This window comes from Sphingopyxis granuli NBRC 100800 (assembly GCF_001591045.1).
GTDB classification, from domain to species: Bacteria; Pseudomonadota; Alphaproteobacteria; order Sphingomonadales; family Sphingomonadaceae; genus Sphingopyxis; species Sphingopyxis granuli.
This window is the reverse complement of record NZ_BCUA01000010.1, coordinates 1-57,671: the sequence shown is the minus strand read 5'-3', so window position 1 is coordinate 57,671 and position 57,671 is coordinate 1. Positions and strand designations below refer to the sequence as shown.

Annotated in this window: 43 protein-coding genes and 2 tRNA genes (1 of these 45 running past the window's edge); 22 read left to right on the top strand and 23 right to left on the bottom strand. The window is 67.1% G+C overall.

Annotated features, from left to right (window positions below; genetic code table 11):
• The 4 genes from SGR02S_RS04300 to SGR02S_RS04285 all read right to left on the bottom strand — a co-directional run.
• Nucleotides 1-2,743, bottom strand: partial view of a TonB-dependent receptor gene (locus SGR02S_RS04300; protein ID WP_067106014.1) — the 5' portion only. The gene continues 587 nt to the left of window position 1, outside the view; only the first 2,743 of its 3,330 coding nucleotides appear in the window; the start codon lies at nucleotides 2,741-2,743; its stop codon lies beyond the left edge, outside the window.
• A gap of 78 nt (nucleotides 2,744-2,821) precedes the next feature.
• Nucleotides 2,822-3,826, bottom strand: coding sequence for a FecR family protein (locus SGR02S_RS04295; RefSeq protein WP_067106012.1), 1,005 nt, complete (start codon nucleotides 3,824-3,826; stop codon nucleotides 2,822-2,824).
• Nucleotides 3,827-3,831: 5 nt separating this feature from the next.
• A complete protein-coding gene (locus tag SGR02S_RS04290) occupies nucleotides 3,832-4,338 on the bottom strand; it encodes an RNA polymerase sigma factor (protein ID WP_067106010.1) in 507 nt (168 codons plus the stop codon).
• A 623-nt stretch (nucleotides 4,339-4,961) separates the two neighbouring features.
• Nucleotides 4,962-7,229, bottom strand: a complete 2,268-nt coding sequence (locus tag SGR02S_RS04285) for an FdhF/YdeP family oxidoreductase (RefSeq protein WP_067106007.1) — start codon at nucleotides 7,227-7,229, stop codon at nucleotides 4,962-4,964.
• Between SGR02S_RS04285 and fdhD the strand changes: the two genes are divergently transcribed.
• Entirely contained in the window at nucleotides 7,228-8,196 is a 969-nt protein-coding gene (gene fdhD / locus SGR02S_RS04280; protein ID WP_255211381.1) for a formate dehydrogenase accessory sulfurtransferase FdhD, read from the top strand. The genes SGR02S_RS04285 and fdhD overlap by 2 nt on opposite strands.
• A 21-nt stretch (nucleotides 8,197-8,217) precedes the next feature.
• Here the strand turns inward: fdhD and SGR02S_RS04275 are convergent, their stop codons facing one another.
• Nucleotides 8,218-9,552, bottom strand: a complete 1,335-nt coding sequence (locus tag SGR02S_RS04275; RefSeq protein ID WP_067106005.1) for an ATP-binding protein — start codon at nucleotides 9,550-9,552, stop codon at nucleotides 8,218-8,220.
• A 2-nt stretch (nucleotides 9,553-9,554) separates the two neighbouring features.
• Nucleotides 9,555-10,313 carry a response regulator transcription factor gene (locus SGR02S_RS04270; RefSeq protein WP_255211380.1) on the bottom strand — a complete coding sequence of 253 codons (759 nt, stop codon included), beginning with the start codon at nucleotides 10,311-10,313 and terminating at the stop codon, nucleotides 9,555-9,557.
• A gap of 110 nt (nucleotides 10,314-10,423) precedes the next feature.
• Here SGR02S_RS04270 and SGR02S_RS04265 point away from each other — a divergent pair, with 110 nt between their 5' ends.
• The 8 genes from SGR02S_RS04265 to SGR02S_RS04230 all read left to right on the top strand — a co-directional run bounded on the left by SGR02S_RS04265 (nucleotide 10,424) and on the right by SGR02S_RS04230 (nucleotide 23,615).
• Entirely contained in the window at nucleotides 10,424-12,793 is a 2,370-nt protein-coding gene (locus SGR02S_RS04265; protein ID WP_067106001.1) for a TonB-dependent receptor domain-containing protein, read from the top strand.
• Between the two features lie 468 nt (nucleotides 12,794-13,261).
• A complete protein-coding gene (locus SGR02S_RS04260; RefSeq protein ID WP_067105999.1) occupies nucleotides 13,262-15,565 on the top strand; it encodes a TonB-dependent receptor in 2,304 nt (767 codons plus the stop codon).
• Nucleotides 15,566-15,591: 26 nt separating this feature from the next.
• Nucleotides 15,592-17,226 carry a carboxylesterase/lipase family protein gene (locus SGR02S_RS04255; RefSeq protein WP_067105997.1) on the top strand — a complete coding sequence of 545 codons (1,635 nt, stop codon included), beginning with the start codon at nucleotides 15,592-15,594 and terminating at the stop codon, nucleotides 17,224-17,226.
• Nucleotides 17,223-18,788, top strand: a complete 1,566-nt coding sequence (locus SGR02S_RS04250) for an AMP-binding protein (RefSeq protein WP_067105995.1) — start codon at nucleotides 17,223-17,225, stop codon at nucleotides 18,786-18,788. Before SGR02S_RS04255 ends, SGR02S_RS04250 begins: the two co-directional genes overlap by 4 nt.
• Before the next feature lie 51 nt (nucleotides 18,789-18,839).
• A complete protein-coding gene (locus SGR02S_RS04245) occupies nucleotides 18,840-19,535 on the top strand; it encodes a TetR/AcrR family transcriptional regulator (RefSeq protein ID WP_067105993.1) in 696 nt (231 codons plus the stop codon).
• 99 nt (nucleotides 19,536-19,634) lie between these two features.
• A complete protein-coding gene (locus SGR02S_RS04240) occupies nucleotides 19,635-20,534 on the top strand; it encodes an SDR family NAD(P)-dependent oxidoreductase (protein WP_067105991.1) in 900 nt (299 codons plus the stop codon).
• Nucleotides 20,535-20,606: 72 nt separating this feature from the next.
• Nucleotides 20,607-22,271 carry an MFS transporter gene (locus tag SGR02S_RS04235; protein WP_067105989.1) on the top strand — a complete coding sequence of 555 codons (1,665 nt, stop codon included), beginning with the start codon at nucleotides 20,607-20,609 and terminating at the stop codon, nucleotides 22,269-22,271.
• 15 nt (nucleotides 22,272-22,286) lie between these two features.
• Nucleotides 22,287-23,615, top strand: coding sequence for a glycoside hydrolase family 1 protein (locus tag SGR02S_RS04230; RefSeq protein WP_255211379.1), 1,329 nt, complete (start codon nucleotides 22,287-22,289; stop codon nucleotides 23,613-23,615).
• A 201-nt stretch (nucleotides 23,616-23,816) separates the two neighbouring features.
• On the opposite strand, the gene SGR02S_RS04225 is transcribed toward SGR02S_RS04230, so the two are convergent.
• Nucleotides 23,817-25,124, bottom strand: a complete 1,308-nt coding sequence (locus tag SGR02S_RS04225) for a hypothetical protein (protein WP_067105987.1) — start codon at nucleotides 25,122-25,124, stop codon at nucleotides 23,817-23,819.
• A 112-nt stretch (nucleotides 25,125-25,236) separates the two neighbouring features.
• Here SGR02S_RS04225 and SGR02S_RS04220 point away from each other — a divergent pair, with 112 nt between their 5' ends.
• Nucleotides 25,237-26,874 (top strand): carboxylesterase/lipase family protein, encoded by a 1,638-nt coding sequence (locus SGR02S_RS04220; protein ID WP_067105986.1) that lies wholly within the window; start codon nucleotides 25,237-25,239, stop codon nucleotides 26,872-26,874.
• A 60-nt stretch (nucleotides 26,875-26,934) separates the two neighbouring features.
• Here SGR02S_RS04220 and SGR02S_RS04215 read toward each other — a convergent pair whose 3' ends face one another.
• Entirely contained in the window at nucleotides 26,935-28,113 is a 1,179-nt protein-coding gene (locus tag SGR02S_RS04215) for a lipase family protein (RefSeq protein ID WP_067105984.1), read from the bottom strand.
• Nucleotides 28,114-28,135: 22 nt separating this feature from the next.
• Nucleotides 28,136-31,039 carry a TonB-dependent receptor domain-containing protein gene (locus SGR02S_RS04210; protein ID WP_067105982.1) on the bottom strand — a complete coding sequence of 968 codons (2,904 nt, stop codon included), beginning with the start codon at nucleotides 31,037-31,039 and terminating at the stop codon, nucleotides 28,136-28,138.
• A gap of 263 nt (nucleotides 31,040-31,302) precedes the next feature.
• Between SGR02S_RS04210 and SGR02S_RS04205 the strand changes: the two genes are divergently transcribed.
• Nucleotides 31,303-31,914 (top strand): TetR/AcrR family transcriptional regulator, encoded by a 612-nt coding sequence (locus SGR02S_RS04205; RefSeq protein WP_218000104.1) that lies wholly within the window; start codon nucleotides 31,303-31,305, stop codon nucleotides 31,912-31,914.
• Nucleotides 31,915-31,955: 41 nt separating this feature from the next.
• Complete coding sequence (locus tag SGR02S_RS04200; RefSeq protein ID WP_067105978.1) at nucleotides 31,956-33,308, top strand: amidohydrolase; 1,353 nt, start codon at nucleotides 31,956-31,958, stop codon at nucleotides 33,306-33,308.
• 108 nt (nucleotides 33,309-33,416) lie between these two features.
• On the opposite strand, the gene SGR02S_RS04195 is transcribed toward SGR02S_RS04200, so the two are convergent.
• The 5 genes from SGR02S_RS04195 to SGR02S_RS04175 all read right to left on the bottom strand — a co-directional run bounded on the left by SGR02S_RS04195 (nucleotide 33,417) and on the right by SGR02S_RS04175 (nucleotide 39,366).
• A tRNA-Glu gene (locus SGR02S_RS04195) sits at nucleotides 33,417-33,492 on the bottom strand.
• An 89-nt stretch (nucleotides 33,493-33,581) separates the two neighbouring features.
• The gene (gene recJ / locus SGR02S_RS04190; RefSeq protein ID WP_067105976.1) at nucleotides 33,582-35,351 is read right to left on the bottom strand and encodes a single-stranded-DNA-specific exonuclease RecJ; all 1,770 of its coding nucleotides are present in this window, start codon (nucleotides 35,349-35,351) and stop codon (nucleotides 33,582-33,584) included.
• Entirely contained in the window at nucleotides 35,348-36,853 is a 1,506-nt protein-coding gene (locus tag SGR02S_RS04185; RefSeq protein ID WP_067105974.1) for a PH domain-containing protein, read from the bottom strand. Before SGR02S_RS04185 ends, recJ begins: the two co-directional genes overlap by 4 nt.
• Nucleotides 36,850-37,380, bottom strand: a complete 531-nt coding sequence (locus tag SGR02S_RS04180) for a PH domain-containing protein (protein WP_067105972.1) — start codon at nucleotides 37,378-37,380, stop codon at nucleotides 36,850-36,852. The genes SGR02S_RS04185 and SGR02S_RS04180 overlap by 4 nt, the downstream gene beginning before the upstream one ends.
• Before the next feature lie 24 nt (nucleotides 37,381-37,404).
• A complete protein-coding gene (locus SGR02S_RS04175) occupies nucleotides 37,405-39,366 on the bottom strand; it encodes an alkyl/aryl-sulfatase (protein WP_067105970.1) in 1,962 nt (653 codons plus the stop codon).
• Between the two features lie 97 nt (nucleotides 39,367-39,463).
• Here SGR02S_RS04175 and SGR02S_RS04170 point away from each other — a divergent pair, with 97 nt between their 5' ends.
• Nucleotides 39,464-39,949: an NAD(P)H-dependent oxidoreductase gene (locus SGR02S_RS04170; RefSeq protein ID WP_067105968.1), complete on the top strand. Its 486-nt coding sequence runs from the start codon at nucleotides 39,464-39,466 to the stop codon at nucleotides 39,947-39,949.
• A gap of 45 nt (nucleotides 39,950-39,994) precedes the next feature.
• On the opposite strand, the gene glpX is transcribed toward SGR02S_RS04170, so the two are convergent.
• The 3 genes from glpX to SGR02S_RS04155 all read right to left on the bottom strand — a co-directional run bounded on the left by glpX (nucleotide 39,995) and on the right by SGR02S_RS04155 (nucleotide 43,562).
• On the bottom strand, nucleotides 39,995-40,966 hold the full coding sequence (gene glpX / locus SGR02S_RS04165; protein WP_067105966.1) for a class II fructose-bisphosphatase: 972 nt from the start codon (nucleotides 40,964-40,966) through the stop codon (nucleotides 39,995-39,997).
• A gap of 337 nt (nucleotides 40,967-41,303) precedes the next feature.
• Nucleotides 41,304-42,623 carry a homoserine dehydrogenase gene (locus SGR02S_RS04160; RefSeq protein WP_067105964.1) on the bottom strand — a complete coding sequence of 440 codons (1,320 nt, stop codon included), beginning with the start codon at nucleotides 42,621-42,623 and terminating at the stop codon, nucleotides 41,304-41,306.
• Between the two features lie 129 nt (nucleotides 42,624-42,752).
• The gene (locus tag SGR02S_RS04155) at nucleotides 42,753-43,562 is read right to left on the bottom strand and encodes a hypothetical protein (protein ID WP_067105962.1); all 810 of its coding nucleotides are present in this window, start codon (nucleotides 43,560-43,562) and stop codon (nucleotides 42,753-42,755) included.
• Between the two features lie 344 nt (nucleotides 43,563-43,906).
• On the opposite strand from SGR02S_RS04155, the gene SGR02S_RS04150 reads away from it, so the two are divergent.
• The 6 genes from SGR02S_RS04150 to SGR02S_RS04125 all read left to right on the top strand — a co-directional run bounded on the left by SGR02S_RS04150 (nucleotide 43,907) and on the right by SGR02S_RS04125 (nucleotide 48,619).
• Nucleotides 43,907-44,563, top strand: coding sequence for an energy transducer TonB (locus SGR02S_RS04150; protein WP_067105960.1), 657 nt, complete (start codon nucleotides 43,907-43,909; stop codon nucleotides 44,561-44,563).
• Between the two features lie 123 nt (nucleotides 44,564-44,686).
• Entirely contained in the window at nucleotides 44,687-45,445 is a 759-nt protein-coding gene (locus tag SGR02S_RS04145) for a MotA/TolQ/ExbB proton channel family protein (protein WP_067106044.1), read from the top strand.
• A gap of 98 nt (nucleotides 45,446-45,543) precedes the next feature.
• Nucleotides 45,544-46,062, top strand: coding sequence for an ExbD/TolR family protein (locus SGR02S_RS04140; RefSeq protein WP_067105958.1), 519 nt, complete (start codon nucleotides 45,544-45,546; stop codon nucleotides 46,060-46,062).
• 35 nt (nucleotides 46,063-46,097) lie between these two features.
• Nucleotides 46,098-46,523, top strand: coding sequence for an ExbD/TolR family protein (locus SGR02S_RS04135; protein WP_067105956.1), 426 nt, complete (start codon nucleotides 46,098-46,100; stop codon nucleotides 46,521-46,523).
• A gap of 148 nt (nucleotides 46,524-46,671) precedes the next feature.
• Complete coding sequence (locus SGR02S_RS04130) at nucleotides 46,672-47,982, top strand: UDP-glucose dehydrogenase family protein (protein ID WP_067105954.1); 1,311 nt, start codon at nucleotides 46,672-46,674, stop codon at nucleotides 47,980-47,982.
• A gap of 67 nt (nucleotides 47,983-48,049) precedes the next feature.
• Complete coding sequence (locus SGR02S_RS04125) at nucleotides 48,050-48,619, top strand: superoxide dismutase family protein (RefSeq protein WP_076077326.1); 570 nt, start codon at nucleotides 48,050-48,052, stop codon at nucleotides 48,617-48,619.
• Nucleotides 48,620-48,816: 197 nt separating this feature from the next.
• Here the strand turns inward: SGR02S_RS04125 and SGR02S_RS04120 are convergent, their stop codons facing one another.
• Entirely contained in the window at nucleotides 48,817-50,415 is a 1,599-nt protein-coding gene (locus SGR02S_RS04120) for a spinster family MFS transporter (protein ID WP_067105953.1), read from the bottom strand.
• Nucleotides 50,416-50,533: 118 nt separating this feature from the next.
• On the opposite strand from SGR02S_RS04120, the gene SGR02S_RS04115 reads away from it, so the two are divergent.
• The gene (locus tag SGR02S_RS04115) at nucleotides 50,534-51,007 is read left to right on the top strand and encodes a low molecular weight protein-tyrosine-phosphatase (protein ID WP_067105951.1); all 474 of its coding nucleotides are present in this window, start codon (nucleotides 50,534-50,536) and stop codon (nucleotides 51,005-51,007) included.
• On the opposite strand, the gene thpR is transcribed toward SGR02S_RS04115, so the two are convergent.
• Entirely contained in the window at nucleotides 50,989-51,531 is a 543-nt protein-coding gene (gene thpR, locus SGR02S_RS04110; protein WP_067106041.1) for an RNA 2',3'-cyclic phosphodiesterase, read from the bottom strand. The genes SGR02S_RS04115 and thpR overlap by 19 nt on opposite strands.
• 171 nt (nucleotides 51,532-51,702) lie before the next feature.
• On the opposite strand from thpR, the gene SGR02S_RS04105 reads away from it, so the two are divergent.
• The gene (locus tag SGR02S_RS04105) at nucleotides 51,703-52,431 is read left to right on the top strand and encodes a Bax inhibitor-1/YccA family protein (RefSeq protein WP_067105949.1); all 729 of its coding nucleotides are present in this window, start codon (nucleotides 51,703-51,705) and stop codon (nucleotides 52,429-52,431) included.
• A 76-nt stretch (nucleotides 52,432-52,507) separates the two neighbouring features.
• Here SGR02S_RS04105 and SGR02S_RS04100 read toward each other — a convergent pair whose 3' ends face one another.
• On the bottom strand, nucleotides 52,508-53,143 hold the full coding sequence (locus SGR02S_RS04100; RefSeq protein ID WP_067105946.1) for a glutathione S-transferase family protein: 636 nt from the start codon (nucleotides 53,141-53,143) through the stop codon (nucleotides 52,508-52,510).
• A gap of 68 nt (nucleotides 53,144-53,211) precedes the next feature.
• Between SGR02S_RS04100 and SGR02S_RS04095 the strand changes: the two genes are divergently transcribed.
• Nucleotides 53,212-53,970: a competence/damage-inducible protein A gene (locus SGR02S_RS04095; RefSeq protein ID WP_067105944.1), complete on the top strand. Its 759-nt coding sequence runs from the start codon at nucleotides 53,212-53,214 to the stop codon at nucleotides 53,968-53,970.
• Nucleotides 53,971-54,188: 218 nt separating this feature from the next.
• Here the strand turns inward: SGR02S_RS04095 and SGR02S_RS04090 are convergent.
• The 3 genes from SGR02S_RS04090 to SGR02S_RS20205 all read right to left on the bottom strand — a co-directional run.
• Nucleotides 54,189-54,262, bottom strand: a tRNA-Gly gene (locus tag SGR02S_RS04090).
• A 134-nt stretch (nucleotides 54,263-54,396) separates the two neighbouring features.
• Nucleotides 54,397-57,243 carry a CHAT domain-containing tetratricopeptide repeat protein gene (locus SGR02S_RS04085; protein WP_169799634.1) on the bottom strand — a complete coding sequence of 949 codons (2,847 nt, stop codon included), beginning with the start codon at nucleotides 57,241-57,243 and terminating at the stop codon, nucleotides 54,397-54,399.
• Nucleotides 57,244-57,274: 31 nt separating this feature from the next.
• A partial coding sequence (locus SGR02S_RS20205) for a hypothetical protein (protein WP_067105940.1) occupies nucleotides 57,275-57,671 on the bottom strand: 397 nt, incomplete at its 5' end.

The following is a 57,671-nucleotide window of genomic DNA, read 5'->3' as shown; positions in this document are numbered from 1 at the left end:
TGGTGACGGTGTAGTCTGGGTTTCCAAGCGTCCGGTTCATCGGATCGATCGATCTTTGCCCCTCGCCGATTTTTGTTTGGAGCCAGCCCACGTTTGCATTGAAACGCAGATTATCGACTGGTTCAAACTGGGCTGACAGCTCCGCGCCCCAAATTTTCGCATCGAAATTCTCGTTGACCGCTGTCCGATCGCGAATTTGGGACACTTGATAGTTCGAATAGTCGTAGAAGAATGCGCTGCCATTCAACGTCAGGCGGCCGCCCATCAAGGTATTCTTCATGCCGATCTCGAAGGCGTTCACGAATTCGGGATCAAATGTGGCACTGTAATTTACACCGGTCAGGTTCAAGAGTGGGAAGAATCCGGAACCAAACGTCGTGTAAAAATCGACCTGAGGTTGGGTCAGAAATCCACCTTCGATCAACTGCTCGGGTGTTGCGAACCCTGGCGTCGGTGGATTGATGCCACCGGCCTTATAGCCGCGGCTATAAGTGGCATACATAAGCGTGTGATCGGTAAATCCAAGGTCCGGCTGCCAGTCGAGGCCGAAGCGACCGGTAAACTCGCCCCAGGACTGTTTGATCGTGCCCGTGGACGGATAACCCTTTCCGACGAAGCCTCCGCCAGCATAGGTTGGCGTAAGCAAAAGCTGGCTCGGGACGACGGTGAACGTTTTCTTATCTCGGGTGTAGCGCAGCCCAGCGGTGAGCTTGAGATCGGGAGTGATATTGTAATAAGCCTCGCCGAACGCCGCCCAGCTCTTCAGCTCGTAAGGGTTGGAACTGCGAAAATAATTATGCCCTTCCCCGTCGATGTCCTCGACCGGATTTGGGTCAATGTAAGGGCAGTAGGAAACCCCCGTTGGCCCAGCCGGAAATGCGGGCGCCCACGCGACTGCATCACATGAATCCTGCGTGCCAGTGTAATTGAACGGAGGCATCATGGCGATGGCGGTGAGCACGTTGCTCATGACGTAATAGTCATTCTGCGTCGTGAATTTGGCGTAATTTCCACCAATGCTGAAGTTGAAAGGACCGGAAGATTCCGACTGCAGCCTGACTTCCTGCGTAAATTGTTTCGATTCAGAAGAAGAAACGTCAAATGCAGCGAGAGAGCTGGTGCAACCGATCTGGGGATCGCAAAAAATGCCGCCAGGTGCCAAATTTGTCCAAACATTAGGGTTGCCCAGGAAATCAACGAAATCTGACGTATCATTGAAGATAGGCACAGTGTTAAATCTATTGAAATCTTGGAAGCTATATACTTTATCTTTGTTGAAGGCGGTCTGGGAAGACAGCGTCAGGCTATCCGAAAGATCGACGTCCAAGTTAAATTCGAGAATGTCGGACTTCGCACGATAGCGCGGATCCCGAATGGACGCGATTTCGCGGAGGTCCCGCGACTGCATTAACCCGCCATAAGGATCGACGAGTGGGTTGATCAGATACCCTTTTTGGCCATTGGCAGTGTTGCCAATCCCGAACATTTCCGTCGCTGTCATCAAGCCGGAAATATATGACAAACCCAAGCCGTTTGGCGTCCCATATGCCTCGTCGTCGTACAGGCTGCCTGCTTTACATCCGGTGCTGAACATCGCGGCGCGGAGCTCTTGGACGGGGGCAAAAAATGAGCCGGGATTGGCTTCGCGCGTGGGGGTCGAGCCAATCATCGTAGGACTATCATCCCGGTGGCAAAGCTGCTTGCCAGTTCGCGACCGGTTGTCGTTTTCGCTAAAACGCTCCCAGATCAAATTTGCGCGGAGCCATGGCGCCGGCTCGAACCCCACCGTGGTGCGCAAAGACCAAAGGTCGCGGCCATTGATCTGGTTCTTCGTAATAGAGTTGTAATCATAGCCATCGCGCTGCGTCATCGCGCCAGCGACGCGCACCCCTAACACATCGGGAACTAGGGGGACGTTCAACATCGCCGTAATGCGGCGACTGTCGAAATTGCCGACCTCGCCCTTGATGCTTCCTTCAAATGCACCGAGTTTCGGTTTAGCCGAAATGAGGTTGAGAACGCCGCCGGTGGCATTACGTCCGTATAGCGTCCCTTGTGGCCCGCGGAGGATCTCGATCCGCTCGACGTCAAAGAACTCCTGCTCGAAAAAGCGATTGTTGATCAGGCCGATATTGTTGAAGCTAACAGCGACGCCCGGGTCAGTGGAAGCCGATATCGCCTTGGTGCCGATGCCGCGGATCGACAAATTGTAACTGGTGAAGTTGGACTTGCTGAACGTCAGGTTCGGCACGGCCCGCATGATATCGGAACCGCTCTCGATTTTCTGCTCCTCAAGGTTCTTCTGCGACAGCGCGGTGATCGCGATCGGCACATCCTGCGCCGATTCCACCCGCTTCTGCGCGGTGACGACGATTTCATCGGCGACGTAGGCGGCCCCCGACGCCTCATTTGCGCGTGGCGGGTGGATCAGGAACAAGCCCGACTGCCCGCGTTCCACGATCAGCCCGGACCCCCGGAGCAGGGCGTCGAGCGCCGCCTGCGCGGAATAGCTGCCCTTCAGGGCCGGCGCCGTCTTGCCGCGCGCATCGCGCGAATTGAACACCACTTGCTGGCCCGACACGCGGGCAAATGTTTTTAGCGCGGAGTCGAGATCCTGTGCCGGAATGTCAAAGCTGTAGACCTGCTCCTGCGCACAGGCCGGCTGAATTGCCGCGACCGTCGCCAGCGAAACCGCAAGCGCGCGCAGCGCCAGCGAATGCGTATAGAAACCCCGTCGTGCCATTACTGTCCTCCCCCATGTTCGGCTTTGCGCCGTCTCAGGGTAAAACGTGTCACCTCGCCGCAGGGATAGCGCGCGCCCTCACTTTTTTTCAGGCAAGCTTTTCAGGGTGATTTGGCCGGGCGAATATTCGGCGCGCACCGGGTTCATCCCCGTCACGCCTTCGACAAACGCCGCGGTGTCGCCCGCCGTGAACACACCGTTGACCCGGACATTCGCCACCTTTGCATCGCCGAGCACCAGTTTGCGGTTGGAATAGCGGTTCATCCGCGCTGCGGCGAGCGCCAGCGGCTCGTCGCCGAAACTCAACTGCCCCGATTCCCATGATGTCGATCGTTGCGGATCGAAGGAAACCAGCGTCGGCGGCGTGCCCGCGCCGATCGGGGCGATCATCTCCTGTCCCGGCTCCAGTTGCAGTTCCTTTCCGGCCGGCGCCGGCGCGGTGCGGTCGAGCACCGATACCCGCCCATGATAGAGCAGGACGCGCACTTCCTTGCCGACCATCTCAACGCTGAACGAAGTTCCGGTCGCCACCACCATCTTGTCGCCCGCGACGACGGTGAAGGGACGCAAGGGGTCCTTCGCCACATCGAACTTTGCGCGGCCGCGAACCAGGGTCAGCTCGCGTTGCTTGTCGCCCATGCCGACTTCGACCAGACTGTCGGCGTCGAGCGATAGTCTGGATTGATCGCTCAGCAGCGCAACGCGGCGTTCGCCGACCTCGGTCTGATAGGGCCGGGTGGAATCGCCCAGCATGAACATCGTCGTCACCGCCAACACCAGCGCCGCCGCGATCCCGCCGGCCCAATAGGAACGGGAACCAAGGCGCCGTGTCCAACGGCGGCGATTGACGTTGCGGTAGCTTTCCAGCGCGACGCTCCGCATCCCGATCGCTTCGGGAAGGCGGCCCGCGCTGTCGGCCGTTTTCCATGTGCGAACGACGGCCTGAAACGCGGCAGCATTCCGGTCATCACCCAGCCAGCGGTCGAAGGCTTCGCGCTCGCCGGGCGGCAATTGCCCTTCGGCGAGGCTCATGCACCAGAGCGCCGCTTCTTCGTGACGGTCGGGCTGGATATCGTCTTGCACGGCCCTCATTGCGCACCCTGCATCTGTTTGGTCAACAGCGCGGTCGCCTTGGCGATCTGTTGCTTTACCGCGCTTGTTGAGATGCCGAAGGTTGCGGCGATGTCGTCCTGACTCAGATGTTCGAGCCGATAGAGGATGAACATGGTGCGGGTACGCTCCGGCAAAGTCGCGAGGGCGGATAGGAAAACCGCCATCTCCTCGCGGCTGGCGGTGATGGTGTGCGGATCGAGGACGTCGAATTCCCGCTCCGGTTCGGTAAGCGCGGTTTCGCGATAGCGCTGACGCACAACGAGTTTGCGGACGCGATCTACCAACAAATTCTGCGCGGTGCGAAAAACGTAGACATCGGGTTGATCCGTCGTTCCTTTTCCGACCAGCAGTCTGGCGAAGACCTCCTGCGTCAAATCCTCCGCTTCAGCGTAGCTTTGAACACGGCGCAGGAAAAAGGCCATCAGCGCCGGCCTCCAGCGCTGATCCAGTTGATTGCCGGATTGTCCCTCGTCGGGCGGCAAATTCTCGTCCCTTCGTTGTTCCGATTAGAAAAACGTATGACGCGGCTGTGGGTCTAGGGAGAATTTTTGTCGGGGGCCAGAAAATCGACGCGAGCTGACGGGCGGCAGGCGGAAAGGTCATTCAAGAGGCTGCGATGCTACGCATCGAGCCAACAATCTGGATATACACACACACACACATACACACACACCCCTCACGCACGGGTGCATGGCGATTTTCCGCCGCGTTTCGAGGGTGCGATTAGACCGCTCTTGGAAATTTCGATCATAAAACCCACACAGTTCCACTGTTCTTCGAGAGTGCTATCCGCATCCTCGCCCTTTTCGCGTGGGGCTGGCGGCGCCAAGGGAAGGCACGGATTTCATTGAAAGGGATAATAAGATCATGCGAGACAGTAATTTATGGCGAACCGCCGCGCTGACTGTCTTTATCCACTTTCGTTCGTGTCCATCCAATAGGTGGTGAGGGTATGAGTGGGGGTATTGATAAATTATTTGACGATAATTTCATGTAATTATGATTTATATCAATACTTTAATGAAAATAGGTTAGAATCCTCGCGGGGCCCGCTGCAGAATCGGGCGTCGCGGTCGCCATGGGAATCTCCTGCCGGTGCGGAGGTTCAGGCGGGCACCACGCGGACCGGAATCGATTTGGCCGCTGGCGTGCCGCTCATCCGGTCGTAATGGTCGAGCGGCAGCAGCGGATTGAGTTCGGGGTAATAGCCTGCGACCGCGCCGCGCGGCATCGGATAGTCGATGATCGTGAGCGCATCGACCCGCCGCCGGACCGCGTCGGTGCTGATCGTTTCAAGCGCGACGGTCGCGCCCTTTTCCAGCCCGCGCGCGATGCGGTCGTCCGCGTTCATGAACAGGATCATGCGATCGTTGTAGACGCCGCGATAGCGGTCGCTGTAGCTGTAGATCGTCGTGTTGAACTGATCGTGCGAACGCACCGTCGCCAGCCTCAGCATCGCGGGGTCGTCGACCCGCGCGTCGACTTCCAGACCCGGCAGCAGCAGGAAATTCGCCTTGCCGTTCGGGGTCGGCCAGACCAGCCGCCGCGGCGGGATGTCGAGATGGAATCCCTTCGGGTCCCGGATCCGCGCCGGGAAGTCGGCGTAGATTTCGGGATAGACGTCGGCGATCCGGTCACGGATGAGGCCATAGTCGTGGATATAGGATTCCCAGGGAATCCGGCTGTCGGGAAGCGTCGCCATCGCGATGCGGCAGACGATCTCCACCTCGGACTTCAGATGTTCGCTCGCGGGCTCCAGCACGCCGCGCGACGCCGTGACGTTCGACATCGAATCCTCGATCGTGACGAACTGCTCGCCCGCCGCCGTCTCGATCCGTTCGGAGCGTGCGATCACCGGCAGGATGAGCGCGTCGCGGCCATGGACGAGGTGGCCGCGGTTGAGCTTGGTGGCGATGCCGACGGTCAGCGCCAGCCCGCGCATCGCCGAATAGGCCAGATCGGTATCGGGCACGGCGCGGACAAAATTGCCGCCCATGCCGATGAAGACCTTCGCGGTGCCCTTCAGCATCGCCTCCACCGATTCGACGGTGTGGTGCCCATGCTCGCGCGGGGGTTCGAACCCGAAGACATCGCGCACGCGGTCGAGATAGGCCTGCGAGGGCCTTTCGTCGATGCCGACGGTCCGGTCGCCCTGGACGTTGGAATGGCCGCGGATGGGGGAGATTCCGGCGCCCGGCCGCCCGAAATTGCCCTTGAGGAGAAGGATGTTCGCGACCTGCTGGACGAGCTGCGAACCCAGTTGATGCTGAGTCAGTCCCATGCCGTAGCAGATGATGGTCGCCTTCGAGCGGATGTAGATTTCGGCGCATCGCCGGATCTGGGCTTCCTCGACGCCGGAATGGGCGACGATGTCGGCCCAGTCGAGCGCCATCACCTCGTCGCGCACCGCCTCCAGGCCCGACGTATGCTCGGCGATGAAGGCGTGGTCGAGGACCGGCTCGCCCTGCGCCTCGCGCTCGAACATGACCTTCATCATGCCCTTGAGTATCGCCAGATCGCCGCCGATCCGGACGTGGACGAATTCGCTGGCGATCGGCGTCGAACCGAATGTGGCCATCTGGACGACGTCCTGCGGCTCGGTGAACTTGATGAGCGCGCGTTCGGGCATCGGATTGATCGCCACGATCGGGATGCCGCGTTTGCGCGCCTCGACCAGATTGGTCATCATGCGCGGCGAATTGGTGCCGGTATTCTGTCCGATGATGAAGATCGCCTCGGCATGCTCGAAATCCTCGAGCACGACCGTGCCCTTGCCGACCCCGATGGACGGCGGCAGGCCCCGGCTCGTCGGCTCGTGGCACATGTTCGAGCAGTCGGGAAAATTGTTGGTGCCGAACTGGCGCACGAAGATGGAATAAAGGAAGGCGGCCTCGTTGGGCGTTCGGCCGGACGTATAGAATTCCGCTTCATGCGGGCTGTCGAGCGCGCGCAGATGCTCGCCGATCAGCGCGAAGGCCTCGTCCCATGGGCAGGGCACATATCTGTCGCTCGCCGGATCGTACCGCATCGGCTCGGTGAGGCGTCCCTGCATTTCGAGCCAATAGTCGGATTTCTCCATGAGCGCGGTGACGCTGTGTTCGGCGAAGAACTCGCGCGTCACCCGGAACTTCGTGGCCTCATGCGCCAGCGCCTTCGCGCCGTTTTCGCAGAATTCCAGCGTCTTCTTGCAGTCGGCGTCGGGAAAGGCGCAGCTCGGGCATTTGAAGCCGCCCGGTTGATTCATGGCGAGCAACGCGCGCGACCCCTTGGTGACGACGCTCTGTTCGAGGAGCACCTTGGCGGTCGCCGCGGCCGCGCCCCAGCCTCCGGCCGGGCGGTCGTAGGGCTTGTAGCGCGGAGTGTCGTCAGCCATGATCAGCCATGTCCCATATGTCGGGGCAACTAAGCACGTCGGGCGCTCCTTTTCCACCGGCTATCGCATCCCGGTCTCGTGCGAGAATGGGGAAGCTGCGGCCGCGCGCGCCGAACCACGGCCGGTCCGCCAGACGATGCGTGAACGAGGTACGACGATCTTGCCCGAATTACGGACCATCGAACTTGCGGTGCGCCGGATCGGCCTGGCCGATCCGGGCGATTCCGAACTGCGGCGCAGCATTCCGATCGAGATGCCCGTCTCGATCGAGATTTGCGGAATCGGCTATGCGGTCATGATGGCGACGCCGTCCGATCTGCGGGATTACGCCCTCGGTTTCGCGCTCAGCGAGGGCATGATCGAGCGGATCGACCAGATTCTTTCGGTCGATGTTCACGCAGTCGAAGGGGGCATGGTCGCCCGCATCGCCTTGCCCGCCGAACATGCCGACCGGGCATTCGAGCGCGCACGGCTGCGCGTCACCGAAAGCAGTTGCGGCATCTGCGGGATGGAGAATATCGCCCAGGTCCTGAGGCCGCTGCCCGAGGTGAAGGCGCGGATCGCGACCGATCGCGGCGCGATCGCCCGCGCGCTGGCGGCGCTGCACGATCATCAGCCGCTGGGGCAGGCCACGGGCGCGGTGCACGCCGCGGCATTCTGTACGCCCGACGGCGCGATCCTGCGCGCCCGCGAGGATGTCGGGCGGCACAATGCGCTCGACAAGCTGATCGGGGCGCTCGCCGGCGAAGGCATCGACCCCGGCACCGGTTTCATCCTGCTCACCGCGCGTTGCAGCTACGAGCTGGTGGAAAAAACCGTTCGCGCCGGCTGCCCGGTGCTGGTCACCATCTCTGCGCCGACCAGCCTCGCGGTCGAACGCGCGGCGAAGGCGGGCCTGACGCTGGTTGCGCTCGCGCGGCCGGACGCGGCGCTCGTCGTCTGCGACCGTCACGGCAATATCGGATGACGATGCCGGAATCCGTCAGCCTCAAGCCCCTTCGGTGGAATTCGGAAAGGCCAGACGAGCCTTCAGGCCCCCGAGCGGACTGTCGGCGAGGATCAGCTTTCCGCCCATCGCGGCCATGGCGCGGTCGGCGGCCGCGAGGCCGAGACCGGCGCCGCCGGGCCGCTGCGCCGCTCCGACCTCCAGCCGCCGGAACGGCAGGATGGCTTCCGCACGCAGGTCGGGGGGAATGCCGGGTCCGTCGTCGTCGATGTCGATCGCTATGGATTCGGAGTCGGTGTGCATCGATACGTCGATCCGCCGCGCATGACGGCGGGCGTTGTCGATCAGGTTGGTGATCGCGCGCTTCATCGCCACCGGCCTCGCCATCGTCTCGAACCTGTCTGGCCCCTGATAGCGGATGTCGGCCCCCAGATCCGCGGCCGTGTCCACCGCGGTCGTCACGATGGCCGCAAGGTCGACGAGCCGGGGCGCTTCCTCATCGCCGCTGCGGAAATAGGATAGCGTCGACCCGATGAAATGTTCCATCTCGCGAAGGTCCACGGCCATCGCTTCGCGCGTCTCGGGGTCGTCGATCAGCGATGCGCGCAGATGCAGGCGCTGGATCGGCGTGCGCAGGTCGTGCGACACGGCGATCAGCGATTGCGTATGATCGTCCATCGTCCGGATCAGCCGCGCCTGCATCGCGGAAAAGGCGGCGGCGACGCGGCGGACCTCGGGCGGCCCGTCGATGCGGAAGGCGCCCGTGCGGCCGTGCCCGGTCGCGTCCGCGGCTTCGGCGAGATCGCGAAGCGGCCGAATGAGCGCGCGAACCATCAGAACCGCGACCAGCAGCACGCTCAGCGTCAGCAGCAGGTGCATCGCGACGACCATGTTCGGACGCGGCGGGGCGCCCAGAAAGGGGCTGATGCGGAACGTCACGAACGAACCGTCGGCAAGACGGCGCGCGCCGAGAAGGTCGCGCCGCCCCGGCGCGGTGGAGGGAATCAGCGTCAGCCGCAACTCGCCCGCGGCCAGGCTCGGTTCGCTGCGGGTCATCCGGTCGCGCATCGCGCCGAGCCGGACCGGCGCCGCGCCGATGTCGGTGATCACGGTCCGCGCCACCCAGTTGAGCGTCATGCCGTCGCCGGCGAGCGCATGCATCGCACGCCCCCGGTCGGGCACCGGCGCGGCGACCGCGACGCGCTCCGCCTCGACCAGCCGCGCGGCGATGCGGCGAACCTGGTCCGCCGAAACGAGTTCGGGTTCCTGCCAGCGGTGCAGCGCGATGTTGCCGAGCAGTTCGAGCAGCAGCGCCGCCGCCACGACGAGCGCGATCCGCCCGACCATCCCCATCGATCGCAGGTGCCGCATCGCCATCGTCAGTCGGCGCGGACGTCGACCGCGAGCATGTAGCCGCCGCCGCGGATCGTGCGGATGATCGGCCGCGATTTCCGTCCGTCCCCCAGCTTGCGGCGCAGGCGGCTGATCAGCACGTCGATGCTGCGGTCGTTCGGCGTGCCGATCCGGCTGCGCGTCATCTCGATCAGCCGTTCGCGGCCGATCATCCGCTGCGGATGGCGCAGGAGCGCCAGCAGCAGTTCATGCTCCGCCGCGGTCAGCTCGACCTCCGCGCCCGACGGCGAAATCAGCTCGCAGCGCCGCGAATGATAGCGCCAGCCGGCGAAGTCGAATTGCTCCGGCGCCGGAATGTCGAGCGGCACGTGTGGGTCGCTGATGCGGCGCAGCACCGCACGCACGCGTGCAAGGACCTCCGCCCGGCCGAACGGCTTGGCGATATAGTCGTCGGCGCCCATGTCCAGGCCCGTGACGCGGTCGCTTTCCTGTCCGCGGGCGCTGATCATGATGATCGGGACCTGGCTGCGCGCCCGCACCATGCGGCAGATGTCGAGGCCGCTTTCGCCCGGCAGCATGATGTCGAGCAGGACCAGATCGACCGGACGCTCGGTCATGGCGGCCTCCAGTTCGCGGCCGTCGGCGGCGCCGGTCACGTCGTAGCCGCATTCGCGCAGGATGCGGGCGAGCAGTGTGCGGACGCCCGCATCGTCGTCGACGATGACGATGTGGTGCGCGATAGCCGGTATCCGGACCGGCCGGTCGCCTGGCGCCAATTGTAACAAAGTGTTGCTCCTGCCTGTCATTCGCGCATTCCGGATTGACCGGACGCCCGCTTGGCATCAGGTCGCGCCCCGACATTCTTGCTAATTATTCGCAATATCGGGGGAATACAATGACCACTATTGTTCGCGCTCGCACGCTCCGCCTCGGCGAAGGCGCAGCCCTGTCCGTTCTGGCCGCGCTGATCGCCGTTCCGGCCGGCGCGGTCGAGGCGGACGATCAGTCCGACGCCATCGTCGTCACCGCGGCGGGCTTCGAGCAGAAGATCACCGATGCGCCCGCCAGCATCACCGTGGTGACCGAGGCGGAGCTGCGCCAGCGCCCCTACATCACGCTGATCGACGCGGTGCGCGACATCGAGGGGGTCGACGTCGGCGAGACGTCGGACAAGACCGGGCAGCGGACGATCAGCATCCGCGGCATGGGGTCCGACTATACGCTGATCATGATCGACGGTCGGCGTCAGAACAATCATGGCGACATCTACCCCAACAGCTTCGGCGGCAACCAGTTCAATCATATTCCGCCGCTCGACGCCATCGAACGGATCGAGGTCATTCGCGGCCCCGCCTCGACGCTCTATGGCGCCGACGCGCTGGGCGGGGTGATCAACATCATCACCAAGAAGGTTCTCGATCGCTGGAGCGGGTCGGCGACGATCGGCCGCAGCATCCAGGAGGATACGGCCTTCGGTGACGATATGACGTTCGACGCCAATCTCAGCGGCCCGGTGGTGCCCGGCGTCATCGGCCTGAAGCTGCGCGGCTCGATCTACAAGCGCTATCCGTCCGAGCCCGATTTTGCGCCGGCGGTCGACCCGGCCGGCGTATCGCACGTTCGCGGCCTGGGTTTCGGTACCGGCGGCAAGACGGTGAAGAACACCAACCGCAGCTATGGCGGCTCGATCAGCTTCACTCCGTCGCCCGACCACAGCTTCGTCTTCGACATCGATTATTCGAAGCAGGTCTATGACAACACGCCGATCGTCAATCCCGGCACCGGCGCGATCACCTATCCGCTCGGGACGCTCGACGGGATCGAGAGCATCTGGCGCGCGAGCGGCGGCGTCGTGCAGCCGCGCGTCGGCTATACCGAAGAACAGGTCTTCGACCGGCTCAACTGGGCCGTCACGCATCATGGCGACTGGGGCTTCGCGCGCAGCTTCGTCTCGCTCGCCTATGTGAAGACGAACAACAAGGGCCGCACCATGCCCTTCTCGGTCGCCGAGCGCCTGCTGCTGCAACAGATGTACAGCGGGACCGGCGCCTATGCCGGGCTGACGACTGCGCAGCGCCGCGCGCTTGCCGAATCCACCTTCCTGCCGCGCCCGCTTCGCACGCTGGAAAGTGCGCAATATACGCTCGACGCGCGCGTCGACATCCCGGTCGAGAATTTCGCCGGCCGGCATCATTTCGTGATCGGCGGCCAATATATCGACGGGGCGCTCGACGACGGGGTCTTCGGCCTCGAAGCATCGGTCGGCGGGATCGACGCCGTGCAGGACCACAAGATCTGGTCGCTGTTCGCCGAGGACAACTGGACCATCGTCGACGGGTTCACGGTCACCGGCGGGCTGCGCTACGACGACCATAATCTGTTCGGAGGGCATCTCAGCCCGCGCCTCTATGCCAACTTCGAGATCAACCCGACCCTGACGCTGAAGGGCGGGGTCAGCACGGGCTACAAGACGCCCAAGACCACCGATCTCTACGACGGCATTCGCGGTTTCGGCAGCCAGGGCACCAGTCCCTTCATCGGCAACCCCGATCTGAAGCCCGAGACCAGCGTCAACAGCGAGATCGCGCTCTACTGGAACCCGTCACCGCACAGCGGCATCAACGTCACGCTGTTCCACAACAAGTTCAAGGACAAGATCGCTTCGACAGTTGCCCAACCCTGCGCGGTGACCAATTTCGTGCGGCCCTGCGCCAATCTCGGCGACTATTGGGCCGTGCTGGGGCTCGGCGGCACGATCAGCGTGCCGATCAACATCGACAAGGCGCGCATCAAGGGCGCCGAGGTGGCGGGGCGCTACCAGTTCTTCCCCGGCCTCTCGATCCGCGCCAACTACACCTATACCGACAGCAAGCAGTTGACCGGCAATTCTGCGGGGCAGCCGCTGACCCAGACGGCAAAGCATATGGCCAATGCGACGCTCGACTGGCAGGTAGCGGATGGCCTGTCGGCGCAGCTTTCAGCCGAGCATCGCTCGCGTCGATATCGTGGTCTTGATGGGAGCGGCAATCATCTTTTCTACAAGAGCTATCAGGTGCTGAATCTGGGTGCGCAATATCGCATCAACGATCACCTGACCTTCGCCGCGCGCGTCAACAACCTGCTGGATCAGGACTTCCGCGCCTATGATGTCGATTTCGGTGTCCCGGATCCGGTGAGCGGTGCCTACTCGCCGACCTACGTTGATCACTACAACAACAAGGACAAGGCGCGCAGCTACTGGGTGAGCCTGAACGCGCGCTTCTAGGACAAGGGGGCCAGGTCCCCGTCGAGAGCAAGGCGAACGCTCCGCCGGTCGGCCGATTCCTTCCTGGGGATCGATCGACCGGCGGTTCTTGTTTGGGGCGTGCTCGTCCTTGAACGAAACATCTTCGTGTCCCCGCCTCCGCGGGAGCGCATGGTTGTCCGCCGTAACGATCACTCCTCGCTTTCGCGCTGGACCCGGAAGTCATTCAGTTCGCAGACCGCATCCGTGAGCAGGGTCCGCCCACCGATGCTTGGAGCGCAAGAAGCTCCGATTCCCGAACCACCCCCAATCCCCGATCGCGACGAATTCCCGGCCGCTCGCCTCATGATCGGCAGGGCTGCGAAGCGCAAAATCGCTCCACGAGAAATTTATTCACGCGCGTGATAGTGAATGTTGACTCATTCGAGAATGTGACGGATAAGAAGGACGGTTCGGCGGCAACGACCGCCAACGGGAGGGAGAGTTTGTATGAAGGCTCAGCTTTTCGCGTCCGCCTCGGCGGTCGCCCTGTTCGCGCTTCCGGTCTCGGCCATGGCGCAGGTCACGGAGGATGAGGCGCCGGCCGCTTCCTCCGCGCAAAGCAATCGCGGCGACAACGACATCATCGTCACGGCGACGCGCCGTACCGCGCGGCTTCAGGACGTGCCGCTCAGCGTCTCTGCCTTCGGGCAGGAGGAACTCGATGATCTGGGCATCGTCGGTTACGAGGGCATCGCCCAGAACACGCCCGGCATCGTCGTCAACCGGCCGACGCAGAATTTCAACAATTTCACCAGCCGCGGCATCAACACCAACGGTTACAGCGCCGGCCTGCAGAGCGCGGTCGCCATCTATGTCGACGAACTGCCGATCTCGGCGAACGGCAACTCGACCATCCTCGATCCGAATCTCTACGACGTCGAACGCGTCGAATTCCTGCGCGGGCCGCAGGGGACGCTGTTCGGCTCCAACTCGCTCGCCGGCGCGATGCGGATCATCACCCGCAGTCCCAACCTCAGCAAGTTCGAGGGATCGGCGAGCGTCGACCTGGGCGTCGTCGGTTCGGGCTCGCTGCGCCAGCGCTACAATGCGATGGTCAACCTGCCGATCATGACCGACGAAATGGGTCTGCGCGTCTCGGGCTATTATCGGAACGAGGACGGCTGGGTCGACAATATCGGCACCGGTATCAAGGATTCGAACAGCCTCGAAGCCTTCGGCGGACGCGCGATCCTGCTAATGCGGCCGAGCGACCGGATGAAGGTGAAGCTGCTCGTCTCCTACGAGAACAGCAAGCCGGCCGATTCGGCGCTGACCAACCCCACCCTTGGCAAGTTCGTGCGCAACTCCGACCGTCCCGACCTGTTCCAGGGCAAGCTCACCAACTATAATATCACGGTCAATTACGAGTTCGATTTCGCCGAGCTGGTCAGTTCGACGACGCTGTCCGACTATGACGCGTCCTTCTATGTCGACCTCGCCGGAACTTTCGCACAGGCTTTTCCCTTCGCGCTCGACGCCTATGGCTATGACGATCTTTTCGTTCAGGAGACACGGCTGGTGTCGCGCCACAGCGGGCCGATCGAATGGGTTGCGGGCTTTTTCTACTACGACAAACGGCGGACCGTCGATTTCGCCTATCGCTCGTCACTCGAATTCATCGCCCAGCGCAATATCATCGGCATGGAAAATGAGTATTATCAGCGTTTCAACAGCTATACGGACCAGAGGGAGATCGCCGGCTTCGGCGAGGTGACGGCGCATCTCAGCGACAATTTCTGGGTCACCGGCGGGCTGCGCTATGGCAAGACGGACGTCCAGACCTTCACCCGGGGCGGCGGCTATAATTATGTCGTCGCTGCGCTTCCGCAGTTCGGCTATCTGGCGGTCGGCGCCACGCCCGGCTGGAACAATGTCGTCATGCGCAGGGACCCGATTCCCTACGCCGAAGGGCTGAAAGTGTCCGACGACCGCCTGTCGTGGAAGGCCAGCGTCTCGTGGAAACCAGTGCCCGAACTGACCGCCTATGCGACGGTTTCGACGGGTTTCCGTACCCCGGTGGTCAACGCGCGCGCGGGGCTGGTCAGCACGATCAACCCCAGCGACATCGTCATACCCGACGGCGCGAAGTCGGACAGCGTGACCAATTATGAGGTCGGGCTGAAGGGGCGCTGGCTGGGCGGCAATCTGACCGCCAATCTTGCGGGCTATTATATCGACTGGAAGAATATCCAGGTCCAGGCGAACCGCGTGTCGGATTCGATCCAGTTCGCGACCAACATCGGCGCTGCGGAAAGCTATGGCCTCGAGTTCGAAGTGATGGCGCGGCCGCTTTCGGGGCTGAGTCTCGTGCTCAACGGCTCGTTCAACGAGGCGAAGGTGACGAAGCTGTCCGCGATCGAGGCGGCGATCTCCGGTGCCGAGCTGGGCACCCGGCTTGCCTCGCCGCATTTCCAGGGATCGGGAACGCTGCGGTACGATTTCCCGATCGGCAACGGGAAAACCGCCTTCGGGTCGGTCAACGTATCGCACGCCGGGTCCTTCCCGAACCAGTTCCCGAACGTGCCGGGCAATCCCAACGCGGTCAGCCCGACGTATGACCATACCGAGGCGTGGACCAATGTGAACCTGTTCGCCGGGGCGAAGCTGGGGGCGCTGAATCTGACCGCCTATGTCGAGAATCTCTTCGACGACACATCGATCACCTATGTCCATCCCGAAGCCTTCCTCGACGGGCGCTACGCCCGCCTGCGGCCGCGCACGATCGGCGTCCGCGCCGACTATCGCTTCTGATCGGCGCCGGAAGAAGGAAGCCGCCCATGCGTCGCCTGCGGACCCTCGCTCTCGTTCTGGCCGTCCTCCTCCCGGGGGCGGCCGCCGCGGCCGCGGAACCGGCGGTCGATGCGCCCGCGGGCGTCGTGCGCGGCGTGCAGGACCGCGATCTGCGCGTCTTTCGCGGCATCCCCTATGCCGAGCCGCCCGTCGGCGAGCGCCGCTGGCGTGCGCCGGCGCCGCTGACGCGTTGGGAGGGCACCCGCGATGCCACCCGCTTCGGCGCCGCCTGCATGCAGCCGAAGCCGCAGGCGCCCAGCATCTATGGCTGGGACCTGCCGGCGATGAGCGAGGATTGCCTGTCGCTCAACATCTGGGCGCCGCAGGATGCGCGCGGCGCGCCGGTCTTCGTCTGGATCCACGGCGGCGCGCTGGCGTCGGGGTCGGGCGCCGACCCCATTTACGACGGCAGCGCGCTCGCGCGGCGCGGCATCGTCGTGGTGTCGATCAACTATCGTCTCGGCATGTTCGGCTGGTTCGCGCACCCGGGGCTCAGTGCGGAATCGCCCGACCATGTCTCGGGCAATTACGGTCTGCTCGACCAGATCGCGGCGCTCGAATGGGTGAAGCGCAATATCGGCGCCTTCGGCGGCAATGCGGGCAATGTCACCATCGCCGGGGAATCGGCGGGCGCGCTCAGCGTCATGTATCTGATGGCGGCTCCGGCGGCGCGCGGGCTGTTCCACAAGGCGGTGGCGCAGAGCGCCTATATGGTCTCCGCGCCCGGCCTGCGCGACCGGATCAACGGCATGGTCCCTGCAGAGGTGCAGGGCGCCGAACTTGCGGCGAAGCTCGGTGCCGCCGACATCGCGGCGCTGCGCGCATTGCCGGCGGCCGACATCCCGGCCCGGGTCGCCGCGACGGGCTATTTCCCCTTTCCCAATATCGACGGCAAGACGCTGTCGCGCCAGCTCGTCGACACCTTCGATCGCGACGAACAGGCGCCGGTGCCGATTCTCGCCGGCTTCAACAGCGGCGAGATTCGCTCGCTGCGGTTCCTGCTGCCCAAACCTCCCGCCGACGCGGCCGCCTATGAAGCCACGATCCGCGCGAACTATGGCGAACTCGCCAACGCCTTCCTCGCCCGTTATCCGGCGAAGGATATCGGCGAAAGCATGCTCGCGGCGACGCGCGACGCCATGTATGGCTGGACCTCGGAGCGGCTGGTGTCGAACCAGGCGGCGCTGGGGCAGGGCGCCTATTTCTATCTTTTCGACCATGGCTATCCCGCGACCGCGCAGTGGAATCTCCACGCTTTCCACGCCGCCGAGCTGCCCTACGTGTTCGGGACCGCGGCGCGGACGCCGCCCCTGTGGCCGAAGATTCCGGACAGCCTGGCCGAGCGCAGGCTGATCGCCGCGATCGGCGATTACTGGGCCAGCTTCGCAGCGACCGGCCGACCCATTGCAAAGGGCGGGCCCGACTGGCCCGATTATGCCGACAATCGCGGTTTCCTGCACATCGCCGACACGCCGCGCGCCGGGCACAATCTGTTTCCTGGCACGGCGGCGCTGCACGAGGCGGTCGTCTGCCGCCGCCGTGCCGCCGGGGACGTGCCATGGAACTGGAATATCGGCGTCGCGTCGCCGCCGCTGCCGGCGAAGACCGAGGGCTGCCAATGATCGACGGTTCGATGCAATATTACGGCCTGACGCTCGACAAATTCCTATCCCACGCCGCCAAATGGCACCCCGATGCCGAAGTCGTGTCGGCGATGGCGGTGGGCGGCGTGCAGCGGACCGGATACGCCGCGCTGCACGACCGCGCGCGCGGCGTGTCGGGCGCGTTGTGCGCCCTCGGCATCGGCCGCGGCGACCGCGTCGCGACGCTCGCCTGGAACACGCAGGGGCATGTCGAGGCCTGGTACGGCATCATGGGCATGGGGGCGATCTGTCACACGCTGAACCCGCGCCTGACCGCGGCGCAGCTTTCCGCGATGCTCGCGCAGTCGGGGGCGGCGCTGCTGCTGGTGAGCCCCGACCTGCTGCCGCTGGCGCGCGAGGCGAGCGCGAATCTGCCGTCGCTGCGGCGCATCCTGCTGCTCGACACCGACGCGGATGAAGACGGCGCCAATGCCTTCGACCCGCTGGTCGCGGCCGCGCCGCGCGACGCGGTCTGGGGCGATTTCGCCGAGGATACGCCATCGGGGCTCTGCTTCACCTCGGGCAGCACCGGCGCGCCCAAGGGCGTCACCTATACCCATCGCGGCTGCTATCTGCACACGATGCGCCAGCTCCAGGCCGACGTGCTGGGGCCGACCGCGCGCGACGCGATCCTTGCCGTGGTGCCGATGTTCCACGCCAACGCCTGGGGATTGCCGTTCGCGGCGCCCGCGGTGGGGGCGAAGCTGGTGCTTCCGGGGCGCCAGAGCGACGGCGCGCATCTCGCGCGGCTCATCCGTTCCGAAGGCGTGACCGCTGCCGCGGGGGTGCCGACCGTCTGGCTCGGCCTCGTCGAGCATCTGGAGGCCGAGGGCGGCGACGTGCCGTCGCTCGAGCGTATCCTGGTCGGCGGGTCGCCGATGCCGCCGGCGCTGATGGACCGGATCGAGCGCCGCCTCGGCGCCGAGGTGCAGACGAGCTGGGGAATGACCGAATTGTCGCCGCTCGGCACCGCCGCGCCGCCGGGCGATCCGCATCGCAGTGCGGCCGTTTCGGGCCGTCCGGCGATCGGCATCGACCTGCTCGTCGCGGACGCCGACGGCCGCCCGCTGCCCGAGCAGCGCGGGACGGAGGGGCATCTGCGCGTGCGCGGCGGATCGGTCGTCGAACGCTATTTCGGCCAGAGCGAACCCGCCACCGACGCCGACGGCTGGTTCGACACCGGCGACCTCGCGCGGATCGACGACGCGGGAAACCTCGTCATCACCGGCCGCGCGAAGGACCTGATCAAGTCGGGCGGCGAATGGATCAATCCGGCGGAGATCGAGGCGATCGTCGGCGCGCTGCCGCAGGTGTCGCTCGCCGCCGTCATCGGGCGCCCGCATCCCAAATGGGGCGAGCGGCCGGTCCTGCTCGTCACCTGCGATGCGGCGATCAGCGACGCCGAACTGCTCGAGCCGCTCGCCGGGCGGGTCGCGTCCTGGTGGGTCCCCGACACGGTCGTGCGCCTCGACGCGATGCCGCTCGCGCCGACCGGCAAGATCGACAAAATGCAATTGCGGCTCGATTACGGACAGGTGTAGGCCGAAAGGCCCCGCCGCCCTGCGAACGAAGGTTTCGAGAGGAATAGAGATTTGGAGTCCAAGGCAAAGAGTCGGACGAAACGGCCATCGAAAGCGGAGCAGCGCGCCGAAACGATCGAGCAGATTCTCGACACCGCCGAATATCTCTTTTCGCGCAACGGCCTTTACGGAGTGACGCTCAAGGATGTCGCCAAGCGGGTGGGCGTGCATCACACGCTGCTCAACTATTATTTCGAGGACAAGAAGAAGCTGTTCGATGCGGTGTTCGCCCGCCGCGCGGTGGTGACGAGCGAGCGCCGCATGAAGGTGCTCGACGATTACGAGCGGGCGTCGGGGGGAAAGCCGACGATCGAGGGCGCGCTCCATGCCTTTCTGGACACCGACCTCGACCTTTATATCGAGGGCGGCGAGGGCTGGCGCAACTATGGGGCGCTCAGCGCGCAGGTGGCGAACACGCCCGAATGGGGCGCCGGGATGATGGACGCCCATTTCGACCCGGTCGTGCTACGGCTGATCGGCATATTGAAGAAGGCGCTGCCCGAGGCGGCGGAGGAAGACATCTTCTGGGGCTATCACTTCGTCACCGGGGCGCTGATGCTGACGCTCGCGCGCACCGGCCGCATCGACAAATTGTCGCAGGGACTTTGCCGGTCGGACGATTATGCGGCGGTCAAGCAGCGCATGGCGCGCTTCATGGCGGCGGGCTTTCGCGATATCTGCGAACAGCGCGCAAAGGATGGAGCCTAGTCAAGCGGGCGGGGTGGGGCGCTTTCCCGTCTCCCGTCTGTTTCAATTTTCATTCACTCACAAGTGAGTTATAGTAGATCGGATAACGAGAGGGGCAGGATGACGAAGGCATTGCAGGATCGAGTGGCGATCGTGACCGGTGCGGGCGGAGGGCTCGGCCGGGCGCATGCGCTGATGCTGGCGCGCCATGGCGCGTGCGTCGTCGTCAACGACAGCGACGGCGCCGCCGCCGAGCGCGTCGCTGCCGAGATCGAGGCCGCGGGCGGCCGGGCGATGGCGGCGCCGGCGTCGGTCACCGACGCGGAGCAGGTCGCGGCGATGGTCCATGCCGCGACCATGGCTTGGGGCGGCATCGACATATTGGTCAACAACGCCGGCATCCTGCGCGACAGGAGCTTCGCCAAGATGGACCTTGCCGACTTCCGCCTCGTCGTCGACGTCCACCTGATGGGCGCCGCCACCTGTTCCAAGGCGGTGTGGGACCAGATGCGCGAGCGCCGCCACGGCCGCATCGTGATGACGACATCCTCGTCGGGCCTCTACGGCAATTTCGGGCAGGCCAATTACGGCGCCGCGAAGATGGCGCTCGTCGGGCTGATGCAGACGCTCGCGCTCGAAGGCGAGAAATATGGCATCCGCGTCAACTGCCTCGCGCCCACCGCGGCGACCCGGATGACCGACGGCGTGTTGGCGCCCGACGCGCTCGCCCATCTGGCGCCCGAGGCGGTGAGTCCGGGCCTGCTCGCGCTGGTCGGCGACGATGCCCCGACGCGCACGATCCTGTGCGCGGGCGCCGGCCATTTCGCGACCGCGAACGTCACGCTGACCGATGGCGCCTTTATCGGCCGCGACGACGATGCCGCGCTGCGCGTCATCTCCGAATGGGACCGCATTTCGGATCGGCGGGGAGAGATCGTTCCCGCTTATGGTTTCACGCAGGCCGAGCGCGAACTGACGAGCGCCGGCTTCACCGCGCCGACGATGGCGGTCAACCGCTGACAATCCCCGGGAGCAGGGCGGACGGGCCGGCGAAAGAGCCCGCCGCCGCTGCCGGGAGAAAGGGAGAAGGATATGGCAACCGACAGCGAAACCCTGCCCGCCGAAGGCAAGGGCCAGAACGAGACTCTCGTCATCGCCGCCTCGTCGCTGGGGACGGTGTTCGAATGGTATGACTTCTACCTCTACGGCCTGCTCGCGAGCGCGATCTCGATGCATTTCTTCGCGGGCGTCAACGAGACGACGGGGTTCATACTCGCGCTGATGGCCTTTGCCGCCGGCTTCGCGATCCGGCCGTTCGGGGCGCTCGTCTTCGGGCGGGTCGGCGACATCGTCGGGCGCAAGAACACCTTCCTCGTCACCATGGCGATCATGGGGCTGTCGACTTTCGCGGTCGGCTTCCTGCCGTCCTACGACACGATCGGAATCGCCGCGCCGATCATCCTGATGCTGCTTCGCCTGCTCCAGGGGCTCGCGATCGGCGGTGAATATGGCGGCGCGGCGGTCTACATCGCCGAACATGCCCCGCCGGGAAAGCGCGGCTTCTACACCAGCTTCATCCAGACCACGGCGATGATCGGCCTAATCCTCGCATCGACCTTCGTCGTGTCGCTGCGCCTGTTCATGGATGCCGACAGCTTCAATGCCTGGGGCTGGCGCCTTCCCTTCATCTTCTCGATCGTGCTGCTGTCGATCGCGCTCTGGATCCGGCTCCAGCTAGAGGAAAGCCCGGTCTTCCAGCGGATGAAGCAGGCGGGCGCCACGTCGAAGGCGCCGCTGAAGGAGGCCTTCGGCGAATGGCGCAACCTGAAGATCGTGCTGATCGCGCTGTTCGGGGCGGTGGCGGGGCAGGCGGTGATCGGCTTCGCCGCGCATCTCTATCCGCTTTTCTACCTTGAGAAGATCGCGAAGGTCGACGGGGCGACGTCCAATTTCCTCGTCGCCACCGCGCTGCTGATCATCATTCCCAGCTTCGTCTTCTTCGGCTGGCTCAGCGACCGGATCGGGCGCAAGCCGATCATGATGACCGCCTGCGTCATCGCGGTCTTCACCTATTTCCCGCTCTACAAGGCGCTGGTCGCCGCGGCCAATCCGGCGATGGCGGCGGCGGTCGAGCATGCGCCGGTGCAGGTCGTCGCCGACCCGCGCGAATGCTCGTTCCAGTTCGACCCGATCGGCAAGAACAGCTTCGACCGGACGAGCTGCGACATCGTCAAGGCCTATCTGGCGCGCGGCGGGATCAACTACGCCAATGTCGATGCGCCCCCGGGCACGGTCGCGACGGTGCGGATCGGCGAGGAGAGCCACACCGCGCCCGACCCCGCGAAGCTGAAGGGCGAGGCGAAGGCCCAGGCGATCGCGGCGTTCCAGGAAGAAGTGCATGCCGGGCTTTCGCGCGCCGGCTATCCCGCCGCCGCCGATCCGGCCGCGGTCGACAAGGGGCGGGTGATCGCGATCCTCTGCGTCTTCGGCCTGCTCGCGACGATGGTCTATGGCCCGCTTGCGGCGCTGCTGGTCGAACTGTTTCCGGCGCGTATCCGCTATACCTCGCTGTCGCTGCCCTATCATATCGGCAACGGCTGGATCGGCGGCTTCATGCCGACGATCGGCTTCGCGATGGTCGCGGCGACGGGCAATATCTATCAGGGGCTGTGGTATGCGGTGGTGATCGCCGCCATCACCGCGGTCGTCGGCATCTTCTTCCTGCCCGAAACCTACAAGCGCGATATCGAAGCCTGACGAGGGAGAAGGGCCGTGGCCGAAGCGGACGGATCGATCGGGCGGCGCGACCTGATGCGGGCGGCCGCAGGGGCGGCGGCGGCGCCCGCGCTGCTGGGAAGCGCGCCGGCGCTGGCGGCGCGACGGCCGGCGCCGCCCGGCTTCCTCTGGGGCACCGCGATCTCGGCGCATCAGAGCGAGGGCAACAACACGAACAGCGACGCCTGGCTGGCAGAGAATGTCACGCCGACCCTGTTTCGGGACCGGTCGGGCGACGCATGCGACAGCTATCATCGCTTCGACGAGGATTTCGCGCTTGCCGAACGGCTGGGTTTCAACTGCTATCGGTTCGGCATCGAATGGGCGCGCATCGAACCAAGCGAAGGCCATGTCTCGAACGCCGTGCTCGACCATTATGCGCGCATGCTGGAGGCGTGCCGCGCGCGCGGGTTGCGGCCGATCGTCACGCTCAACCATTTCACGACGCCCCTGTGGTTCGCCGCTCGCGGCGGATTCGAGGTCGACGACGCGCCCCGCTTCTTCGCGCGCTATTGCCGTACCGTCGCCGAGCGGCTCGGCGGCCTGATGCATTTGGCGACGACGTTCAACGAGGCGAACATCGGCCTGCTGGTCGCGCTTTTCCCTAGGTCCGAAGCGGCGATGAAGCTGACCCGCGAAGCGAATGCCGCGGCCGTGGCCGCCACCGGGTCGCCGCGCTTCTCGCGTCTCGCCTTCGCCGATCCCGCGATCGCGACGCCGATCCTGCAGGAAGCGCACCGTCAGGCCTATGACGCGATCAAGGCCGCGCGGCCCGACCTGCCGGTGGGGATCACGCTGACCACGCAGGATATCCAGTCGACGGGCGCGCCGTCGCTGGTCGCGCATTACGAGCGGCAGCTGTACGGCGACTGGATCGACGTCGCGCGCACCCATTCCGATTTCTTCGGTGTGCAATGCTACACCCGCCTGCGGTTCGACGAGCGCGGGATGGTCGCGCCGCCAGCGGGCGCCGAACTGACGCTGTCGGGCTATGAATTTTATCCGCAGGCGCTCGCGAACACGATCCGATGGGCCCACCGCGCGATCGGCAAGCCGATCTATGTGACCGAAAGCGGCGTCGCCGTGAACGACGACCGGCGCCGCATCGCCTTCATCGACCAGGCGCTCGACGGGGTGAGGGCCTGCCTCGACGAGGGGATCGCGGTCCACAGCTATATCTATTGGTCGCTCCTCGACAATTTCGAGTGGACGTCGGGCTATTCGATCCCGTTCGGGCTCGCCACAGTCGACCGGCAGAGCTTCAGGCGCACGCCGCGCCCGAGCGCCTGGCACCTGGGCGCGATTGCCCGTGCCAATCGCATCTAGATTTCGATTGGCTTGGGATTGCCCCCTTGCGTCATTGCGAGCGGAGCGAAGCAATCCAGAGCGGTGACCGCCTGCTCTGGATTGCCGCGCGACTTCGCCGCTCGCAATGACGAAGCTTTCCGGTGGCACCACACCAAAGATGCTGCGTCGAATATCCGACTCGCCATCCTGCTCGACACGAACGGATTTGGGTGATGCAAGCTAGCGCGCGCTGTTTCGGCCGACTGCCACCAGCAGCAGTTCGCGAAAAGCCGCCGCCGCTGCGGCGACGCTTGCCGCGTCGACGCAGCGTTCGTCGTCGCCCTCGACATGGTGGAAGCGATGGACGCCGAAGACTCCCGCCACCGATGGATAGCCTGCCGCGATGATCGCGGTCAGTTCGCCCGCCGACAGCGCTTCGCTGGAATAGGGGTTTTCGAGTCCCGCCAGTCCCGCGAACAGCCGGCGCGCGGCGGGCAGCAGCGGCGGGCTGGCGACCAGATAGCGCTGCGAATCCGCGCCGCTCAGCGGGGCCAGCCCGAACAGCCCTTCGTGCCAGTCGCGCGCCGCGACATTGGCGCCGAGGTGGAGCCAGAAATGCGTCTCCGCCGGTTTCGGCGCCACCGCCTTCAGCGATTCCTCGGCGCCCAGATTCTCATATTCATGCCCGCTGTTGCACAGGAAGGCGAGGTCGTGGTCGGGCAGCAGCGCGGGGGCGGTTCGGGCGAGGTCGAGCCACGCCGCGATGCCGCCGCCGCGCTCGCCGGCGCAGCCGAACCAGCCCGAACGTGGCGTCGATATGGTGATCCAGCGCCCCTTGCCGCGATCGAGCCGGCCGATGATGTTGAAGGCGGGCCGGCGACCGCCGCGCCCGGTCAGCGTTACCGTGGCTGTGTCGTGTCGCATCGCCGCGTCGAGGAAGGGGGCAGCCCGGGCGGGCGCGAGCAGGCCGACCGGCCCCGCGAACATCGGCGTGCGGCCATCGGCGTTGAGCGCGATGACGCCGCCGGTCGGACCGTTGGTGACGATCACCGCGGCCTTCGCTCCGCCTGCGAAGGCCGCATCGATGGGTGCGCGCACCGGCCTGGCCAGCGCCGAGGACCAGCGGCCATAGGGCAGATCGACCAGCGCGACCGCCCCGGCCAGCGGCGCATCGGCGCGGCCGTGGGCATCGACGCGGACCAGCGGCCCCGACACGCCGCCCGCGGGCGTCGGGATCACGATCGGCTGGGGATGGAGCGGCGCGCGCGCGTCGCCGGCGGCGATCTCGCATTTGCCCGGTTCGAACCAGGGGACGGACAGGGCCGGCTTTTCGGTCGCGAAACCCGCGCGCGCCAGTTCGTCCGCAAGCCAATGACCGCAGGCGTCGTCACCGGGGCCGCCCGATTGTTTGTTGCCGAAGTCGATGTAGGTCGCGAGATCGGCGGCGATCGAGTCGGCCGCGCCTGCGTCATGGGCTGCTGCGGCCGGGGCGGTAAGGGGCAGCGCCGCCGCCCCGACCAGGAAGCCGCGTCGCGTCGGATCCGTCATGCTGCACCTCTCCCGTCGTCCGTTCGTCCGCACTTGATATTCACTCTCTTGTGAGCGTAAATCGACGGGCGGGCGATGGCAAGCATCGCCGCCGGGAAGAGGAACGAAAGACATGCTGCTGTCCGGACGGACCTTCGCCCTCGTCTTCGGCGCTCCGCTGCTCGGCGCCCTCGCCGCCTTCGCCGTTCCCGTCGCCGCCGCTTCCGGCCGACCGACGGCCACCGTCGCCGAGGGCCGCGTCGCCGGCAGCCTGGAGGACGGGGTCCGGGTGTTCAAGGGGCTTCCCTATGCGCTGCCGCCGGTCGGGGTGCGTCGTTGGCGCCCGCCCGCTCCGCCCGCTTCGTGGCAGGGTGCGCGCGAGGCCCACGCCTTCGGCCCCGATTGTGTGCAGCCGCCCTATCCCGCCGACAGCGTCTATTTCGAGCCGCCGCGTCCGACGAGCGAGGATTGCCTGACGCTCAACGTCTGGGCGCCGCGCAGCGCGGCGCGCGCGCCGGTGATCGTCTGGATTCACGGCGGCGCGCTCCAGCATGGCGGCAGCGCGAGCCCGATGTACGACGGGCGCGAATATGCGAAGCGCGGGATCGTCTTCGTGTCGATCAACTATCGCCTCGGCATCTTCGGCTGGCTCGCGCACCCGGGGCTCAGCGCCGAAGCGCCTGATCGTGTCTCGGGCAATTATGGTCTGCTCGACCAGATCGCGGCGCTCGAATGGGTGAAGCGCAATATCGCGGCGTTCGGCGGCGACCCGGCCAATGTCACCGCGATGGGCGAATCGGCGGGCGCGCTCAGCGTCACCTATCTGCTCGCCGCCCCGCGCGCGAAGGGGCTGTTCGGCCGCGCGATCGTCCAGAGCACCAATATGCGCGCGGTCCCGCGGCTGCGCGATCCGGCCTACGGCCTGCCGTCGGCCGAAGCGATCGGCGCCGCCTTCGCCGAAAGCGTCGGCGCGAAGAATCCCGCCGCCCTTCGCGCCCTCGACGCCGAAGCGCTGACCGCCGCGGCGCTGCGTGCGCGCTTTGCAGCGCAGCCGACGATCGACGGCGCGCTGCTTCCGGCGCAGATCGTCGACGTCTTCGATCGCGGCGAGCAGATCAAGGTGCCGGTCCTCGCCGGCTTCAACAGCGGCGAGGTGCGGAGCCAGCGCGGCCTGGTGCCCCCGGTGCCCGCCGATGCGGCGGCCTATGCCGCGGGGGCCGCCCGTCGCTACGGCGATCTCGCGCCGGCCTTCCTGCGGCTCTATCCCGCGTCCGACATGGAAGAGAGCCTGATCGCCGCGACGCGCGACATCGTCTATGGCTGGGCCGTCGAGCGGCTCGTGCGGCAGCAGACCGTGGCGGGCGTCCCCTCCTATCTCTATCTGTTCGACCATTGCTACGACGCCGCGCGGGCGCGGAAGCTGTGCGCGTTTCACGCCAGCGAGATTCCCTTCATGTTCGGCAGCATCGGTCGCGCCGTTCCACAGGCGGCAAACTGGCCGGCGGCGACGGGGGACGACGATCGCCGGCTTGCCCGGCAGATGGTCGATTATTGGTCCAGCTTCGCCGCGCGCGGCATTCCGTCGGCGGTCGGTGCGCCCGACTGGCGTCCCTATGGAGAGGAGGAATATTTCCTCGAGCTTGGCGCATCGCCGGTGCTGCGCCGCGACCCCATGCCCGGAATGTTCGAATTCCGGGAGGAGATCATGCGGCGTCAGCGCCAGAGGGGCGAACAATGGTTCGTCAATACCGGTCCCGTCGACCGCGAATAGCGCCCGCTTCGTCGGGTCATCCCGATCCGTCCGGTGCCCTCACGCGGCGAGAGCGAACGCCTAGCCGGCGGCCTGCGGACAGGTCCCCGCGATGGCGTGGCCCGCCATGACATGCTGGGCGAAGAGGCGCGAATCGGTGAAGGAGCGGTTGACCGTCCCCGAATGGTCGAGCCCCGGATAGACGTGCCATTCGATCGTCGATCCGGCGTCGCAGGCCCCGTCGACGACCGATTTCTGCATCGCGGCCGGCGTGTCGACATCCTCCGCGCCGGTGCCGATGAACACCGGCGTCGCGATGTGCAGCGTCGGATAGCCGGCGTGGGTCAGCATCGGCGCATAGGCGCGCCAGAAATCGGTCTTGAAACTGTTGGCGCGGGTCAGCCCCGCCTCGACCACCGCACCGAACATGTCGACGACGCAGGTGTCGGCCGCGCGCCGATAGAGCGGCATCGCGCGATCGGTCAGCACCGCCGTGGGATCGTATCTGGGATCGATCTGCTCCGCCGCGGAGGCGATGTAGAGCAGGTAGGCGATCAGGCGATCGACCTTGTCCCCGTCGCCGCCGCTCGTCGCGCCCGCGACGGCGAGGTTGGGCAGGCCGGTGGCGATCGTCCCGCGCACATTGACGTCGGGCGCATAGTCGGCGGCATAGCCCGCCGTCGCGAAAGCCGCGCCGGCGCCCTGCGACTGGCCGACGAGCAGCACCTTGTTGGCGAGGCCGAAATCGCCCCCCAGCACCGCACGCACCGCGTCGAGGGTCGAATAGGCGGCGGCGCGGCTGTTGAGATAGGGGTGCGGTCCGGGTCCGCCGAGCCCCTGATAGTCGGTGGCGACGATGGCATAGCCCTCGCCCAGCCAATGGTCGAGATAGGTGCGGTCGCGCGCCGAGCGCGGGTTGCGCGACGGCGCGCAATCGTCGCCGATGCCGACGGTGCCATGCGCCCAGGCAATCAGCGGCCAGCCCCCCGCGGGCGGCGTGCCCTTGGGGGTGAACAGCGCGGCGGTCACCGGCACCGTGCCGCTGCCGACGACGCCGTCGGTCGAGCCATAGCGGATCGCGAAGGCCTGCGCCGCACCGTCGAGGCCGAACTCGGGCGCGAGCGGGCCGCTTTCGATCAACGCGCCCGCTGCCGGTGCGGGCGCCGCCTGCGCGGCGGGCGCTTGCGCCGCGAGCGCCGGGGTTGCCGCTGCGAGGCCGAATGCGGCGAGAACTGCCGCCGATCGCATCCATTTCGACATAATCTGTCTCCTGTCCCGTTCTTCAGAAGCGCGCGGTGGCCGCCAGATAATAGGTGCGGCCGAGCACGTCATAGGTGCTGGCGTCGGTCTGGCCGAGCACGCCGCTGACCACCGGCGGCGTCTTGTCGAACAGATTGTTCACTCCGAAGCGCAAGCTGAAGCGCTCGGCCGGGTCGACGCGCAGCGACAGGTCGAAATAGTCGTAAGCCTTGACCCCCGGCGTCGTGCTCGCCGCGTTCGTCACCTTCGACGCGTCGATCATCGCGCCGACGTGCCGCCAGCGCACCAGCGCGTTGAAGCTGTCGGTGCCGAAGGTGAAGGAGGTCGTCGAGCGCCAGCGCGGCAGCGTGGTTCCCGATCCGATCGTGCGGCCGAAATCCTGGAACGGTCCGCCGGGAAGGTTCTGGATCTCGAATTTGTCGAGATAGTTGATCACCGACGAAATGCCGAAGCGCCCCGACCCGTCGCCGGCCCCGATATCGGCAAGGCGCACCGACCAGTCGAGCTGCACGTCGACCCCGGCGGTCTTGTAGCCGCCGAGGTTCAGATAGGGCTGCAGCGCGTTGGTGATGCCGCCCGAATTGACGTCGCGGCCGATCAGCGCGCAGAAGAAATTGTTCGCGTCATAGCCGGGGTTGCTGCCATCGGCGTTGAAGCATTTGTTGAGCGACACCGACACCGGGATCGTCGCGATCGCGTCGTCGATCGCGATATTATAGTAATCGACCGACGCGCGCAGGTTCGACAGCCAGGGCGAGGCGGCGCGCGGCGACAGCACCGCGCCGACCGTCCAGGTGTCGGCCTTTTCGGGTTTCAGATTGGCGTTGCCCGACAGGAAGGCCGCGACCTGCGTGACGTTGTTGATATAGGAGTCGGCGAGCACGTCGGGCATTCCCTGCGCGACGCAGATCGCGCGCACCTGCGCCGCGTTGGCGCCGGTACGGAACGCGCTGCGCGTGTCGCACGGATCGCCGGCGCCGTTGGCGACCGAACCGATGGTCGGGAACAGGCCGGTGGTCGCGGTGTAGAGCTCGCCGACGTTCGGCGCGCGGATCGCGCGCTGATAGCCGCCGCGCAGGCGCACGCCGTCGACCACGGTCCAGTCGACATCGACCTTGTAGGTCGAAACCCCGCCGCTCTGCTTGTAGTCCGAATAGCGATAGGCGGCGTCGATCGTGAGGTCCTGAATCAGCGGAATGTCGTGGAGCAGCGGGATCAGCAGTTCGGCATAGGCTTCCTTCGCGCTCGTCGAACCCGCGGTCGGCGAGGTGCGCGCGATGGCGACGATGTTGCCCGTGATCTGCTCGGGATCGGGGGTGAAGGCGAATTCATTGTGGCGATAGCCGACGCCCGCCGCGAAGCGCAGTTCGCCCGCGGGAAGCTGCGCGATGCCGCCCTGCAGGTTGAACTCGACCACGTCCTGCTTCGTTTCGGTGCGGTTGCGCGTCACGCCGCTGATGAAGGCGACGCATTCGGGCGAATTGGTGACCGCGAACGGATTATAGCCGCCGGAGCAGATCGACGCGCCGCCGTCGGCCGCCGATGCCAGTTGCTGCACCTTGCTGGTGAAGACCGAGCCGTAGGAGATGTCGTCGACGATGCTCTTGCCGGTCGATCCGTACAGCTCCCAGGTGATGCCGCTGCCGCCGAAGGACCCCGATGCGCCGCCGAGGATCTGCCACGTCGTCGCCTCGTGATCGACGCTGCGCGGACCGGCTTCGCTATAGCGCTTGGTCACGACGACCGGTGCGGTCGGGTCGGTGCGCGAATCGAGGATGGGGTTCAGCGCGGCCGGGATGAACGGATTCGACCGCGGAACGCGGATCGTCCACAGCCCGGCGTTCGGGGCGGGATCCTGGATCGTCGTCGAGGTATAGTCGGTATAGAGGCCCTGGACGAACAGCTTGATAGTATCGCTCGCCTCGAAGGTCGCGCGGCCGAAGGTCGAGATGCGCTCGAGCGGAATCTGGGTGTAGGTCGTCGACGGCACCTGCAGCAGCGCCTGCCCGTTATTGTAGAGATAGGGCTCATCGTCGCGATAATTATAGACGCCGCGCCCGTTGGCGAAGAGCGTGCCGTCCGCATTGACCCCGATCCCCGACGAGGGGAGCACCGATCCCGGCGCGATACCATAGGCGGCGAAGGCGTCGTTGAGCGCGCCCTGGCTGGCGGGGTTCGCGCCCGGGGTGAAGATACCGAACGGGATCGTCCCCGACACGCCCTGATTCCGGCGGAAGAAGGCGCGGCTGTTGATGTTGACCGCATCGCGGTCGGTATAGGCGGCGCCGACGATGATGCGGCCGCGGCCGTCGGCGAAGCGGGTGCCGGCGCCGATCGAAATCTCGCGAATGCCGCCGTCGCCGCGCTCGGTCAGCGTGTTCTGGCCCGAAATCTCGATCCCGTCGAGGTCGCGCACCTTGAAGTTGACGACGCCGGAGATGGCGTCGGAGCCATAGACGGCCGAGGCGCCGCCGCTGATGATCTCGGTCCCGCCGACGAGGATCGATGGGATGGTGTTGATGTCGATGACCTGGCTCGAGTTCGACGGCTGCAGGCGACGGCCGTCGAGCAGCACGAGGTTGCGCTGCGCGCCGAGGCCGCGAAGATTGAGCGTCGCCTGCCCGGTCGCGTTGAGGTCGTTCGAGAAGGCGGTCGAGCCCGCCGAGAATTGCGGAAGCTGGTTGAGCGCGCCTTCGAGCGTTGCCTGTCCGGTCGCCGCGACGGCGTCGGCGCCCAGCGTGACGATCGGGCTCGCCGCCTCGAAGTCGCGCCGCGCGATTCGCGATCCGGTGACGACGATCTCGCTCGGGGCCGCCCCGGCCGTCGCTTCGCCGCCGCCCGGCCCATCCTGCGCGAGGGCGGGGGCGCCGGTGAGCGCCAAGGCCGACGCCGAAACCACGAGCAACAATTTGCGATTGTCCAACATTTTGAAGAGCCCTTCCCTGTTTGCCGGCAACGGCGGTGCGGGCTTGGCCGGTCGGGCGCGCCCCTCGTCATTATCGGTCGCTGCCATGCATGATTACGATACAATCATGCATCGAAAGGGGCTTTGGCGTAGAATCGGTGCGGGTGTCAAGCCTCGAACGGGGCGAGGGCGAGGGGCCGAACCGGCATTCGCGGGCGAAGCCCTTGACCCGGCGCGATATTACGATACATCTATGTATCGATATTATTCGTTCGCCTGGAACGGTGCGATCGGGCATTGCGAGTGCGGTGGAGATGGAAGTCACGATATTGGGCGACAGGGACACGACGGCGGGACGGCCGCGGCAGGCCGAACTCGACGAGCGGATCAAGGCCAGCGCGGTCGCCATATTGGGCGAGTTCGGCTTCGCCGGCCTGTCGATCAATCGCGTCTGCCGGCACGCGGGCGTTCCCCGCCCGACCTTCTATCGCCGCTGGCCTTCGGCCATCGCGGCGTTCATCGATGCATTCAACGATCGCTTCGACGATGCGCTGCTCGGCGATACCGGCGACGTGGCGGCCGATCTGCTTGCCTTTGCGACCGCTGTTCGCAACCGCTACCATGATCCGGTCATCGCGACCTGCCTGCCCGCCATATACGAGGCACGTCGCGTCGCGCCCGATCTGATCGCCCCGATTGCCGATGCCCAGCATATACGACGCAAGGCCAGTGTCACAATCCTCACGCGCGCGCTCGCCGCGCAGGACATCCATCCCGTCCTGCCGCCGTTCGAGATCATCTTCACCCTCGCTGCCGCGATCGACCAGGGCTATCTCACCGGCCGGCCGCTCGGCGACGATTTCCTCCAGCGCCTGGTGATCGCACTCCTGCGCTGAGCCAGCCCGCCACCTTTCCATCCCACAGCGGAGACCGCCCGATGCACAAGATATTGCTCACCCTGACCGCCGGCCTCGCGGCGCTTCCCGCCCTGGCGCAGCCCGCACCGACCGCTCCCGGCTTCGACGTCGCCGCCGCGCTGGCGCGCATCGACGCGACGATCGACAGGCAGTATCCGCATCTCGACGCGCTCTACAAGGATCTCCACGCGCATCCCGAGGTCGGCTTTCAGGAGGTGCGCACCGCCGCCCTGCTCGCGGCCGAGATGCGCAAGCTGGGCTTCACCGTCACCGAAAAGGTCGGCCAGACCGGTATCGTCGCGATCCTGAAGAACGGCGAAGGGCCGACCTTGCTCGTGCGCACCGAAATGGACGCGCTGCCGATGGAGGAAAAGACCGGCCTCCCCTATGCCAGCCGTGCCCAGCAGACCGTCGACGGCAAGCTGAGCTTCGTCGACCATAGCTGCGGCCACGACAGCCACATGGCCTGGTGGGTTGGCGCCGCAGCGGCGCTCGCGGCGATGAAGGACCAGTGGAGCGGCACGCTGATGTTCATCGGCCAGCCGTCGGAGGAAAATGTCAGCGGCGCGAAGGCGATGATCGCCGACGGGCTGTTCACCCGCTGGCCCAAGCCCGATTTCGGCTTCGCCGCGCACGTCGGTCCGATGCCGGTCGGCACGGTGGTGGTGAAGGACGGCGTCGTCAGTTCGGCCTCGGACGCGATCGACATCACCTTCCACGGCGTCGGCGCGCACGGATCGATGCCCGACAAGAGCATCGATCCGGTGATGATGGGCAGCCGTTTCGTCACCGACGTCCAGACGATCATCAGCCGCGAAAAGGATCCCAAGGCGTTCGGCGTGGTGACCGTCGGGGCTTTCGTCGCGGGGACGGTCAACAACATCATTCCCGACCACGCCGACCTGAAGCTGACTCTGCGCTCGCACGACGAGGCGACGCGCAAGCTGCTCGTCGAAGGCGTCGAGCGCACCGCGCGCTCGGTCGCGGCGATGGCGCGCGCGCCCGAACCAACGATCGCGCAGCCGACGGGCACGAACGCCGTCCGCAACGACGCGGCGCTGTCGGCGCGGTCGGCGGCGATGCTGACGACGGCCTTCGGCAAGGATGTGCAGTTCGTCCCCGCGAGCGCGGCGGGCGGCACCGCCAGCGAGGATTTCTCGGCCTTCATCGACGAAGGCGTGCCTTCGGTCTTCTTCGCGATCGGCGGCTACGATCCGGCGATGATCGCACGGTACGAGGCGGAAGGAAAACCGCTGCCGGTCAACCACTCACCCTATTTCGCGCCCGTGCCCGAACCGACGATCAAACGCGGCGCCCAGACGCTGGCGCTCTCGGCGATGATGATCCTGGCCCGCCCCGATCCGCGCAAATGACGCCACTCGCAACCACGATCCGGGCCGTTAAAACGAGCCGATAAGGGCGCTGGGACAACCGAATCAAAGGGATCGCTTCATGATCCCAGAACGGCGAAAACTCGCCAATGGTGACCCCTACGGGACTCGAACCCGTGTTTTCGCCGTGAAAGGGCGACGTCCTAGACCGCTAGACGAAGGGGCCGTCAGTCGGTGAAGCGGCGCCTTAGACGCGCGTGTTCCTGCGGTCAAGCGCGCCGGTGGCCGGCAGGGCAGAAATATCGCCGGCGTCGGTCAGTCGGCCCAGGCGGCATCCTCGAGGTGCAGTTCGGCGGCGGGGCGGCTGCCCCAGTCGTCGCGTTTCGCGCGGCCTGCGAGCCACAGCTTGCGGCCGCCGCGCGCGTGGAGCAGCGTCTGGCCGAGCAGGCTTTCGGCGCTGCGGAAGGCGATCGCCTTGAAACGCGCACCGTCGTCGCCGGAGACGATCAGGCGCAGGTGATCGGTGCCGACGATCCCCGCCTCGACGATACGCACCGGGCCGGTCGCGACGCGCGGCGCGGGCCAGCCGGCGCCATAGGGCCCCGCGCTGTCGATCGCTTCGCACCACAGCGGGCTGATGCCGCGCGGCGCGAGCACGGCGTCGATCAGCAGCGCCTTGTCGCCGCTCGCCCGCTCGACGTCGGCGGCGAGCCGGTCGCTTAGGAAGGCGCCGAGCGCGTCGATGCGGTCGGCGGCGACGGTCAGTCCCGCCGCCATCGCGTGACCGCCCCCTGCGACGAGCAGCCCCGTCTCCTTCGCGGCGAGCACCGCAGCGCCGAGGTCGACGCCAGCGATCGAGCGGCCCGACCCCTTGCCGATGCCGTCGTCGCCCAGCGCGACGACGATCGCGGGGCGGTGCAGCCGTTCCTTGAGCCGCCCCGCGACGATGCCGATCACGCCGGGGTGCCAGCCCGATGCGGCGACGAGCGCGACGGGAGCGTTGGCGCAGGCGGCGCTCGCCTCGATCGCCTGGTCGAGCACTGCGGCCTCGATCGCGCGGCGCTCCTCGTTCAGGCGGTTCAGTTCCTGCGCGATATCGGCCGCCTCTTGCGGGTCCGAGGTGGTGAGCAGCCGCACACCGAGGTCGGATTTGCCGACGCGGCCGCCGGCGTTGATGCGCGGGCCGAGTGCGAAGCCCATGTCGCTCGCGGTCGGAGGCTTGGTGAGCCGCGCCGCGTCCATCAGCGCCGCGAGTCCGATGTTGCCGCGCCGTGCCATCACCTTCAGTCCCTGCGTCACCAGCGCACGGTTGAAGCCGGTCAGCCGCGCGACGTCGGCGACGGTGCCGAGTGCAACGAGATCGAGCAGGTCGATCAGCGCGGGTTCGGGCCGCGATCCGAAGAAGCCGCGCGTGCGCAGCGTGCGGAGCAGCGCCGCGCCGAGCAGGAAGGCGACCCCGACCGCAGCGAGATTGCCGTGGAGTGCCGCGTCGGGAGCCTCGTCGAGCCGGTTGGGGTTCACGACGGCGAAGGCCTGCGGCAGCGTCGTCGCGCATTGGTGATGGTCGACGACGATCACCTCGACCCCCGCGGCCTTGGCCTCGGCGATCGCGTCGAAGGCCTGCGCGCCGCAATCGACGGTGACGACGAGCCGCGATCCGGCCGCGCCGATCCGGACCAGCGCGGCGCCCGAGGGGCCATAGCCTTCCATCAGCCGGTCGGGGATATAGGCGCCGACGGGGACGTCGAGCGCGCGCAGCAGGCGGACGAGCAGCGCCGCCGAGGTCGCGCCGTCGACATCATAGTCGCCGAAGACGGTGACCGCCTCGCGCGCCTCGACCGCGTCGGCGAGCCGCGCGGCGGCGGCGTCCATGTCGCGGAACAACGACGGGTCGGGCATGAAGGCGCGCAATGTCGGCGCCCGCTGGCGCTCGATATCGTCGCGCGGCACCCCGCGCGCGAGCAGGAGCTGGGCGACGAGATCGTCGGGGGCGAGGTTTTCGCCGCCCATCTGTGCGCTGGTCCGCCGCCAGCGCCACGGCTGGCCGAGAATGGACCGCGCGATGCCGAGCGCGGTGTCGGTCATGCCGCGCCTCCCGCCGCGAGGATGCGCGTGCGCAGCGCCTGCGCGATGCCGACCGGGATGGCGGGGATCGCATGGCTGCCGAGCGCGCTGCCGCCGGGTACCCCGAACACCAGCGTCGCGAGGCCGAGCGGGCGGAGAACGAAGTCGGTCCTGAGGTCGATGCTCTGCACCGAGGCGTGGGGCAGCAGGGTCAGCTTCGGTTTCCACCAGCCGCGGCGGATCGCGACCCGATCGCCGAGGTCGGCCCACAGGCGGAAGCGCGCGCCGACCAACGCGGCCAGCGCCAGAAGGACGGCCGCCGCAATCGCGAGGCTGCCGAGCGGTTCGCCGCGCGCGATCGCCACCGCGCCGCCGACCGCGGCTATCACGGCGCCGAGCAGCCCCCCGAGCGCAACGATATGGTGACTGCGTTCCCAGCGTGTTTCCCCAGGCGGACGATCGATCGCCACGGTCGCGAGCACCGGATCGATTTCGCGCAGCGTGCCGAAGGGCACCACCTGGTGGTCGCGCTCCTTCCCGCCGTCGCTTGCCAGGCTCTGGAGCCGCAGCTCGTGCCAGCCGAACCGCTCGCGCAGCCAGCCGGTGACGAGGATCGCGGCCTGCACGCGGCGCACCGGCATCGCGACGTCGGTGCGCGTCGTCAGCCCGCGGGTGCGGCGCAGTGCGCGCGGTTCGCGCGTCAGGCGGAAACCCCAGTTGGTGAAAAACATCGTCGCGACCCCGCCGGCAAAGCCGATGAAGAGCAGCGAGATCGCCGCGCCCAGCCCGGCGACCCAGCGATGCGCGACGAGCCAGGCGTCGAGGCCGTAGGCTTCGGCGACATCGATCCAGTCGACCGGGTTGAAGATGTTGAAGTCGAAGGGCAGCAGATTGTCGAAGAACTGCATGGCCGCGCCAAAGACCGCGAGCGCCGCGAGCGAGAAGTTGAACAGCCCGGCGATTAGCAGCCGGCGCGGCCCCATCGCGAAGAGCAGCCGATCCTCCGCGCCCGGCGCATCGGCGGGGGCAAGCGCAGTGGCCAGTTCGCTGCGGTGCGCGCGGATTACGCCGCGCAGCGCTTCCGCAGCGTCAAGACCGACCGCGTCGAGGCTTGCGTCATGGTCCTTGCCGCCGCCCGCCCCGGTCTCGAACTCGACCTTCGCGATGCCGAGCACGCGGGCGATCAATCCCTGCTCGATGCTGACGTCCTGGATGCGATCGAAGGGGATGGTGCGGTGCTGGCGCGCCAGCACGCCGCTTTCGATGACGACTTCGTCCGCCCCCACCGCGAAGCGGAAGCGTAACCAGTGAAGCCAGGCCGCGAGCAGTGAGAAAAGCAGGAAGAGCAGGAAGGCCGGCACGATATAGGCCCAGTTGCCGGTGACCCCCAGCGCCGCGATCGCGGGCAGGAAATTGAGCGAGCGCGGCCCGAGCTTCGCGATCGACAGCGCGAGCGTCGCGGGGTGGAGGCGCAGCCAGTGCGGCTCGGCTTCCGCGGTGGGCGGGGCGGCTGCGTCGGTCATGCGAAATCGGTGTGGATATGGCGGCGGATCGTCTCGCGCATCGCCGCGGCAAGGTCAGCGGGCAGGCCGGGCAGCGTCACCGTGCTGTTGTGGGTGCCTGACGTGTGGACGACCAGATGCGCGAGACCGAACCAGCGCTCGACCGGGCCCTGCCCGACGTCGATATGCTGGACGCGGACGAAGGGGACGATCGTGTCGGTGCGGAACAGCCAGCCGTGCGCGACGCGAAGCTGCCCCTCGCCGACGCGGTAGCCCCAGCGCTGCGCGCGCCGCGACGGCAGGATGGCGACCGCCAGCGCGCCGAGCAGCCAGCCGAGCACGGTCAGCAGGCCATAGGGTCCGTCGATCGCGCGGACGAGGAAGATGTCGGCCAGCATCGCGGCGATCGCCAGCGGCAGCGCGTTGAGCAGCGTCGCGATGCGCAGCACGTGGCGAAAGGCGGGATCGACCGGCGTCAGCCCGTCGACGGCGTTGATCGCCTCGGGCGCGAAGGGGTCGGTGGGGTGGGGGATGGCGGCGTCGCTCATCCCCCTCGATAGGCGCATGCGCCCTTAAGGCACAACCACATTGAAGCGCGGATCGGCGGGCGGATGCAGCGCGAACCACGACAGGAAGGCGGCGCGGTCGCCGTCGATGCGGATCGCACCCGACTGGAGCAGCGCCGGGAATTGCGCCTGCCCCAGCATCACGTCGTCGAGCGTCTTGCGGTCGATGGTGATCGTCGCGGTCGGCGCGGGGTCGGTGACGCCGTGGCGCGGGAATTCGACTCCGCCGCCGACGACCACCGCGACGGCTTCCCGGCTGTCGGGCAGCACGAACTGGAAGGTGCCGGCGAGCGCGGCGCCCTTTGCCGCGTCGAAGCGCGTCGCGAGCGCGTCGAAGAAGACCGCGGTGGGAATCGCGCTGACGAAGCTGCGGCTCTGGCCGTTGCCGGTGAGCGTGTCGAGCTCGGTCCCACGCAGCGTCGCGGCGGCGGCGAGATAATAGTTGCGCCACGCCCCCGATTCGGCCTGATAGCCAAGCTGGTCATAGGCTGAGGCCAGCGCCGCGCGCGCGTCCTGACTGTCGGGCTGTGCGAAGACGAGCTTGTCGAGCAGCTCGGCCGCCCAGCGATAATCGCCCGCCGCGATCGCCGCCTTCCCGGCGGCGAGCAGCTTGTCGGGACCACCGGCGAGCGCGACATATTTCGCGGCGCTCTGTTCGGGGGGCAGCGGGTTGAAATGCGCCGGATTACCGTCCCACCAGCCGAAATAGCGCTGATAGGTCGCCTTCATATTATGGTTGAGTGTGCCGTAATAATTGCGCGTCGAGAAATCGCGGCCCTGCACCGGCGCCTCGGCCGTCTGGTCGGCGAGTTCGTGGAGCGTCGCGCCGCGGTTGGCAAGGAACAGCGTGCGGTCGTGGACGTAGCGATAGGCGTCGCGCTGGTCGGCCAGCCATTTCGCCACCGCGCCCTGCCCCCAGGTTGGCCAGTGGTGCGAGGCGAGCGCGACCTCGGCCGTGCCGCCCCATTTGAGCAGCATCGCGTCGATCACCTTCGACCAGTGCAGCGCGTCACGCACCTGCGCGCCGCGCAGCGTCAGGATATTGTGGAGGTTGTGCGTGACGACTTCGGTCGTGTGCAGCGCCTTGTAGGCGGGGATATAGAAGACGAACTCGGCGGGCGCCTCGGTGCCGGCGGCGTCGAGGAAATCGAACGCCAGCCCGTCGATCGTCAGCGTTGCGCCCGCGGCGGGCACCGTCTCGGTCGGCTCCATATAGCCGATGGTGCCCGACGACAGCTTCGGTCCCAGCCCGGTGTCGACCTGCCCTGTCGGGCCGGGCGGCAGGATCGCGCCGAACATGTACAGCGCGCGGCGACCCATCGCATTGCCGGCGAGGACATTCTCCGCGGTCGCTTCCTCCGAAAAGCCGTGCGGGGCGATGATGCGGATATTCTCCCGGCGCACCTGTTCAGGCGTGACGACGCCGCCGACGCCGCCGAAATGGTCGCTGTGGCTGTGGGTGAAGATGACTGCGCGGATCGGCCGCTTGCCCGCCTTCGCCTCGACGGTGTCGGCGAACAGCTTCCAGCCCGCCGCCGCCGCCTCTTCGGTCAGCAGTGGATCGACGACGATCCAGCCCGATTCGCCGCGGATGATCGTCATCACCGAGATGTCGTAGCCGCGCACCTGCCAGATCTTGCCGGGCACCACCTCGAACAGGCCGTGCACCGCGTTGAGCCGCGCCTGCCGCCACAGCGAGGGATTGACCGTATCGGGCGCTTGGTCGGCGGCGAGGAAGGCATAGGGGCGGCGATCCCAGACGATTCGGCCATCCTTGCCGAGGATCACGCCGTCCGCGATCTCGGCGATCTTGCCGCGGGTCGCGTTCGTCATGTCGGCGGGGTCGTTCAGCGGCAGGCGCGCGGCTAGTTCGGTTTGCGCCGCGCGGGTCGCCTCGCTCGCCGCGTCCTGCGCCACCGCGCCGCTCGCCCACAGCAGCATTGGTATCAGGCCGATCGCACGCTTCATCGCATCCTCCCCTCGCTTTTCGTCCAGCTTGCGCCCCGCCCGGGGAGTTGGCAAGCCGATGCCCCCGTGCGCCGCGCCCCGCGTAGAGGATTCGCCGATGTCGAAATGCAAACTTCTTGTCATTTGGCACAGCCGAACCGGCGGCAGCCGCGCGCTGGCCGAAGCGGCGGCGGAAGGCGGCGGCGTGGCGGCGCGGCTGGTCCCCGCCGAACGGGCGGAGCAGGCCGACCTGCTGGCGGCGCAGGGCTATCTGTTCGTCGGCCCCGAAAATCTCGCGGCGCTGTCGGGGACGATGAAGGAGATGTTCGACCGCTGCTATTATCCGTGCCTCGGCCGGCTGGAGGGGCGGCCCTATGCGACGATCGTCTGCGCCGGATCGGACGGTGAGAATGCGCAGCGCCAGCTCGACCGCATCGCCACCGGCTGGCGGCTGCGGCGTGTCGCCGATCCGCTGATCGTCAATACCGACGCGCAGACGCCCGAGGCGATCCTCGCGCCCAAGACGATCCCCGAAGACCGGCTGGCCGAAGCGCGCGATCTGGGCGCCGCACTGGCCGAGGGGCTGGCGGCGGGGATTTTCTGAAAAAGCAACGCTCCTTCCCGCAAGCTGGAAGGGAGAATGAGTCGCTCACCCCTCGCGGTGTTCGCCCTTGACCCAGCGCACGGTGCCCGAAGAGGCGCGCATCACGATGCTTTCAGTGGTCAGGATGCCGCCGCGGCGGTGCTTGACGCCGCGCAGCAGCGATCCGTCGGTGACGCCGGTCGCCGCGAAGATCACATCGCCCTTCGCCAGATCCTGAAGGTCGTAGACGCGGTCGAGATTCTCGATTCCCCATTTGCGCGCGCGCTGCCGCTCGTCGTCGTTGCGGAACAGCAGCCGGCCCTTGAACTGGCCGCCGACGCAGCGCAGCGCCGCCGCCGCCAGCACACCCTCGGGCGCGCCGCCCGACCCCATGTAGATGTCGATGTTGGTTTCGGGGTTGGTCGTCGCGATCACGCCGGCGACGTCGCCGTCGGGGATCAGCGCGACGCCGCAGCCGATCGCGCGCAGCTCGGCGATCAGCGCCTCGTGGCGCGGCCGGTCGAGGACGCAGACGATGATGTCGGCGGGCGCGACACCCTTTTCGCGCGCGACCGCCTCGACATTCTCGCGCACGCTGTTGTCGAAGTTGACGATGTCGGGCGAATAGCCGGGGCCGACCGCCAGCTTGTCCATATAGACGTCGGGTGCATTGAGCAGGCAGCCTTCCTCGGCGATCGCGAGCACCGCGAGCGCGTTCGGACCGGCCTTTGCCGTGATCGTCGTGCCTTCGAGCGGGTCGAGCGCGATGTCGATCTTCGGCCCCTTGCCGGGGGCGGCGCCGACCTTCTCGCCGATATAGAGCATCGGCGCCTCGTCGCGCTCGCCCTCGCCGATGACGACGGTGCCGTCCATATAGAGCGTGTTGAAGGCCGCGCGCATCGCCTCGACCGCGGCGGCGTCGGCGGCCTTTTCGTCGCCGCGCCCGATCAGCTTCGCAGCGGCGATCGCCGCGGCTTCGGTGACGCGCACCATTTCGAGCACGAGCACCCGGTCGAGGTTGCTGCTGCTGTTCGTCATTGTCCTGACTCTCCGTCTGTATCCGTGTCGCGCCGCGCGGGCCTGCTGCGCGCCATATGGTCGCCCGCGCCGCTTGTCGAGAAGGCTTCGCCCGATTCGAAGCCGCCTTGACGGCTTTCCCTGCCAGCTGGGTGATGAGCCTTCCGGTGCCGGCGCATGTGGTCGGCACCGCGCCATATGGGTTTCACGCGAAGACGCGAAGGAGAAGAGTTGGGCCGTAAGGCCCCCTTTTCCTTCAGCGGCGCGTCTTGCCGCACGGCTGGACAAAAAGCCGCTTCGCGGCAAGAGCGACTTCTTCGCGCCTTCGCGTGAGATTTTCCCGCACGCCTCCGGCGTGTCAGAGCGCCAGTATCGGCATGTGCATCGGCGTCCCGACGACGTGGTCCGACGCCGACAGCGTCGCCAGCGCCGCGTGGATCGCGCTGGCCGGGCCGGCGTGGGTGACGAGCGCAATCACAACGCCGCCGTCCGCATCGTCGCCGCGCTGGATGAAGCTTTCGATCGACACACCCGCGTCGCGCATCGCCGTCGCGATCTCGGCGAGGACGCCGATGCGGTCCTCGACGACCAGGCGAACATAATGCTTGCCGACGCGCGCGCCCGCGTCGGCGGTGGCGGCCCGATCGAGCGCGTCGACCGGCATCGCGAAGGCCGGCCCATATTCGTCGCGTGCGATGTCGATGATATCGGCGACGATCGCCGATGCCGTCGGCCCCGCGCCCGCGCCCGCGCCCTCGAAGAACAGGCGGCCGACGAAATTGCCCTCTGCCACTACGGCGTTGAGCGCGCCGGGAACATAGGCGAGCGGGTGGTCGGCGGGCACGAGGCACGGCTGGACATGCTGATAGAGGCCGGTCTCGTCGCGCTCGGCCATGCCGATCAGCCGCACGCGATGGCCGAGCGCCTCGGCCTCGCGGATGTCCGCCGCGATCAGGCCGCGGATGCCGGTCGCGGTCACCGCGCCGATATCGAGCTTCGTCCCGAAGCAGAGCGCGGCGAGGATCGACAGCTTGTGCGCGGCATCGATGCCGTCGACGTCGAAGGTCGGGTCGGCCTCGGCATAGCCTTCGGCCTGCGCGTCGGCGAGCGCGTCGGCGAAGCTCGCGCGCTCGCGCTCCATCAGCGTCAGGATATAATTGCAGGTGCCGTTGAGGATGCCGTAGACGCGCGCGATCTGGTTCGCCGACGCGCCTTCGCGCAGCGCCTTGATCACCGGGATGCCGCCCGCGACCGCGGCTTCATATTTGAGCGGCGTGTCGCGTTCCTCTGCCAGTCGCGCGAGGTCCAGCCCGTGATGCGCGATCATCGCCTTGTTCGCGGTGACGAGCGCCTTGCCCGCGCCGAGCGCGGCGCGCGCGAGGGTCAGCGCCGGGCCGTCGGCGCCGCCGACCATCTCGACGACGACATCGACATCGTCGGCAGTGACCAGCGCGCCCATGTCGTCTTCCCAGCGATAGGCCGACAGGTCGACGCCGCGGTCCTTGTGGCGGTCGCGCGCCGACAGCGCGACGATCTCGATCGCCCGCCCGGCGCGGCGCGCGATCAGCTCGCGGTTTGCCTCGAGCAGCCGGACGACGCCGCCGCCGACCACGCCGATGCCCGCCAGCGCCACGCGCAGCGGGGGGCGGGACGCGGTGGGAGAGGGAAGGGGGGACATGCGGCTACTCCGTCGATGGCGCGGGCCATCGCCCGCCGTTGCCAGCGCCCCCTATCGGCTTTTCCGGCGGAAACAAGGGAACAAGCGCGATAGAATTTCTGTTCGCGCCGTAGCGGCGGCTACGCGGCATCAGCCGCCGACGGGTGCGCGGGTCCGCGTGCATTCGCCGAGCGCGCCGAGGATCATCGCATAGTCGGCGGCGGTCTTCTTGCGGTCCTCGGGCGCGGTGCCCGCCAGCTTGTCGAGCGGCAGCGCCTTGGGCAGGCCGCAGGCGAGGCGGTACCAGGCGAGCGTGTCGCGGCGCGGCACCGCCGCCGACCCGTCGACGATCTCCCCGAAGGCGGCCGCCCAGCGGCGCGATCCATCGGCGGCGGTGATGACGGTCAGCGAAACCGGATCGCCCGTCGCGGTGTTGAGGAACAATTGCGTCTCGCCCTCGCCAGGTAGCGTGCCGGGGACGTGGAAGCCGTTGGCGATGCCGGTGATCGCGGGCGGGGCGCCGGGCTTGACGAGTTCGGTCAGGATCGCGCGCAGCCGCGCCTCGGTCGCGGGGTCCCACGCGAGCTGCGCGTCGGGCGCGACGAGGCGGACGCTGCCGGTGTCGGTCGTCGTGCCGCTTGCGACCGGGCGCGCGAAGATCAGGACGGGTTGCTTGCTCTTCAGCTTCGGCGCCTTGCCGTTCGCCGCGAGCGGCAGGTCGACGAGGTAGGAGATGCGCGCGGCGAGCGGTCCGGAGCCGCGAATCAGGCTGACCACATCGGCTTCGATGAAGAATCGCACATGGCCCGCGGCGAGCCCCGGGGCCTGTTCGGGCTTCAGCGCCGCGGCCTTCCGGATGCGCGCGTGGATCGCCATCGGCGCCGCGACGGCAAGGTCGGCGAGGTCCGCATAGCTGTAGGGACTGGCGACGGCGGCGACCGCGGGTGCTGGTTTCTCCATGGCAAAAACGCTAGAGATTCCGGAGCTTATCAAAGCGAGGAGAGCGGCGATGGCGGGCGGAGTCATGCGCATGGATCGATCCGTTTCTGTTTGTCGGGGCGCTCGAAAGGCGCGCGGAAACCCTGCATTGGGCTATGGCACATTAACCGCTGATAAAGGGTTTGCGAACTTGCCGCCACCACGATAGGACGGGCGACGAAGCGTCCGGCAAGAACAGAACATGCCGGCTGCTAACCGTCGGGTCTCGCGGAATGGATCGGAAATTATCCGGGCATGTTGGCAACCCAACCCGTCGGGAAGGATTTTTGGTGTCAGGATGATCTAGCAAGGAGCGTCGTCCCTGAATGGCTTATGGTGATAATGTCGACCCTAAAAACAGGGTAGTGGCGATTGTCTTGGTTGGTCTGTTTACGGCAGTTCTGGGTTATGGCCTGGTCAACGGCCTGAATATCAGCATCGTCAAGAAACTCGCCGAGAAACTGGACGTCGTGGACGTCAACGAACCGCCGCCGCCGGAAGAACCGCCGCCGCCGCCGCCGCCGGACAACAAGCTTCCGCCGCCGCCGCCGGTGGTGACGCCTCCGTCGCCGATTCCGCCGCCGGTGACGTCGAACGTGATCCAGTCGGTGCCGAAGGCTCCGCCGGCTCCGCCGCCGCCGATCTATGTTCCGCCTGCGGCTCCGCCGGCTCCGCCGGCCCCCGATCTCAGCCAGGAAGGGACGCCGAAGGGCAACCCCGGGCGTTGGGCGACCAACGACGACTATCCGGCGCGCGCAATGCGTGAAGGCCGCGAAGGCACCACGGGTTTCCGCGTCAGTTACGGCGCCGACGGTCGCGTGACCTCGTGCGACGTGACCTCGTCGAGCGGCCATTCCGACCTCGATGCGGAGACCTGCAAGCTCATCACGCGCCGCGCCCGCTTCAACCCGGGCAAGGACCGCGAGGGCAATCCGAAGGGCGGCTCCTACAGCAACCGTATCCGGTGGCAGATTCCGCAGTAATCCTGCGCGTGTCGGCCACAGGCAACATCAGCTTTCATGAATATCACGATTTTTGAGAGGGAATAACCAATGCTTAATCTGATCGCAAATGCCGCTGCGGCGGGTGGCCATGCCCCGACGGGGATGACCCTGATGCCGGCATCGATGTGCACCGTCGGCGAGGGCGAGAGCCCCTACGGCCTCATCCCGGCGCTGTGCGAAGGCGGCATCGTGTCGCAGCTCACCTTCCTCGTGCTGCTGATCATGTTCGTCGGATCGCTCTACATCCTGTTCACCAAGCTGTTCGAGCAGAACAAGGTGATGAGCCAGGGCAAGACGGTCACCGCCAATTTCTGGCGCGCACCGACGCTCGCCGAGGGCGCCGCGAAGCTCGAGAAGAACAGTGCCTACCGCCAGGTGGTCGAGGACGGCCTGCGTGCGCATGAAGAGCATGGCAAGCTGACCAACCCGATCGAGGCGCACGACTGGATGCACGGCACGCTCGAGCGGTCGCAGGGCCACATCAACTCGAAGCTCAACGGCGGCCTGTCCTTCCTCGCCACCGTGGGTTCGACCGCGCCGTTCGTCGGCCTGTTCGGTACGGTTATCGGTATTCTCCGCGCGCTGGTGAAGATCGGCGCGTCGGGCCAGGCCTCGATCGACACCGTCGCTGGCCCGGTCGGTGAAGCGCTGATCATGACCGCGATCGGTCTGATCGTGGCGGTTCCCGCGGTGCTCGCCTTCAACTGGCTGCAGAGCCGCAACAAGGCGATCTCGCGCAGCCTGTCGACCTTCTCGAACGACGTTCTCGGCTCGATCATGTCGGGCGGCCAGGTGCGCCCCGTCGCGCCCGCCCCGGCCGGCAAGCCGGCTGCTCCGGCTGCGGCGCCGAAGAAGGCCTGAGGATTCGGCGAACCGGCGTCCGGCGCTCCTGCCGTCAGGGCAGGTCGGCGGGCGCCGGGTCGTCCCACGAAATCAATTTGTGACAGGATGCTGATCCTATGGCGATGAGTGTAGGTGAAATTAGCGATGAGGCCCCGATGTCGGAAATCAACGTGATTCCGCTCGTGGACATCATGCTGGTGCTGCTCATCATCTTCCTCATCACGGTTCCCGTGGTGTTGGAGACGGTGAACCTCAAACTGCCCGACGTGCCTTTCGAACCCACGACGACCAAGCCCGAGAACGTCAATATCTCGGTCCGCTCGGCGGACACCGACGGCGATGGCCAGCCCAACGCCGACAGCGCGTCGTGCGAAGTCTATTGGGGCCGGACCCCGGTCGATTCGCGGCAGCTGCTCGAACGCGGGCAGAAGAAGCTCGAGGATCTGATCGAGAAGATCGGCGGCGTGCAGAACATTACCGAAGAGAATTTCCCCGAAGTGCATATCCGCGGCGACGTCAACACGCCGTACCAGTGCATCGGCGGGGTGATCTACACGATGCAATATGCCGGTTTCCAGAAGATCGGGTTCATTTCCGAGCCTGCGCCTGGTTCGGCCACGCTGGGCCGCCTCTAAAGGCGCGATCCCCCCTAGTTTGAAGGAATAACGCCATGTCCGCAGCTGTGAGGGAAGACGGCAATGACGAACCGATGATGGAAGTGAACATGACGCCGCTGATCGACGTCATGCTCGTGCTCCTCATCATGTTCATCATCACCATCCCGGTCCAGACCCACGCGGTGAAGATCGACCTGCCGGTGCCCAACGACGCGCCGACCAATGTCGATCCGGAAAAAAACAAGATCATGATCGACCCGGCCGGGACGATCACCTGGAACGGCACGCCGGTCGATCTGGCGCAGCTCACCCAGTATCTTGAGCAGACCAAGACATTGCCGGTCGAGCCCGAGCTGCAGGTGCAGCCCGATCCCTATGCTCGCTATATCGTCGTCGATCGCGTGATGGCCGTCATCAAGCGCAGTGGCGTCGGCAAGCTCGGCTTCGTCGGCAACGAGCAATATGCCCGCGCCTTCTGATCGCTGATCGGCGCGAGCCGCAAAGAGAACGGGGCCGCGAAGCCATTCGCGGCCCTTTTTCTTTGCGTCTTTTCGCCTTAAGGACGCGCCATCCCGCCCGCACCGGTGCGGGGCATCCCACGGCAGTTAGGATAAGAGGTAAGCGCCCATGAAAATCGCCATGATCGGAACCGGCTATGTCGGTCTGGTTTCCGGGGCCTGTTTCTCCGATTTCGGGCACGATGTCGTCTGCGTCGACAAGGACGAAAGCAAGATCGATGCGCTGCACGCGGGCCGTATGCCGATCTACGAGCCCGGTCTCGACGCGCTCGTCGCCGCCAATGTCGCGGCGGGGCACCTGTCCTTCACCACCGATCTGGCGACGGCCGTCGCCGGTGCCGACGCGGTGTTCATCGCGGTCGGCACGCCGTCGCGGCGCGGCGACGGCCACGCCGACCTGTCCTATGTCTTCGGCGCCGCCGAGGAACTGGCCGCAACGCTCGACCATGGCTGCGTGATCGTCACTAAGTCGACCGTCCCCGTCGGCACCGGTGATGAAGTCGAACGCATCCTGCGCGAGAGCGCGCCGACGCGCGCGCACAGCGTCGCTTCCAACCCCGAGTTCCTGCGCGAAGGCGCGGCGATCGGCGACTTCAAGCGCCCCGACCGCATCGTGATCGGCACCGAGGATGCGCGCGGCGAGGCGGTGCTGCGCGAAGTCTATCGCCCGCTGTTCCTCAACGAGGCGCCGATTCTCGTCACGCGCCGCCGCACTGCGGAAATGATCAAATATGCCGCCAATGCCTTCCTCGCGACCAAGATCACCTTCATCAACGAGATCGCCGATCTGTGCGAGGCGGTCGGCGCCGAAGTGCAGGACGTCGCGCGCGGCATCGGGCTCGACAACCGCATCGGCGCGAAATTCCTCCACGCCGGGCCGGGCTATGGCGGAAGCTGCTTCCCCAAGGATACGCTCGCGCTGCTCAAGACCGCGCAGGATCACGACGTGCCGCTGCGCCTTGTCGAGGCGACGGTGCAGGCGAACGATCTTCGCAAGCGCGCGATGGGTCGCAAGATCGTCCAGGCGATGGGCGGCAGCGCGCGCGGCAAGACCGTCGCGCTCCTCGGCCTGACCTTCAAGCCGAACACCGACGACATGCGCGATTCGCCCAGCCTCGCGATCGTCCAGACGCTACTCGACGCGGGCGCGCGGGTGACGGCCTACGATCCCGAAGGCATGGTCATCGCGGCGCCGATGATGCCCGAGGTCGAGATGCAGCAGAGCGCCTATGCCGCGGCTGACGGCGCGCATGCGGTCGCGATCGTCACCGAATGGGATGCGTTCCGCGCGCTCGATTTCGACCGGCTCGGCGGGGTCATGGCCGATCGCCTGCTCGTCGACCTGCGCAATATCTATCGCCGCGACGAGGTGCTGCGGCACGGTTTCCGCCATATCGCTATTGGAAGCAGCGCCGAATGAGGGCATGATCGCGGACCGAAGCCGTCCGTCCACGCGGGTGGCACCGTGGCAGCAAGGGAGCATCGGAATGATCGAGCATCGGCGGATCGCGCATAGTCTGGTCTGGAGCACGGTCGCGCTCGGCGCGCTGGCGCTGACGGGGTGCGCCACGACGGACAAAGGCGGGTCGAGCAACCTCCCGACGCCCGATGCCTATGCCGAACTGCGCGACGCGCGCGGCGCGGACCGCGGGCGCGTCGACATCTTCCGCGATTCGTCCGGTCTACGGCTGGAGGTCGTGGCACGCGGCTTCGGGCCGGGCACCTATGGCATGCATGTCCATGCGGTCGGACAGTGCGCGGCGCCCGATTTCAGCAGCGCCGGACCGCACTGGAACCCGACCGGCGCGCAGCACGGCCGCGACAATCCGATGGGTGCCCACCATGGCGACCTGCCCAATCTGGTCGTCGAATCGGGCATGATCGGTCGCGCGACGCTGCACATGGTCGGATCGCGGCTGACCGGCGAGGGCGGGCTGCTCGACGCCGATGGCGCGGCGTTCGTCATCCACGCCGGCCCTGACGACATGCGGACCGACCCGGCGGGCAACAGCGGCGGGCGCGTCGCCTGCGGCGTGATCGCGACACCGGCGGGCTGAGCGCATCGGCCCGGTTTCCGCGCCCTGCCTATCGGTCTTGCCCCACACCCGAGGCGTGATCATCTAAATTTGCTGAGCCTTGTGCTCCCGCGCAGGCGGGAACCCAGAGCGGCGAAAGGCCTGCGCAGGCGTCATGACGCTCGTGGTCCCCGCCTGCGCGGGGACACGGCGATGCCCTGTTCGAGGATGACCACTCTCTAAACCGGCTCGCCCGCCGAGCGCGCTCGCTCGATGACGTGGGCGGCGGCGTCGGGAACGCGCCGATAGGCGATGACGAGCGCGACGAGGCCGAAAGGCACGATGACCAGCGTCGACAGCACCCCGGTCGACAGGCTGCCGGTCATCGCCGACACCTGTCCGGCCATATAGGGGCCGAGCGCGAGGCCGACGAGCGTCGTCGCGAGGAAGAAGGTCGCGGTCGCAGTGCCGCGCATCCGCGGCAGGACGAGGTCCTGCGTCGTCGCCGCTGCGGCGCCGAGCGCGCTGCTGGCGAGCAGGCCGCCCAGCGAGGCGAAGACGGTGAAGCGGATGAAATCGCCGTTGCCGGGCGTCGACGGCGTCGTGAAGGCGATCACGATCGGGACGATCGGCGCGATCAGGCCGAAGGCGACCACGAGGATGCGGCCCGCTTCGTTGCGCAACCGCAAGCGGTCCGACATGCGTCCGCCGAGGATGACCCCCAGGAAGCCGGCGAGCGCGCCCGAGCCGCCGACCCAGAAACCGACCGTACCGGCATCCTCGCCGAGCGCCTCGAGCGCATAGACCGGCGCGAAGGCGCTCGACGCATAGGAGATGAAGGCGACGGTGCCATAGCCGAGGATGGTGGCGAGGAACGCCTTCGATTCCCAGATCAGGCGAAAGGTCGGGGCGTCGCGGCTGCGCAGCGAACTGGCCCAGGAAAAGACCGCGTAATAGCCGAAGGCGATGCAGATCCATTGCAGCGTCGCGCCGGTCAGCCGGATCATCGCCAGCGCGCCGAGCGCGAGCAGCGCCGCCGCGCCGAGGTTGATCGCCAGCGCCCGCCCGCCGCGCGCCATCGCCGATAGGATGGTGAAGGGCGGGATCACCGCGTATAATTCTTCGAAAAAGCCCTTGAACGGCGTCGGCGAAGGCTGGGTCGGCACGCCGTCGACCAGCCCGCGCACCGGTTCGCGCAGCGTCGCGACCCACGCGGCGAGCAGCAGACCGGGGATGCCGACCGCCATGAACGCCGCCTGCCAGCCGACGAGCCCGAAGGGGCCGCCCTGCGGATAGGCTTCGTTCCAGCCTTCGACGATGAAGCCGCCGATCATCAGCGAAATGCCGCCGCCGAAATAGAGCCCGGCCGAATAGATGGCGAGCGCGGTCGCGCGCATATTCTTCGGGAACAGGTCGGAGATCAGCGAATAGGCCGAGGGGCTGGCGGTGGCCTCGCCGATGCCGACCCCCATGCGCGCCCCGGCAAGCTGGAACTTGTTCGCCGCGAGCCCCGATACTGCCGTCATCGCCGACCAGATGGCGAGGCCGGCGGTGAGCAGCCGGACGCGGTGCCAGGCGTCGGCGAGCCGGCCGAGCGGGATTCCGAACAGCGCATAGAAGACCGCGAAGGCGGTGCCGTAGAGAAAGCCGATATCGGCGTCGTCGAGCCCGAGGTCGCGCTTCAGGTCGGGCGCGAGGATCGTGATGATCTGCCGGTCGATGAAATTGAGCACATAGACGAGAAAGAGGATGCCGAGCGCATACCAGGCATAGGAGCGCGATGGGGGCAGCGGCGCAGCGCCGGCGGTCGATTCTGTGTCGCGCGCGGTTTCGACCATCTGGCAAGCCTCTCCCTGACCCGTTATCGCTTTGTCGCCTTCGCTAGCAGAGCCATGGGGGCGCGCAAAGTTGAAAACCGGTTCAACTTTATTTTCTTTCCAGGAGCCAGCACAGACCATGACCGACCGGCCCGCAATCCTTTTTCTTTGCCTCGGCAACATCTGCCGCTCTCCGCTGGCGGAGGGGGCGGCGCGCGCGGCCTTTGCCGCGGCGCAGATTGAGGCGGCGCTCGATTCGGCGGGCACCGGCGACTGGCATGTCGGCCGCGCGCCCGATCCGCGCGCGCAGGCCGAGGCGCGCCGGCGCGGGATCGACATCGGCGACCTGCGCGCCCGCCAGCTCGGGCGCCTGGATTTCCGGCGCTTCGACCTGATTCTCGCCGCGGATACGGCCAATCTGCGCGATGCGCGCGCACTGATGCCGATCGACGCGAGGGCGCGGCTGGCGTTGATGCTCGATCTTGTCCCGGGGCGCGCGGGGCAAAGCGTCGCCGATCCCTATTATGGCGCGGAGGATGGTTTTGCCGCGACCTGGGACGATGTCAGCGCAGTGGCCGCCGCGCTGGTCGCGACCTATGGTTCGAGCGAATAGCGCGCGACCGGATGATAGCGCGAGCCGTCATGGCCGAGTTCGCTTTCGTAGAGGACGACATGGTCGAAGGCGAAGGCGGGGCTCGCCAGATCGCCGTGTTGCGCGAGGAAGGCCGCGACCGGCCCCGCCGCACGGTTCAGGCGCGCGATGGTGATGTGCGGCACGAAGGCGCGCGGTTCGGGGGCGAGACCGACGCGCGCGAGGCGCTGGTCGACCTTGCGATGCAGCGCGGCGAGCGGCGCATGCGGCTCGACGCCGGCCCATAGCGTGTGCGCTCGTCCCTGCCGTTCGAACAGTCCGACCCCGGCGATGCGTGCGGTCACGGCGGAGGCGTGCAGGCCGCCGAGCGCCGCGGCGATGTCCTCGGCGCGATGGTGGTCGACCTCGCCGATGAAGCGCAGGGTGAGATGCAACTGGTCGTCGTCCTGCCAGCGCGCCGCCGAAACGCCGTGCATCGCCGCGAGCAGCATCGCGCGAATCGGGCGCGGTGGGCGCAGGGCGACGAACAGGCGATGCGTGGACATGGCGCCAGCATAGGCCGGGCGGCGGCCGATGCCATCCCGCTCGTCGCGCGGCAGCGGGCGCGGCGGGGAATGTCCGATGGCGTCTTGTCCGGTTTCGCTTGAAACGGCGGCGCGAAATGCCGATATTGCCCCCATGGCCGGTATGCCCTGGCCAGATATGGAGTAACAACAATGGCTAATTGGAACGACCCCAATATGGCGGCGTCCGGCTTTCCTGGCACCGCGCGCGGGATGGATCAGGCCGTCGATGCCGGCCTGCGGTCGTACATGCTGTCGGTCTACAACTATATGGGATCGGGCGTCCTGCTGACCGGTATCGTCGCAATGCTAGCCTATTCGACGGGCTTCACGCTGTCGCTGGTCGGCAGCCCGCTGATGTGGGTGGTGATGCTGGCGCCGCTGGCGTTCGTGATGGTGCTGAGCTTCGGCATCAACAAGCTGTCGACCGGCGCGGCGCAGGCGCTGTTCTGGGCTTATGCCGCGATCATGGGCCTGTCGATGTCGACGATCTTTCTGGCCTTTACCCAGACGTCGATCGCGACGACCTTCTTTGCGACGGCCGCGGCCTTCCTGGGCCTCAGCCTCTACGGCTATACGACCAAGAAGGATCTGTCGGGCTTCGGCACCTTCCTGATCATGGGCGTGGTCGGCATCCTGGTGGCGATGCTGATCAACCTGTTCGTCCAGTCGAGCGCGCTGAGCCTGGCGATCAGCATCATCGGCGTCCTGCTCTTCGCGGGCCTGACCGCCTATGACACGCAGAAGATCAAGAGCATGTACTTCTATGTCCGCGGGACCGATTTCGTCGGCAAGTCGGTGGTGATGGGCGCGCTGACGCTCTACCTCGACTTCGTGAACATGTTCACCTTCCTGCTCAACCTGCTGGGCAACCGCGAATAAGCGGACGCACGAGGCAAAAGGAGAAAGCCCGGCGGAGCGATCCGCCGGGCTTTTTCTTTCGGGTCGGGCGTGGCGCTCAGGCCGGCCCCGCCGCCCGCATTTCCGCTATCAGCGCATTGTCGATCTCCTTCGCGCGCTTGTAGCCCGTGCGCTCGCGCAGGGGCGCGACATAGGCTTCGAACGCCGGGCGCGATGGGATGGTGCCGAATTGCAGACCCCAGTCGATCTGGCTGCCGACATAGACATCGGCGGCGCTGAAGCGGTCGCGAGCGACGAAGGCCTTGCCCGCGACCGCGCCCTCCAGCGCGTCGAGCACGGATGCGAGCGAGCCGAAACCCGCCATCCGTTGCTGATCGGCCTCGGGTTCGAACCCGAACTGCTTCGCGGTGATCGCCTGTTCGAGCGGCCCGGCGGCGAAGAAGAGCCAGCGGTAATAATCGGCGCGATCGACCGGCGCGGGGGCCAGGCCCGCGTCCGGAAAGGCGTCGGCCAGATAGGCGCAGATCGCCGCGCATTCGGTGACGGTCCTGCCGGCATGGACGATCGCCGGAACCTTGCCCATCGGATTGATCGCCAGATAATCGGCGCCCTTCATCGTCGTCCCATAGTCGAGCAGCCGCGTTTCATGGGGCGCGCCGACCTCTTCGAGCATCCATCGGACGATCTGCCCGCGCGACATGGGGTTGGTGTAGAAGATCAGTTCGGCGGCCATCGCGCACCTTCCTTTCATGGCATATCCGGCACCCTTGTTTTGTCATGGCAGCAGGCTAAGGCAAGGGGATGAGCGACGAACGCATCTGGACCGCCGCCGTGCTGGTGATCGGCGACGAAATCCTCTCCGGCCGCACCCAGGACAAGAATGTCGCGCAGATCGCGACCTGGCTCGACGTGCAGGGGATTCGCCTGCGCGAAGTGCGCATCGTCCCCGATGACGAGGCAGAGATCGGCGACGCGCTGAACGCGTTGCGCGCACGCTACGACTATGTCTTCACCACCGGCGGCATCGGGCCGACGCACGACGACATCACCGTCGACGCGGTGGCGAAGGCGCTGGGGGTCGCGGTGGTGATCCATCCCGAGGCGCGCGCGATCCTCGAACGCTATTACACCACGCGCGGCGGGCTGACCGAGGCGCGGCTGCGCATGGCGCGCGTTCCCGATGGCGCCGAACTGATCCCCAACCGCATGTCGGGCGCGCCCGGCATCAGGCTAGGCAACCTGTTCCTGATGGCGGGGGTTCCGCACATCACCGCGGGGATGCTCGATGCGCTGACCGGCACGCTGGAGGGGGGCGCGCCGCTAGTCGCGCGCACAATCGGCGCCTGGGCGCCTGAAAGCGAGATCGCCGATGTCCTGCGCGCGGCCGAGCGCGATCATGCCGGCGTCGCGATCGGCAGCTATCCCTTTTTCCGCGAGGGACGCACCGGCGCCAATTTCGTCATCCGCTCGACCGACGCCGCCGCCGTCGCCGCCTGCGTCGCGGCGCTCACCGTGGCGATCGAGGCGGCGGGCTATGCGGTGACCGACGGCGGCATCTGATCGCCCGTCTCGCCCGCCGATCGCGTGACGCGCGGCAGGCGGCGTAGCATCGCGACGCGAGCAGGCCGAAGGCCGCCGCGACGAAGGCGCCGAACGTTGCGGCGTCGCGGTCGCCGAAGCGCGCGACCATCGGCAATCACCGGGAGCCAGAGAATGCCCAAAAATAGTCAGTTTTCTGGGCTTTTTCAACCATCAGCGCCCGCGCGCAGTCATCAAGATGGAGCGGGTGAAGGGAATCGAACCCTCGTCGTAAGCTTGGGAAGCTTCTGCTCTACCATTGAGCTACACCCGCGTTTCAAAGGCTCAACCGTTTTATTTCGCGCGCCGCTTTACGGCGCGTTTTACAGTTGCCTTCGCGATGCGTCGCCTTTGCCGCCAAAGCGGGCGCCGGTCAATCCACAGAATGCGGCTGCGGCCCGCACCCGTTCAGCGCGAGAAGAGCTCGAAGGGGGCCCAGAGCGCGGGGTGATCGGCGCGGGCTTCGCCGTCGCGGCCGGTGCGGACCGCCGCGATGGCGGCGCGCAGCGCGGCGGGGGGATCCTCGCCCGCGCGCATCCCCTTGACCATACCGACCGACAGCCGCCGCGCGATATCGTCGCGGACCGGCCAGTGGCTGGCCATCACCCGCTCGGCGCCGGCGAGGAAGAAGCCCTCGACGAGGCCCGACAGCTGCGGTCGGTCGGTTCCCGCCGCCCCCGCGGTGTTGCACGCCGACAGGATGACGAGCCGGGCCGGCAGGGTCATCCCGCCGATCTCGCTGGGCTTGAGCAGGCCATCGTCGCCGCCCGCCGGGGTCAGCAGTAGCGCGGGTTCGTCGAGCCCGTCGAGCTCGCCCGACAGCAGGCCGTGGGTGGCGAAGGCGAGCACCGCGCCCTGCGGTACCGGCATCGCCCGAAGCTGCGCCTCGGTCGCGTCGTCGCCGATCAGCAGCCGCGCGCCGTCATCGCCCAGCGCCGCGGCCAGCGCCGCCAGTTCGCGCGGCGCGCCGGGCAGTGCGGGCAGCTCGTCGATCGCGCGCGCCGTCCCTGCCGACCGCATCGCCATCAGCGTCCCGGCGCGCCCGCTCTCGACCCCGCCGAGGCCGATCAGCACCGCGTCCGCCGGCCCGGCATCGGGCGCGGCGTCGCCCGCGCGCGGCGCGCGCACCATCCGGCTGACCGTCGTCCGGTCGGCCAGATAGCCGGGCTTCCCGACGTCGGGAACGAGCAGCCCGAACGGCAGGGCGCCGAGCGATCCGTTGGCGATCACGGCCAGCCTGCGCGTCGCGGCGAGCCATTTTGCCGTCGCGCCGGGAAAGAGGCGGGCATGAAGTTCGGCGGCGGCAGCGCGGTCGAAGGTGTCCTTCTCGCCCGCGTCGATCGAGGCACGCAACCGGCCGACGAGCGCGTCGATCGGTGCGTCGGCGGCGATCAGATATTGCTGCGTCTTGCCGCCGCCGGCCGCGGTGACGAGCCAGGGTCCGCCAAGGTCGGTCATCATGACGGTTGCGGCCGCGCGCGAACCCGCTGCTTCGAGATCCGCCAGCCGCGACGGCATGAAGAGGAGCGCCGCCCGCTGATCGGGCGTCAGCGTGGCGTCGAGCGCGGCGATCGCCTGCCGGTTACCGTCCAGCTCGCGGGTCAGGCCGGCGAGGTCGAAGGCGGCATCCGGGCGCATCAGATTGGCGTCGAGCTTCGCTTCCAGTCCCTGGCGCGCGGCGAGGAGCTGGCGGCGCTCCCCCGCGATGGCGGCCAGCGCCGGATCGGCGGCGGCGGCGCGTTCGCTGGCGGCGACGGCGAGCGCATCGTCGAGGCTGCTGCGCGCCGCCCACTGCTGCGCCTCGAACGCGTCCTCGACCGCGCCGCGCCGCGCGAAAATCTCCGCCAGCCAGCCATAGGCCGGGCGCTGCCGCTCCGCCTGCGCCGAGCCGCGCGCGAGATGGGCATTGCCGGTCAGCGCGTCGAACAGCGCGCGCGCGTCGGCGACCAGATCGGTGGCCGGCCGGGCATCGCCGCGATCCTCGGCGCGCAGCAGCAGCGCGCGGCCGAGCAGCAGGTCGGGATGGTCGGGCGGCAGCATCCCGGTGCGCAGCGCCACCGCTTCGCGCGCGGCGCCCGCCGCCGCGGCCCAGTCGCCGTTCGCGAAGGCCGCCTTCGCCAGATTGTCGCGGGCGTTGGCGCGGTCGCGATGCCCCTCCGGCAGACGCGCGTCGCGGATCGCGATCAGGTCGCGCGCCAGCGCCGCCGCCTCGGCGCCATGGCCGGTGGCGATCAGCGCGATCAGCCGCGTGTCGCGCGCGGCGAGCGCGCGGTCGCTCTCCGCGCCGAGCTGCGCGTCGATGATCGGCGTCGCGGCGTCGAGAAAGGCGATGGCGTCGTCATATTGGCCGGCGCGGATCAGCGCCTGCGCGAACTGCACGCGCATCGCCGCGCTGTTCTGGTTGGGGCCGCCGCCCGCTTTCTCGATCAGCTCATAGGCGCGGCGGATCATCGGCATCGCATCGTGCGGCCGGTTCAGCCGGAACAGGATCGCGCCCAGATTGGCATAGAGGTTGGCCATCATCGGGTGATCGGCCCCGATCGCGTTGCCGAGGCGTCCGATCGCCTCCTGCGCGGTCGCGATCGCTTCCTCCGTACGCCCCGACGAATAGAGATAGACGACGCGATTGGCGTTCCAGATCGCGACGTCGCCCGGCACCGGATTCAGCGTCAGGCCGACCGCGATCGCTTCGGCGTTGCGCGCCAGCGCATCGTCGAGCCGCCCATGCTCCAGATAGGAGGCGGCGAGATTGGACAGGGTGGTGGCGTGATCGCGCGGTGCGACGCCCGCGGGATTGGCGGCATAGTCGGCGACCAGCCGCTCGTTGATCGCCAGCGACGCGGCGTGATCGCCCTTGAAATTGAGGATATAGGCGCGCAGGTTCAGCGCGTTGCGCCAGTCGGCGCGATAGGCGGGGGCGGCGGCGAGGATCAGGATGATCCGGTCCGCCTCGGCAAGCGCCTGGTCCATCTCCCCGGCCGCCGCGCGTCCCATCGCGACGTAGAGCGAGCGCGCGGCGATTTCGGGATGGTCCGGGGGATAGAGCCGGCGCGCCTCGACGAGCGCATCGGCCGCGGCGGCACGATAGGCGGCGGGATCGGCTTCCGAATCGGCAGCCTCAAAACGCGCGATCAGCGTGTCGAGCCTTGTGCGGTCAGGCGCGGCGGCGGGGGCGGCCGACGCGGCGGCGCTCCATGCCAGGCCCACCGCCAACAGCGCCGCGCGCGCGGGCCTCTTGCCCATTCCCCTGGTCATTGCGTCCCCCCTTTTGGTCCCCGTGACGGCCTCAATCGACCACCAGATAATAGCGCGCGGCTGCGGCGCCCGCGTTGTTGAGTTCGATCCGATAGCGCTGCGTGAAGACCGGCGTGAAGCGGCAGTCGCGCGCCGACGCCGGCGCGCGTTCGCAGACCAGCTTGCCTGCGGCGTCGTAAAGCCGCAGCCGCAGGTCGTCCCGCGGCCGCGAATTGGCGGCGACCGTCGCCGCCTGCCCCGACAGGAAGAGCTGTTCGAGCTGCGTCGCCGCCCCGGGCGCCAGCGTGCCGCGAACATAGCCGGGACCGAGCGCGCGGCCGCGCAGCGGCGGGACGTCGCCCGGCACCGCCGCGCGCCACAGCGGCACCGGATCGGGCGCCCTGGGGTCGAGCGGGCGGGCGCTGCGCCGCGTGATGCGCGTCAGCGCC

Excerpts from the sequence above, each read along its gene's own strand:
- SGR02S_RS04130 (WP_067105954.1), top strand. The coding sequence starts at position 46,672 with ATGAAAATCGCCATGATCGGAACCGGCTATGTCGGTCTGGTTTCCGGG.
- SGR02S_RS04210 (WP_067105982.1), bottom strand. The coding sequence starts at position 31,039 with ATGTTGGACAATCGCAAATTGTTGCTCGTGGTTTCGGCGTCGGCCTTG.
- SGR02S_RS04115 (WP_067105951.1), top strand. The coding sequence starts at position 50,534 with ATGACCGACCGGCCCGCAATCCTTTTTCTTTGCCTCGGCAACATCTGC.
- glpX (WP_067105966.1), bottom strand. The coding sequence starts at position 40,966 with ATGACGAACAGCAGCAGCAACCTCGACCGGGTGCTCGTGCTCGAAATG.
- SGR02S_RS04250 (WP_067105995.1), top strand. The coding sequence starts at position 17,223 with ATGATCGACGGTTCGATGCAATATTACGGCCTGACGCTCGACAAATTC.
- SGR02S_RS04240 (WP_067105991.1), top strand. The coding sequence starts at position 19,635 with ATGACGAAGGCATTGCAGGATCGAGTGGCGATCGTGACCGGTGCGGGC.
- SGR02S_RS04105 (WP_067105949.1), top strand. The coding sequence starts at position 51,703 with ATGGCTAATTGGAACGACCCCAATATGGCGGCGTCCGGCTTTCCTGGC.
- SGR02S_RS04200 (WP_067105978.1), top strand. The coding sequence starts at position 31,956 with ATGCACAAGATATTGCTCACCCTGACCGCCGGCCTCGCGGCGCTTCCC.
- SGR02S_RS04125 (WP_076077326.1), top strand. The coding sequence starts at position 48,050 with ATGATCGAGCATCGGCGGATCGCGCATAGTCTGGTCTGGAGCACGGTC.
- SGR02S_RS04180 (WP_067105972.1), bottom strand. The coding sequence starts at position 37,380 with ATGAGCGACGCCGCCATCCCCCACCCCACCGACCCCTTCGCGCCCGAG.
- SGR02S_RS04155 (WP_067105962.1), bottom strand. The coding sequence starts at position 43,562 with ATGGAGAAACCAGCACCCGCGGTCGCCGCCGTCGCCAGTCCCTACAGC.
- SGR02S_RS04285 (WP_067106007.1), bottom strand. The coding sequence starts at position 7,229 with ATGGCTGACGACACTCCGCGCTACAAGCCCTACGACCGCCCGGCCGGA.
- SGR02S_RS04255 (WP_067105997.1), top strand. The coding sequence starts at position 15,592 with ATGCGTCGCCTGCGGACCCTCGCTCTCGTTCTGGCCGTCCTCCTCCCG.
- SGR02S_RS04275 (WP_067106005.1), bottom strand. The coding sequence starts at position 9,552 with ATGGCGATGCGGCACCTGCGATCGATGGGGATGGTCGGGCGGATCGCG.
- fdhD (WP_255211381.1), top strand. The coding sequence starts at position 7,228 with ATGATCAGCCATGTCCCATATGTCGGGGCAACTAAGCACGTCGGGCGC.
- SGR02S_RS04095 (WP_067105944.1), top strand. The coding sequence starts at position 53,212 with ATGAGCGACGAACGCATCTGGACCGCCGCCGTGCTGGTGATCGGCGAC.
- recJ (WP_067105976.1), bottom strand. The coding sequence starts at position 35,351 with ATGACCGACACCGCGCTCGGCATCGCGCGGTCCATTCTCGGCCAGCCG.
- SGR02S_RS04120 (WP_067105953.1), bottom strand. The coding sequence starts at position 50,415 with ATGGTCGAAACCGCGCGCGACACAGAATCGACCGCCGGCGCTGCGCCG.
- SGR02S_RS04265 (WP_067106001.1), top strand. The coding sequence starts at position 10,424 with ATGACCACTATTGTTCGCGCTCGCACGCTCCGCCTCGGCGAAGGCGCA.
- SGR02S_RS04170 (WP_067105968.1), top strand. The coding sequence starts at position 39,464 with ATGTCGAAATGCAAACTTCTTGTCATTTGGCACAGCCGAACCGGCGGC.
- SGR02S_RS04175 (WP_067105970.1), bottom strand. The coding sequence starts at position 39,366 with ATGAAGCGTGCGATCGGCCTGATACCAATGCTGCTGTGGGCGAGCGGC.
- SGR02S_RS04215 (WP_067105984.1), bottom strand. The coding sequence starts at position 28,113 with ATGTCGAAATGGATGCGATCGGCGGCAGTTCTCGCCGCATTCGGCCTC.
- SGR02S_RS04150 (WP_067105960.1), top strand. The coding sequence starts at position 43,907 with ATGGCTTATGGTGATAATGTCGACCCTAAAAACAGGGTAGTGGCGATT.
- SGR02S_RS04140 (WP_067105958.1), top strand. The coding sequence starts at position 45,544 with ATGGCGATGAGTGTAGGTGAAATTAGCGATGAGGCCCCGATGTCGGAA.
- SGR02S_RS04235 (WP_067105989.1), top strand. The coding sequence starts at position 20,607 with ATGGCAACCGACAGCGAAACCCTGCCCGCCGAAGGCAAGGGCCAGAAC.
- SGR02S_RS04260 (WP_067105999.1), top strand. The coding sequence starts at position 13,262 with ATGAAGGCTCAGCTTTTCGCGTCCGCCTCGGCGGTCGCCCTGTTCGCG.
- thpR (WP_067106041.1), bottom strand. The coding sequence starts at position 51,531 with ATGTCCACGCATCGCCTGTTCGTCGCCCTGCGCCCACCGCGCCCGATT.
- SGR02S_RS04225 (WP_067105987.1), bottom strand. The coding sequence starts at position 25,124 with ATGACGGATCCGACGCGACGCGGCTTCCTGGTCGGGGCGGCGGCGCTG.
- SGR02S_RS04135 (WP_067105956.1), top strand. The coding sequence starts at position 46,098 with ATGTCCGCAGCTGTGAGGGAAGACGGCAATGACGAACCGATGATGGAA.
- SGR02S_RS04160 (WP_067105964.1), bottom strand. The coding sequence starts at position 42,623 with ATGTCCCCCCTTCCCTCTCCCACCGCGTCCCGCCCCCCGCTGCGCGTG.
- SGR02S_RS04145 (WP_067106044.1), top strand. The coding sequence starts at position 44,687 with ATGACCCTGATGCCGGCATCGATGTGCACCGTCGGCGAGGGCGAGAGC.
- SGR02S_RS04185 (WP_067105974.1), bottom strand. The coding sequence starts at position 36,853 with ATGACCGACGCAGCCGCCCCGCCCACCGCGGAAGCCGAGCCGCACTGG.
- SGR02S_RS04220 (WP_067105986.1), top strand. The coding sequence starts at position 25,237 with ATGCTGCTGTCCGGACGGACCTTCGCCCTCGTCTTCGGCGCTCCGCTG.
- SGR02S_RS04100 (WP_067105946.1), bottom strand. The coding sequence starts at position 53,143 with ATGGCCGCCGAACTGATCTTCTACACCAACCCCATGTCGCGCGGGCAG.
- SGR02S_RS04085 (WP_169799634.1), bottom strand. The coding sequence starts at position 57,243 with ATGACCAGGGGAATGGGCAAGAGGCCCGCGCGCGCGGCGCTGTTGGCG.